Raw genomic sequence first — 56,878 nt, 5'->3', positions numbered from 1 at the left:
GGGTCGTTCGGTCATGGGAGAGATGTCGCCCGGCCAGGGCCCTCCGAAACGTTCCGGAGGCGGCCCTTCCCACCGGGGCCGGCGGTGCCTGTCCGACGGTCACCAGTCCACCGCGGCGCGCAACAGCCAGTCGTGCGCCCGGGCGATGTGCGGCAGTCCGAGGGTGCCGGTCCGCACGGCCAGGAAGTAGGTGCGCAGCGGTGGCACCGGCGGGTCGAGCAGCGCGACCACCTCCCCGGTGTCCAGCGCGTCCTCGCAGAGGTAGCGGGGGAGCACGGCCAGCCCGGCCCCGGCCGCCACACACGTCAGCACCGCGCGCAGATCGGGGGCGACGATCGCGCCCGGCGCGGCGGGCTTCGCGTCGAAGACGGCCGCCCAGTAGCGGGAGACCAGCGGCAGGCTCTCGTGCACCTCGACCACCGGAAGCTGTTCCAGCGCCGGTAACCCCCGCGCCTGGACACCCCCGTACGCGCCGATCCGGGCCGCCCAGCGGGGCGCGGCCACCAGGACGTGCTCCTCGTCGCAGAGCGGAGTCGCGGTCAGCAGACCGCCCCGGGGGCGGGCGGTGGTGATGGCCAGATCGTGATGTCCGGCGGCGAGTCCGCCGAGGGTCTCCTCCGCGCCGCCGAAGGTCGTCCGGAGCGCCGGTCCCCGGGCGAGCAGTGGCATCAGGGCGGGCAGCACCCGCAGCGCGGTGAACTCGGGCGGGCCCGCGAGGTGGAGGGTGCGCCCCGCCGGGCCGTCGGCCCCGGTGATCTCCACCAGGGCGTCGAGGTGCGGAGCCACCCGGTGGGCCAGCTCGTCGCCGATGCCGGTGGGGACGACGCCGCGGGCCCGGCGGAGGAAGAGGGGGCGGCCGAGCTGCCGCTCCAGGGCGCGTATCTGGCCGGTGACGGCGGGCTGGGAGAGACCGAGCAGGGCGGCGGCGCGGGTGAACGACCCCGCCCGGTGCACGGTCACGAAGGTACGGAGCAAGGCCAGGTCCATGCCGACCCTCCGTTCGCCGACGCGGACAGTGCGTCAACTATAAGAATGCCGATAGGCCTGTGTCGCTACGGTGATTGGACACTGACGCAGAGTCAACTAGCCTGGAATCCGCGGTTCGTTGTTCATTGAACCGGGACGGCTCGAGCCACGAGGGGGGAGGCTCGAGCCGTCCGTCGCCGTGCGTCGGCCGCGGTGTTGCGGTCCTTCACGCAGTCGCCGCCTCCGCGGACGCGTCCAGTGCTCGCACCACGTCCGCCACCAGGTCCTCGGGGTCCTCGGCGCCGACCGAGAAGCGGATGAAGCCCTCCGGCACCGCGTCGCCGCCCCACCGGCCGCGCCGCTCCGCGGTGGACCGCACGCCACCGAAGCTGGTCGCGTCGTCCACCAGCGACAGCGCGGCCAGGAACCGTTCGGCCCGGGCCCGGTCCGGCAGCACGAAGGACACCACACAGCCGAACCGGCCGCCGCGCATCTGCCGGACCGCGACCGCGTGGGACGGGTCGCCGGGCAGACCGGGGTGGCGCAGCCCGGTCACCTCGGGCCGGCCGCGCAGCGCCTCGGCGAGCGCCAGGGCGGTGGCGGCCTGCCGGTCCACGCGCAGCTGGAGGGTGGCCAGCGAACGGTGCGCCAGCCAGGCCTCCATCGGCCCGAGGATCGCCCCCGCGGTCTTGCGCCACCGCCGCACCTCCGCGGCCCGCTCCGGATCGCGGCAGGTGACGTAGCCGAGCAGCACATCGCCGTGCCCGGTCAGCGCCTTGGTGCCGCTGGCGACCGAGAAGTCCGCGCCGAGGTCCAGCGGCCGCTGGCCGAGCGGGGTGGCCAGGGTGTTGTCCACCGCGACCAGGGCCCCGGCGGCGTGCGCGGCGTCCGCCAGGCGGCGGATGTCGCACACCTCCAGCCCGGGGTTGGACGGTGTCTCCAGCCACAGCAGCTTCGCGCCGTCGAGCAGCGCGAGCTGGGCGTCCCCGGCGGTGGGCGCGGTGCGCACCTCGACGCCGTACGCCTCCAGCCGCTCCCGGACCAGCGGCAGCGCCTGGTAGCCGTCGTCCGGCAGCACCACGGCGTCCCCGGAGCGCAGCTGGGAGAGGAGGACCGCGGAGACGGCGCCCATCCCGGACGGGAAGGCGACCGTCGTGACCTCCTCTCCCGGGGCCTCCAGCTCGCCGATCGCCCGCTCCAGCCCGGTCCAGGTCGGGTTCTCGTCGCGGCCGTAGGTGTACGGGCCGACGGGGTCGCCCGGCAGGTGGTAGTGGGCGGCGAACACCGGTCCCGGCAGGCTCGGCTCGTACGGCACGGGCTCGGGCAGGCCGGCCCGCACCGCGCGGGTTCCGTCACCGGTCATGGGCAGTCTCCCTGCTGTTCCGGTCATGGGTGGTCAGTCGTCGTCGGGCAGGACCAGGTGCAGCGCCCAGGAGACGATCGAGACGATCAGGCCGCCGACGACCGCGGTCCAGAAGGTGTCCACATGGAAGGTGAGGCCGAGCTCGCCCGCAAGCCAGGAGGTGAGCAGCAGCATCAGGGCGTTGATCACCAGGATGATCAGCCCCAGCGTGAGGATGAACAGCGGGATCGACAGCAACTTGACGACCGGCTTGACGACGAAGTTCACCAGCCCGAAGAGCAGGGCGACGAGTATCAGGGTGAGTACCTGGCGGCCCGTGCCCGTGCCGGGCAGGGTGATGCCCTGGAGCAGCCAGATGGCCACAGCCAGGGCACCCGCGTTGGCGAGTGTCTTGACTACGAAGTTCTTCATGGTGGGATCGTCGCAGAGAGAACCTGAAGCGTGAGGGGTGGAGTGGTGAAGGCCTTCCGGCTGGACGAACTCGAGGCGGAGCGGGCCGCCAACGACGGTGCATACCTGCAGTTTCTTCGCGAAAGGAACATGTCGGTCGGGCTCTACGCGCTGGACGCCGGCACCACCGATCCCCAGAGCCCGCACCGGCAGGACGAGGTCTACTTCGTGGTCAGCGGCCGGGCCTCGATCACCGTGGGCACGGAGACCACCCAGGTGGCCCGGGGCAGCGTGGTGTACGTGCCCGCCGGAGTGCCCCACAAGTTCCATCACATCAGCGAGGATCTGCGGGTCATGGTCGTCTTCTCTCCGCCGGAGAGCTGACCGGAACCGCCCGGTCCCGTAGGGGAACGCTCAGGGGAGGACGGGGGGCGCGGGCCGCCCGCCGGGCGCCCCGCCCGCCTAGCATCGAGAGCAACCCGGACGGACCGGGACGGATGAGAGGAAGCGGGGACGGCCATGGGAGTCAAGGAGACCTTCAGCAGCCTGCCGTGGTGGGTGAAGTGGATCGCGGTGCCGGTACTGGCGCTCGTCGTCTTCGGCGGGCTGATCGGGACCGTGCTAGGCGTCGTCATCCATCTGCTCTTCAAGATCCTGGTGTTCGCCGCACTCTTCGCCGGGCTCGTGTACGTGGTGCGGAAGTTCACCTCCTCCTCGGCCTCCTCCCGCGGCGACTGGTGACGCGGGCGTCCCTCCGGGGGCAGCCCAGGCCTGCCCGAACGGCAGCCCCTAGCCCAGCCGGGCGACAGCCGGAAGGAATCCCTCCTGTCGCCGCTGCCCTCCGGTTACAGTGCCGACGGCCGACGCTGGGGGTGTCATTGGCTACGGTGCACACGGACGGGGCTTCCGCGGACGGGGCCTCCCCTCCGACGCTGATCGGGTCCGTGCAGCGCGCGCTGCGCCTCCTCGAGGCGGTCGGGAACCATCGCGACGGGGCCCCGGCGAAGCAGCTCGCGCGTGAGGTCGGGCTGCCGCTCCCCACCGCCTACCACCTGCTGCGCACCCTGACCCACGAGGGCTATCTCCGCCGTGAGCAGGGGGTGTTCGTCTACGGCGAGGCCGCCGCGAGCCTCGGCACGAGCGGTGAGCGGCAGCGCGGCCGGGCCGGCGTCACGGACTCGGTGCGGACCCTGAGCCGCCGGCTCGGGGTCCCGGTCTACTTCGCCGTCTACCGCGAGGGCGAGATCGACGTCGTGGCGGTGGCCGACAGTGCCCAGGCCCCGGCGGTCGAGGAGTGGGCGGACTTCCGGGAGACCGGGCACGCCCACGCCATCGGGCAGTGCCTGCTCTCCCAGCTCGATGAGGACGCCCGGCGCGACCACCTCTCCCGCCATCCGGTCCGGGCGATCACCCCGTACACCGTGCGTGACCAACGCGCCCTGGCGGAGCGGCTGGCCGCGGTCCGCCCGCGGCAACCGGTCGTCGAACGGCAGGAGTACGCCCTCGGCGCGGTCTGCGCCGCGCTGCCGATCACCGCCGGTTCGGCGGCGGCCACCATGGCCGTCTCGCTCCCGTCGGACCAGGCCGAACGGCTCCGGCCGGTCGTCGAGGAGCTCCGGTCCGGGATCGGGGAGCTCCTCACCGCGTGGGCGCTCACTATCAGTATCTGAAAACTCACTCCTTGTGATCTTTCGGGGCGGTGATGGACGATGTCCCGCATGCGCGACGCGATCCAGGCAGAGCTGATGATGAGCTTCCTCGTCTCCGACGAGTTGTCGTTCCGTATTCCGGTGGAGCTGCGGTACGAGGTGGCGGATCCGTATGCCGTCCGGCTCACCTTCCACCTCCCCGGGGACGCCCCGGTGACCTGGGCTTTCGCCAGGGAGCTGCTGCACGACGGCCTCGTCGCGCCGGTCGGTGACGGAGATGTGCACATCCGTCCACAACTGCCGGGTTTCAGCGCCGATGTACTGATCCGGCTTCAAGTCGGGGAGGACGGAGCGGCGTTCCGCGTCGGCGCCGCACCGCTGATCGCCTTCCTCGACCGCACCGAACGGCTGGTCCCGCTGGGCCGCGAGCCGTGGTGCGCCGACCTCGAAGGCGGCCTGGAGGCAGCCCTGGAGGACATCCTCGCCACCGAGCGGAACGCCGGCTGAGCCGCCCGCTCCCGGATCGTCAGCGCTTGCGGCGGCGGCCCCGCCCCGTCCGCTCCGGAACCGCCCCGTCCGCCTCCGCGGCCGCGGGGCGGTCGGCCGAGACGACCAGCGCGGCCAGGACCGTGGTCACCGGCACCGACGCCACCAGACCGATGCTGCCCACCAGCGTCCGCACGATCTCCTCCGCGACGATCTCGCTGTTCGCGACCGTCCCCACACTGCTCTGCGCGACCGAGAACAGCAGCAGCAGCGGCAGCGCCGCGCCCGCGTAGGCCAGCACCAGGGTGTTGACCACCGACGCGATGTGGTCCCGGCCGATGCGCAGGCCCGCCCGGTAGAGCCGGCGTACCGACATCGTCGGATCCGCCTGCTTCAGCTCCCACACCGCCGAGGTCTGCGTCACCGTCACGTCGTCGAGCACGCCCAGCGAACCGATGACCACCCCGGCCAGCAGCAGACCGCTCAGATCGATGCCCGGGAACAGACCGTGGATCAGTCCCGTCTCGTCCGAGGTGTTGCCGGTCAGCCGCGCCCAGCCGATGAACAGCGAGCCCAGCAGGCCGATCAGCAGCAGCGAGATCAGCGTGCCCAGCACGGCCACGGACGTCCGGGCGCTGACGCCGTGGCACATGTACAGCGCGATCAGCATGATGGCGCTGCTCCCCACCACCGCCACCACCAGCGGATTCGACCCCTGCAGGATCGCCGGCAGGATGAACAGGGACAGCACCGCGAAGCTCACCGCGAGCGCGATCAGAGCGAACAGACCCCGCAGCCGGCCGACGGCCACCACCGCGATCGCGAAGATGCCCGCGAGCAGGGCCATCGGGACCGTCCGGTCCGCGTCGGTGACCGAGTACTGCAACTCCCGCGGCGCGTCCGGGGCGTACGCCACGACGACCCCCTGCCCGGCTTCCAACTGCCGTGGCGCGTCGGGCTGGACGATCTCGTCGAACTTCCGGCCCTTGTCCTTGCCGGAGGTGATCTCCACGGTCGCCTTCTTGCACGTACCGCCGTCCCGGCCCGCACCGCCCTGCCCCTGCGGGGGCTGCTGCTCCGGCCCACCGGAGGCGGGCGGCTGCTGGGACCCGCCGCCCGCGCTGGCGCAGCTCACCGCCGTGACGGTGAGGACCCGGCCCGACTCGGTCTTCCGGTCGAAGCCGACCCCGGAGGGTTTGTGGTCCGGCACACCGCCCGGCCAGAGGACGACCAGCCCCGCCACGACGGCCGCGGCGAACGGGATCAGCACCGCCGCGATGACCTTGCGGAGGTGCCGGGAGACGGGCGCGGCGGGACCGTGGCTGTGGGTGTGCGCGTGGGCATCGGGCGATGGGGTCACCGACCGATCATCGCAAGAGCGGGAACGGGCGGAACCCGCGCCACCGGTACCCGCGAGTACGGCCCGCTGCCTTCCGGACGGGCCGCACGCCGCGCACACCGGCCCGTGCGCAGCGGAGTTCACCGAGCGGGAACCGGGGGAGCGCCCGGGCCGGGACCGCGCCCCCGCAGCCCCCCTTTTCACCTTCCGGAACGAACCGTTAACGTGAAGGCACTTTGCACACGCGGGAGCTCGGAGCACCGGGCTGAGAGGGCGCTGACGGACGGACCCGGGGAAGACCCCGGACCTCACAGCTGCGTCGACCGCCGAACCTGTTACCGGGTAATGCCGGCGTAGGGAGTAGGTCTCATGACCATCCAGGATGCACACACGCCTGCCTCGACTGCGGACGACTCGACTGCGGACGAGGCGAAGACGATCGGGTGGCACAAGGGCTACCTGACCGGATCGCGCCCCGACCTCAGGGTCCCGGTGCGGCAGGTGCACCTCACCAACGGCCGGGACGTCACGCTGTACGACACCTCCGGCCCGTACACCGACCCTGCCGTCGGCACGGACGTCCGCCGCGGACTCGCGCCGCTCCGGGAGAACTGGATCGTCGGCCGGGGCGACACCGAGGAGTACGCCGGGCGGCCGCTGCGCCCCGAGGACGACGGCATCAAGCACACCTCGCCGCGCGGCGGGCTGAAGAACCTCGACGCCGTCTTCCCGGGCCGTCCGCGGCAGCCCCGCCGGGGCCGGGACGGCGCCGCGGTGACCCAGCTCGCGTACGCCCGGCGCGGGGAGATCACCGCGGAGATGGAGTACGTCGCGCTCCGCGAGAACGTCTCCCCGGAGGTGGTGCGCGAGGAGATCGCCGCCGGACGCGCGGTGCTCCCGGCCAACGTCAACCACCCGGAGATCGAGCCGATGATCATCGGCAAGCGGTTCCTGGTGAAGGTGAACGCCAACATCGGCAACTCCGCGGTCACCTCCTCCATCGAGGAGGAGGTGGAGAAGATGACCTGGGCCACCCGCTGGGGCGCCGACACGGTCATGGACCTCTCCACCGGCCGCAACATCCACACCACCCGCGAGTGGGTGCTGCGCAACTCCCCCGTCCCGATCGGCACCGTCCCCCTCTACCAGGCACTGGAGAAGGTCGACGGCAAGGCCGAGGAACTGACCTGGGAGATCTACAAGGACACCGTCATCGAGCAGGCCGAACAGGGCGTGGACTACATGACGGTCCACGCCGGCGTGCTGCTGCGCTACGTCCCGCTCACCGCCCGCCGCAAGACCGGCATCGTCTCCCGCGGCGGCTCGATCATGGCCGCCTGGTGCCTGGCGCACCACAAGGAGAGCTTCCTCTACGAGAACTTCGAGGAGCTCTGCGACATTCTGGCGGCCTACGACGTCACCTTCTCACTGGGCGACGGGCTGCGCCCCGGCTCGATCGCGGACGCCAACGACGAGGCGCAGTTCGCGGAGCTGAGGACGCTCGGCGAGCTCAACTCCGTGGCCAAGTCCCGCGGCGTGCAGACGATGATCGAGGGCCCGGGCCACGTCCCGATGCACAAGATCAAGGAGAACATCGACCTCCAGCAGGAGATCTGCGAGGAGGCGCCGTTCTACACGCTCGGCCCGCTGACGACCGATGTGGCGCCCGCGTACGACCACATCACCTCGGGCATCGGCGCCGCGATGATCGCCTGGTGGGGCACGGCGATGCTCTGCTACGTCACGCCCAAGGAGCACCTGGGCCTGCCGGACCGGGACGACGTGAAGACCGGTGTCATCACGTACAAGATCGCGGCGCATGCGGCGGACCTCGCCAAGGGGCATCCGGACGCGCAGGCGTGGGACGACGCGCTCTCCGACGCCCGGTTCGAGTTCCGCTGGGAGGACCAGTTCAACCTGGCGCTCGACCCGGACACGGCACGGGCCTACCACGACGAGACGCTCCCCGCGGAGCCCGCAAAGACCGCGCACTTCTGCTCCATGTGCGGTCCGAAGTTCTGCTCGATGAAGATCAGCAGGAGCATCACCGAACAGTTCGGCGGTGACTCCGGCGCCGACCCGGCGGAGATCGAGGCGGGGATGCTGGAGAAGTCGAAGGAGTTCGCGGCGAGCGGGAACCGGGTCTATCTGCCGCTGGCGGACTGACCGCACGCCCCTGCCGGCGAACGCACCGCCCCCGGCCCGTCCACGGACGAGCCGGGGGCGCGGCGTAGGTCCGGTGCCCGGCCGGCGTCAGGAACCCACGCCCGCCAGCTCCGCGACGGCCTCCCGCGCTGCCGTGAGCGCCCCCTCGCGCATCGTTCCCGACGACGGTGCCGTGCTGTTCTCGAAGTTGCTGCCGTTGTACGTGACGGTGACCACCGCGTTCTTCGCACGGACGGCCACCACCGTCCGGCGGGTGGGCTGGCCGTCCTCCTCGGTGACCTTCGTGCCCACCGAGGCCTCTTCGCCCAGGTCCGGTACGGCCGTCGGCTGCCGGTGCCCGCCGTACACGGCGCCGGCCGTACGGGCCCGCTCGCCGGCCGGGGAGACCTCGTACGCCACGTCGAGCCACCGGTAGTCGTAGCCCTGCAGCGCATGCCACGAACAGCCGGAACGCCGCCGGGCATCGGTGCTCCGGATCTCGGAGCCGTTCGCTCCGGCGCCCGGCACCAGCTTCTCGACCGTCTTCGCGGAGAGGGCGCCGCACGGGGCGGGCGGCTTGTCGAAGCCGGGCGCGGCCGCCGACTTCAGCGACGGCGCGGTGTCGGAGGATGCCGTGGGACGGGTGGCCCCGGACGGATCACCGGTCAGGCCCCAGCCCGCGGCGGCGAGCACCGCGACGGGCAGCAGGCGGGCGGCCAGCGTGACAGGGAGAGACAGCACAGCGTGTTCTCTTCGGTCGTGACGGCGTGAGGTCGTGCGGTCGTGCGGTCGCATAAGTGGTGCAGTGGTGCGGTGGTGCATCGTGACGCGTACGGGGAACCGAGCCTGCCATACGAATCCGGCCACGAACAGACGTTCCGGTGACGAGGTCGTCTCCGCCCGGTGGCGACCGGGTCCGCGCCGGTGCCCGCAGGGAGCACCGGGCGGCCGCCGGGGTACAGGGCCGTGCCGCGCGGATCGCCGCCGCACCCCGTCACTCCGGCTGCCGTAACCGTCATTCCGTCCGCAGCACCGTCATTCCGGCCGGTGCTCCGGCCCGCCGTACTCCGGGCTCGTGTACCCGGGGCTGTTGAAGCGCGGGCGGCTGTCCTCCGGCCCGGCCTCGGTCGCCGGACTGCTGAACCCCGGCCGGGAGTAGCCCAGATGCGGCGTGCGCGATACCGGTTCCGTCCGCTCGCCGTACCCGTCGGACGACGCCGCCGGGCCGGCCTGGGCCTCCCGGAGGAACGGCAGCACCCCACGCTCCAGCAGCGCCCGCCGCCAGGCCTCCCGGGCCTCGCCGACCGCCGTGGCCCGGTCGTCCTCCGCGACGGCCCGCACCGAACTCGCCCCGTTCCGGTGCGCGGTGAGCAGCAGCCCGGCCATGGCGACCACGATCCCGGCCGCGGTCAGCGCCGCGAAGGCCCAGCCCGCGCCGATCAGCGGACCGGCGACGGACGAGTCCCCGCTCAGGGCGCGCAGCGAGAAGCCGAGCAGCAGGAAGATGACCGCCGCGATGCCCGACAGCACCGGGGCCAGCACCGAGACCACCGCCAGCAGCCCCGCGCCGGAGGCCTCGGCCGCCTCACCCATGGCCGCGGCCAGCCCCACCGCCCCGCGGTCCTCGCCGTGCCGCGGTTCCGGCACGGCGGCCGGAGCGCGCTGCTCGCCGCGCACCTTGACGTAGTGCCGGTACTCGGTGGCGGCGCAGGCGGAGATGGCGGTCGCGGCCGCGAGGGCCATCGTCCGGAGCTGTTCACTGCTGAGCCGTGGTCCGAGGGCGGCCGGATCCTGCCGCTCACTCGCGGTGCGCAGCGCCTCGCCGAGGACCCGCTCGAACTCCGGACGGTCCTCGGGAAGCAGATGCGGAGCGCTGTTCATGTGCGTCCCCCGATGCTCCGTAGGCCGGTGTGCCGGCTCTCACCGGGCAGTTGGGCGGAAACGGAGGAGAGCCTGCTACGGATAAACCGATGGTAGAGCGCTTCCGGCGGACGGTGACAGGGAGTTTCCGGAAAATGGCCGTTCTGTGCGCGCGCCGGATGCCCCCGCGCCGCATCCGATATGCGTCAATCGGCCAGCGGGAGCTGGACGACCAGAAGCTTTCCGGCCATGGTGACGCCGCCGTCCATGGCGATGGCCAGCCCGTCGGCGTAGATGTGCGGGCCCTCCACATCGGGGGCCCCGGGCTCCTCGCCCTCCTCCGAGCCCACCTCGCCCAGCAGATACGGGATCGGGCTGTGGCCGTGCACGATCCGCTGCCCGCCGTAGGCCGCGAGCAGTTCGTGCACCGCCTGCGGCCCGGCCTCGTCGCGGAAGGCGAAACGCTTGGTGAACTTGCGGAAGAGATCCCAGCATTCATCGGCGTCGCTGCGCTGGAGAATCTCGGTGACCCGGTCGTTGACGGCCTCGACGGAGTCGCCGTACTCGAGGTACGCGGTGGTGTCGGAGTGCACGAGCAGATGCCCGTCCTCCTCCACGACGGCGTCCAGCCGGGACATCCACTGCAGGTGGTGGTCCTCCAGCCGCTCCATGTCGGTGCGCTGGCCGCCGTTGAGCAGCCAGGCCGCCTGGAAGGAGGCGGTGCCGGCACCGGAGTTGACCGGGGTGTCGCCGAACCGCTTGGCGCCGATCAGCAGCAGTTCGTGATTGCCCATCAGGGCCTTGCAGTAGCCGCCCGCGGCGGCGGCCTCGGCGGAGAGCCGCATCACCAGGTCGATGACGCCGATGCCGTCGGGGCCGCGGTCGGTGAAGTCGCCCAGGAACCAGAGACGGGCGTTGCCGGCGGCCCAGCGGTCCTCGGAGTCGATCAGACCCTGGGCGGCCAGCGCCTCGCGCAGCTCGTCGAGGTAGCCGTGGACGTCGCCGACGACGAAGAGCGGGCCCGGTCCGTCCGCGGCCGTCGCGGCGCCCTGCGGCGCGAGCACCGTGTCGACGACCGTGTCGGTCCGGGTGACCGGGTGGAGGTCCATGGTCGCCGAGTCCTCCACCGTCCTGCGCCGGATCACCGGGAGGTCCCGCTCGGTCGGGGTGTACTCCGGCGGAAGGTCCACCGGAAGCGGGACGGGCACCGGCCCCGGGGCCGGCGGCGCCACGGGGGCATGCGCGGGTACCGACTGCATGCCGTGCGTGGGCGCGGGCGGCATGCCCACCACGGCCCGAACCGCGGGTCCCTGACCGGCCCCCTGAGTCATTGACCCCTCCACCATCGCGACGCCGTGCACCGGTCGGACCTGCCTGGTCGGCGGCGGTCCGCGGTGTCGTGCGCCCATCATAGGAATGCCGCTCGCAGGTTGTGACGCACCAGGGGGCTGTCAATCGCGGTGGCGGCCACGATCGTCGGTCATTTCTCCTGAAATGACCCGGTATTGCCCCGCGCGGGATGTCCCGGAGGTTCCTGCGCCGGGCAGGTCCGGCCGTCCCGTGTCACGCCTGCCCGCCCGGCCGCGTGATCAGCCTCCCGGCGCCGGCCGCGGGGCGCTCACCGTGGTGCGCGGCGGACGCCGCTGCGAGGACGCCCGCACGATCAGCTCCGTCGGTATCACCTGTTCCACCGGGCGATCGGTGTCCAGGCCCTCGATGGCGTCGATGAGCAGCTGGACGACGGCGGTGCCGATCCGCCGCGGTTTGAGGGAGAGCGTGGTCACCGGCGGGTCGGTGGCGGCGTAGACGGTCGACTCGCTGCAGCAGACGAGCAGCAGGTCCTCGGGGACCCGTAAGCCGTAGCGGTGGGCGGCGGCGAGCAGGTCGGTGCCGTTGGGGTCGAACAGCCCGTAGACGGCGTCCGGCCGGTCGGGCCGGGCGAGCAGCCGGTCGGCCGCGACGGCGCCGGCACACGGGTCGTGCGCCGGGTACTCCTCGTACACCGGCTCCTGGCCGACCCGTTCGCACCAGGAGAGGTACGCGGTGGTGGACAGCCGGGTGTAGGTGTCCGTGGTGGTGCCGGTGAGCAGGCCGATGCGGCGCGCCCCGGCGTCGGCGAGATGGTCGAGCAGGCCGAGGACGGCCGCCTCGTGGTCGTTGTCCACCCAGGCGGTGACCGGCAGCGAGCCCGCGGGCCGGCCGTCGGAGACGACGGGGAGGCCCTGCCGGACCAGTTCGCTGACCATCGGGTCGTGGTCCGAGGGGTCGATGACGACGGTGCCGTCGAGGGCGACGTTGGACCACACGTCGTGGCGGGAGGTGGCGGGGAGGATGACCAGCGCGTAGCCGCGGGCGAGCGCGGCGGAGGTGGCGGCGCGGGCCATCTCGGCGAAGTAGGCGAATTCGGTGAAGGTGAAAGGTTCATCCCCGTACGTGGTCACGGTCAGGCCGATCAGGCCGGACTTTCCGGTACGGAGGGTGCGGGCGGCGGCGGACGGGCGGTAGCCCAGCCGGTCGGCGACCTCGCGGACATGGCGGCGGGTGGCGTCGGGGAGCCGTCCCTTGCCGTTGAGTGCGTCGGAGACGGTCGTGATCGAGACGCCGGCTGCGGCGGCCACGTCCCGGATACCCGCCCGTCCCAGCCGGCGGCCGGTCGACCGGCTCACCTGGTGCTTCCCTGCTGCTGTCATGGCGAGCCGATAGTAGGGGCCGGGCGGGCGGTGATCGGCAGTCGGCCGACCGGGACGCGCAGGCACGTTTCTGCATGAGCGACTTCGGTAACTGGCTGGGATATGAAGGTAGTTGAGGTGTACGGGTGCGCTCCCGCCGGGAGCGGGGTCCTCTCGCCTGCCGATTGTCCGGTGTCCCGGAGCGGGGGCAACTCACCCCCACGGGGGACGCGCGCTACGGAGCGAGCCACCGGCGCGCGCCATCACTTCACGCGCCTGACGCGGGTGGCCCGTCCGCCCGGCCCGGCACCGCGCCCCCGGGCCGGAAGCCGGATCCTTCGGCAGGGGGCCGGGGTGGACGGGCCTCATAGGGTGGGGAGTACTGCTGCTGCACGGACGGTCGAGGAGGACCCGCGGTGACTGAGAAGACCCCGAAGCTGCGTGAGGTGCTGGACGGCATCCCGACCTACAAGCCGGGCCGGCCGGCCGCCGCGGACGGGCCGGTGGCGTACAAGCTGTCCTCCAACGAGAACCCCTACCCCCCGCTCCCGGGGGTGATGGAGAGCGCTCTGGCCGCTGCCGGATCGTTCAACCGCTACCCGGACATGGCGTGCACCGGGCTGCTGAACGAGCTGGCCGAGCGGTTCGGGATCCCCGTGGAGCACCTGGCGACCGGCACCGGCTCGGTGGGGGTCGCCCAGTCCCTCATCCAGTCCACCGCGGGCCCCGGCGACGAGGTGATCTACGCCTGGCGGTCCTTCGAGGCGTACCCGATCATCACCCGGATCAGCGGCGCGACCCCGGTGCAGGTGCCGCTGACCGACGGTGAGGTGCACGACCTGGACGCGATGGCGGAGGCGATCACCGACCGGACCCGGCTGATCTTCGTCTGCAACCCGAACAACCCGACCGGGACCGCCGTCCGCCGGGCCGAACTGGAGCGCTTCCTCGACCGGGTGCCCGGCGACGTCCTGGTGGTGCTGGACGAGGCGTACAAGGAGTTCATCCGCGACCCCGAGGTGCCGGACGGGCTGGAGATCTACCGGAACCGGCCCAATGTCTGCGTGCTGCGCACCTTCTCCAAGGCGTACGGCCTGGCGGGGCTCCGGGTCGGGTTCGCGGTGGCGCACGAGCCGGTGGCGGCGGCGCTCCGGAAGACGGCGGTGCCCTTCGGGGTGAGCCAGCTCGCGCAGGACGCGGCGGTCGCCTCGCTGCGCAGTGAGGACGAGCTCCTGGGGCGGGTGGGCTCGCTGGTCTGCGAGCGGAACCGGGTGTCGCAGGGGCTGGCCGAGCAGGGCTGGACCGTTCCCGACTCGCAGGCGAACTTCGTCTGGCTGCGGCTCGGGGCCCGGACGGCCGAGTTCGCGGAGATGTGCGAGCGGGCGGGCGTGGTCGTCCGGCCGTTCCCGGGGGAGGGCGTCCGGGTGACGATCGGCGAGACCGAGGCCAACGATCTGTTCCTGCGGGCGGCGGAGCTGTTCCGCAAGGAGCTCTAGGCCACTCCGGTCCCGTATGGGGCCCGGGGCTCCGCACGAGCTCCGGGGCACTGCGTCCAGGACTTGAGCAAGAGGGCCTTACTGGCCACATCCGGGCAACGGCGGCCCGGGACCGGTGCTGCGGTGCCGGTCCCGGGCCGCGTGCATGCGGCGGCAAGACCGCTCCGACCTGCGGTTTCGCTCTCCGGGCGGGGAGCGGCGGACCGGTCGGGCGGCCCGGGGGACCCCCCCGTGAATCCCGGACGAACGCGTAGGCGATAATTACTTGTGAATGTGAACGCGTTCACAAGCGTGTCCTGATCATCCCGGAATGGGCTGCTTCAGTGGGCAGACTGCCTGTGACCACGGCGAGTAAGGAGAGACGACGTGGACCTGGCTCTGGCGCCCGAGACTCTGGCGCGATGGCAATTCGGCATCACCACCGTCTACCACTTCCTCTTCGTCCCCCTCACGATCTCCCTCGCCGCCCTCACGGCGGGCCTGGAGACGGCCTGGGTGCGCACCGGCAAGGAGAAGTACCTCAGAGCCACGAAGTTCTGGGGCAAGCTCTTCCTGATCAACATCGCTCTCGGTGTGGTCACGGGCATCGTGCAGGAGTTCCAGTTCGGCATGAACTGGTCGGACTACTCGCGCTTCGTCGGTGACGTCTTCGGAGCCCCGCTCGCCTTCGAGTCGCTGATCGCGTTCTTCTTCGAGGCCACCTTCATCGGCCTGTGGATCTTCGGCTGGGACAAGCTGCCCAAGGGGATCCACTGCGCCTGCATGTGGACGGTGTCGTTCGGCACCCTGGCCTCCACCTACTTCATCCTGGCCGCCAACTCCTGGATGCAGCACCCGGTCGGCTACCGGATCAACCAGGCGAGCGGGCGCGCGGAACTCGTCGACTTCTGGCGGGTGATCAGCCAGAACACCACGCTGGTCGTCGTCTTCCACACCCTCACCGCCGCCTTCCTCACCGGCGGCGCCTTCCTGGTCGGCATCGCCGCGTACCACCTGGCCCGCAAGAAGCACGTGCCGGTGATGCGCACCTCGCTCCGCCTCGGACTGGTCACCCTGGTGGTCGCGGGCCTGCTCACCGCGATCAGCGGCGACCAGCTCGCCAAGGTGATGTTCAAGCAGCAGCCGATGAAGATGGCCGCGGCCGAGGCGCTGTGGGAGACGGAGGCGCCGGCCCCGTTCTCGGTCTTCGCCTACGGAGACGTCGACAAGGGCCACAACGACGTCGCCATCGAACTCCCCGCCCTGCTCTCCTTCCTCGCCGAGGGCGACTTCTCCTCCCCCGTGCCCGGGATCAACGATGTGAACAAGGCCGAGGAGGCCCGGTACGGGCCGGGCGACTACCGGCCCAACATCCCCGTCGCGTACTGGGGTTTCCGCTGGATGATCGGCTTCGGCATGACGTCCTTCGCGATCGGCGCCGCCGGACTCTGGCTCACCCGGAAGAAGCGCTGGCTCGCGCCGGAGCTGCGCACCACGGAGGACGAGGTGCCACGGCTCGCGGTGACCAAGAGGTGGGCGCTCGGCCCGAAGCTGAGCGGCTGGTACTGGCGGATCGCGCTGCTCACCACCGGCTTCCCGCTGATCGCGAACTCCTGGGGCTGGATCTTCACGGAGATGGGACGCCAGCCCTGGGCGGTCTACGGCGTGCTGCGCACCTCCAGCGCCGTCTCCCCCGGCACCTCGCAGACCGAAGTCCTCATCTCGATGACCGTCTTCACCCTGCTCTACGCGGCCCTCGCGGTGGTGGAGGTCGGGCTGCTGGTCAAGTACGTCAAGGCCGGGCCCCCCGAACTCACCGACAGCGACCTCGCTCCGCCCACCCGCATCGGCGGGGACGACCGCGACGCCGACCGGCCCATGGCCTTCTCGTACTAGGAAGGGAGAGGAACGAGCATGGAACTCCACGACGTCTGGTTCGTCATCATCGCCGTCCTCTGGGCCGGCTACTTCTTCCTCGAGGGCTTCGACTTCGGGGTGGGCGTGCTCACCGGGGTGCTCGCACGGGACCGCCAGGAGCGGCGGGTGCTCATCAACACCATCGGACCGGTCTGGGACGGCAACGAGGTCTGGCTGATCACCGCGGGCGCGTCGACGTTCGCGGCCTTCCCCGAGTGGTACGCCACCCTGTTCTCCGGCTTCTATCTGCCGCTGCTGCTCATCCTGGTCTGCCTGATCGTCCGCGGTGTGGGCTTCGAGTACCGGGCGAAGCGCAGCGGCGAGCGCTGGCAGACCAACTGGGAACACGCGATCTTCTGGACCTCGCTGCTGCCCGCGTTCCTCTGGGGAGTGGCGTTCGGCAACATCGCGCACGGCGTGAAGATCGACGCCGACAAGGAGTACGTGGGCACCCTGCTGGACCTGCTCAACCCGTACGCGCTGCTGGGCGGGGCGGTGACGCTGTTCCTCTTCACCTTCCACGGCGCGGTCTTCACGGCGCTGAAGACGGTGGGGGACATCCGGGTCCGGGCGCGGCGGCTGGCGACCCGGCTCGGTGCGGTCACGGTGCTGCTCGCGGCCGGCTTCCTGGCCTGGACGCAGGCGCACTCCGGGGACGGGGCGAGCCTGGTCGCCCTGGTCGTGGCGGCCCTGGCGCTGGTCGCGGCCGTGGTCCTGAACACCGCGGGCCGGGAGGGCTGGGCGTTCGCGCTCTCCGGCCTGGCGATCGTGGCGGCCGTGGCGATGCTCTTCCTCACGCTGTTCCCCGCCGTGATGCCGTCCTCGCTGAACCCCGCCTGGGACCTCACGGTCAGCAACGCCTCCTCCACCCCGTACACCCTGGGGATCATGACCTGGTGCGCCGCGATCGCGCTGCCGCTGGTCGCGGTGTACCAGGGGTGGACGTACTGGGTGTTCCGCAAGCGGATCGGCACCCAGCACATCGCCGGATCGCACTGACCCCGCACGGACCGCAGGGCCACGCCGTCGCACGGACCTGCGGTCGACTGGACCCGCGAGGACGTTTCACGTGAAACCTGTGGACCCGAGGCTGCTCCGGTACGCCCGCGCCACCCGCACCTTCCTGGTCGCGGCAGTGGCGCTGGGCCTGGCCGGAGCGGCCCTGGTCATCGGCCAGGCCATGCTCGTCGCCGAGGTGGTGGTCGGCGCCTTCCGCCGGGACCTCACGGTGCACGAGCTCAGCACCCCGCTGCTGCTGCTCGCCGCGGTCTCCGTGGGGCGCGGTCTGGTCGCCTGGCTGACCGAACTGGCGGCGCACCGGGCGAGCGCGGCGGCCCGGTCCGAACTCCGGATCCGGCTGCTGGAGCACACCGCACGGCTCGGGCCGGAGTGGATCAGCGGCCGGCGGACCGGTGAGCTCACCGCGCTCGCCACCCGGGGCATCGACACGCTGGACGACTACTTCGCCCGCTATCTGCCGCAGTTGGGGCTCGCGGTGGTGGTGCCGGTGGCGGTGCTGGCCAGGATCGTCACCGAGGACTGGGTCTCGGCGGCGGTCATCGTCGGCACGCTGCCGCTCATTCCGCTGTTCATGGTGCTGATCGGCTGGGCCACCCAGTCCCGGATGGACCGTCAGTGGCGGCTGCTGTCCCGGCTCTCCGGCCACTTCCTCGACGTCGTCGCCGGGCTGCCCACCCTGAAGGTGTTCGGCCGGGCCCGGGCCCAGGCCGCGTCGATCCGCGCGATCACCGACGACTACCGGCGGGCGACGCTGCGCACCCTGCGCATCGCCTTCCTCTCCTCCCTCGCCCTGGAACTGCTCTCGACCCTGTCGGTGGCACTGGTCGCCGTCGGCATCGGCATGCGGCTCGTCCACGGTGACCTGGACCTCTTCACCGGCCTGGTGGTGCTGATCCTGGCGCCGGAGGCCTATCTGCCGCTGCGCCAGGTGGGCACGCAGTACCACGCGGCCGTCGAGGGAATGACGGCCGCGGACGAGATCTTCACCGTGCTGGAGACCCGGCCGGCCGACGCCGGCACCCGGCCCGCGCCGGACGTACGGCGGGCGACGCTGCGGCTGGAAGGCGTGGCCGTACGGCACCCGGGGCGGACGGAGGCCTCGCTCCGCGCGACCTCCTGCACCGTGGCGCCCGGCGAGACCGTGGCCGTCGTCGGTCCCAGCGGGGCCGGCAAGACGACCCTGCTGAACACGCTGCTGGGGCTGACCGCGCCGACCGCCGGACGGATCCTCGTCGACGGCACGGACCTGGCGGAGACCGACCGGGCGAGCTGGTGGGCGCAGATCGCCTGGGTGCCGCAGCGGCCGCACCTCTTCGTGGGCACGGTCGCCGACAACGTCCGCACCGCCCGGCCGGACGCCGACGACGCGGCGGTGCGGGACGCCCTGGAGGCGGCGGGGGCCCTGGAGTTCGTCACCGCGCTGCCGGACGGCCCGGCGACGCTCCTCGGCGAGAACGGTGCCGGGCTCTCGGCCGGCCAGCGGCAGCGGATCGCGCTGGCCCGCGCGTTCCTCGCGGACCGCCCGCTGGTCCTGCTGGACGAACCGACGGCACATCTGGACGGGGCGACGGAGGAGGCCGTCGCCGCGGCGGTCGGCCGGCTGTCACGGGGACGCACGGTCCTCCTGGTGGCCCACCGGCCCGCGCTGCTGCCGCTGGCCGACCGGGTGCTGGAGCTGCCGGGGGCGGCGGACCCGGCGGGGGTGCCGGAGCCCGTGGGGGCGCCGGTCCGCGCGGGGACGCAGGACTCCTCGGGAGGTTCGGGAGAGGACGCGGCGCAGGTCCGGGAGGCTCTGGCGAGCCGGCCTGGCGTCGAGGAGGCGGAAGCGGGCCGTGCCGCCGTCCGGGAGGCGCAGGTGGACGGTGCGGCCGGGCCCCGGCCGGCCGGCGGCGACGCCCTCGCCTGGGTGCGCCGCACCGCACGGGCCCGGCGCGGACGCTTCCTGCTCGCGCTGCTGCTCGGCAGCCTGGCGCTGGGCAGTGCCGTCGGCCTGATGGCGGTCTCCGGCTGGCTGATCTCGCGCGCCTCCGAACAGCCGCCCGTGCTCTATCTGATGGTCGCGGTGACCGCCACCCGGGCCTTCGGGATCGGGCGCGCCGTCTTCCGCTACGCCGAACGGCTCGTCGCCCACGACGCCGTCTTCCGGATGCTCGCCGCGCTGCGGGTGGCCGTCCACACCCGGCTCGAACGGCTCGCCCCCGCCGGGCTCGGCGCGACCCGCCGGGGCGACCTGCTGTCCCGGCTGGTCGCGGACGTCGACTCGCTCCAGGACTACGTGCTGCGCTGGCTGCTGCCGGCCGCCACCGCCCTGCTCGTCGGCGCCGGCTCCGTCGGCTTCACCACCTGGCTGCTGCCCGAGGCCGGCGCCGCGCTGGCCGGCGGACTGCTGGCGGCCGGCGTCGGGGTGCCGCTGCTCTCCGCCGCCCTCTCCCGCCGTGCCGAGCGGCGGCTCGCCCCGGCCCGCGGAGCGCTCTCCGCCCGGATCGTCGATCTGTTCACCGGCGCCGCGGAGCTGACCGTCGCCGGTGCCCTGCCGGCCCGGACCGACGAGGTGCGCCGCACCGACCGGACCCTGACCGGGATCGCCGCCCGGTCGGCCGCCGCGGCGGGCGCCGGCGCCGGTCTGTCGGCGCTGATCTGCGGCCTCACCGTCGGCGCGGCCGCCTTGACCGGGGTGCGCGCGGTGCACGACGGCCGCCTCGACGGCGTCTGGCTGGCCGTGGTCGTGCTGACGCCGCTCGCCGCCTTCGAGGCGGTCACCGGGCTGCCGCTCGCCGTCCGCCACCGGCAGCGCACCCGCCGCGCGGCCGAACGGGTCCGCGAGGTCCTCGACGCCCCCGACCCCGTCCGGGAGCCCGAACACCCGCTGCCGGTGCCCGCCGGGCCCTTCCCGCTGACCGTACGGAACCTGACCGCCCGCCACCCGGGCCGGCCCGCCCCCGCCCTCGACGGTCTCGACCTGGACCTCGCGCCCGGCCGCCGGACCGCGGTCGTCGGGCCCTCCGGCGCGGGCAAGACCACCCTCGCCCAGGTGCTGCTCCGCTTCCTCGACCCGCACACCGGCACGTACACCCTCGGAGGCGTTCCGGCCACCGGACTCGACGGGGACGCCGTCCGCCGCATGGTCGGCCTCTGCGCCCAGGACGCCCATGTCTTCGACAGCTCGCTGCGCGAGAACCTGCGGCTGGCCCGGCCGGGCGCGAGCGAGGAGGACCTGCGCACGGCCCTCTCCCGGGCCCGCCTGCTCGACTGGACCGACGGCCTCCCCGACGGCCTGGACACCCCGGTCGGCGAGCACGGCGCCCGGATGTCGGGAGGACAGCGGCAGCGCCTCGCGCTCGCCCGGGCCCTGCTCGCGGACTTCCCCGTCCTGGTGCTCGACGAGCCCGCCGAACACCTCGACCTGCCGACCGCCGACGCGCTCACCGCGGACCTGCTCGCGGCGACCGAAGGCCGGACGACCCTGCTGATCACCCACCGCCTGGCCGGGCTGGCGGCCGTCGACGAAGTGATCGTCCTGGAGGCCGGCCGGGCCGTCGAACGCGGGCCGTACGAGCGGCTGGCCGCCGGGGACGGCCCGTTCCGGCGGATGCTCGACCGCGAGGAGGCCATCGCCGGCGACCATCATCGACTTTCCCCCGCAAAAGGGACTCACTAGGCTCGGCGTATGTCGGCCTCGGCAGGATCCGTCGATCCTCCGCCCTCCCGGTACGACCCGGGAGCCGGTGGTGCGGGGAGCGGACACCCGGGCGCCGGCCTGCGGACCGGGGACGCGCCGGGCACGGCGCCGGGGCAGGGGCCGCCACCGGGACGGGCGGCGACGGCGAAGAGCGGGGAGCAGGGCTCCACGGTCGCCGAGGAGACCGCCCGCAGCCTCCAGGAACTGCCCGAGGAACTGACCGTCCGTCTCCCCCGGCTGCTGGAGGCCATGGTCTCCGTCGGCACCGGACTGCACCTGCACAGCACCCTCGACAGCATCCTCGAGACCGCGGCCAGCCTCACCGACGTCCGCTACGCCGCGATCGGCGTCATCAACGACGAGCGCGACGGCCTCGCCGACCTGGTGAGTTACGGCATCTCCGAGGAGGAACGGGAACGCATCCGCCGCCTCCCGGACGGCGAGAAGGGGATCCTGGGCACCCTCGTCGACGACCCGGTGCCGATGATGCTGGCCGACCTGGGAGCGCCCGCGCGCACCACCGGCTATCCGCCGCACAACGCGCTGCTCGGCGACTTCCTCGGCATCCCCATCCGGGTGGGCGGCGAACTGTTCGGCAACATCTACCTCGCCGAGAAGCGGGACGGCGGCGAGTTCAGCGTCTACGACCTGCACATGATGAAGGTGCTGGCCACCGAGGCCGGCATCCAGATCGGCAACGTCCGGCTGCACGAGGCCACCAAGCAGCGGCAGCGCTGGATCGAGGGGGCCAACGTCCTCACCACCGCCCTGCTCTCCAGCACCGAATCCCGCACGGACGACGCGCTGGCCATCGTCGCCGAGCAGGGCCGCAAACTCGCCGACGCGGCGGCCGGGGTGGTGCTGCTGCCGTACGAGAACGGCGGTCTGGAGATCGTGCAGGTCTCCTCCGACCTCCCGGAGCCGTTCGATGAACTGGGCGTGGTGATCGACCCCAGCAGCCCGGTGTACGAGGAACTGGTCGCGGGGCTGCCGGTGTTCGTGGACGACTCCGCCACCGACACCCGGATGACCACCCCGGTCTCCGCCTTCTACGGGCCGGTGATGCTGCTGCCGCTGCGCAGCGACGACCGGGTGCTGGGCACCCTCGCACTGGGGCGGCTGCGCGGAGCCAGGAGCTTCACCGAGACCGAACGCACCCTCGCCACGCAGTTCGCGGCGCAGGCCGCGCTGGCCCTCGTCCTCGCCGAGGCGCAGCGCGACCGCGAACGGCTGGCCGTCTACGAGGACCGCGACCGGATCGCCCGGGATCTGCACGACCTCGTCATACAGCGGCTGTTCGCCACCGGGATGATGCTGGAGAGCGCCCAGCGCCGGGCCGACGACCCCGAGCTGCAGTCCGGGATCAGCACCGCCGTGGACGAGCTGGACGTCACCATCCAGGAGATCCGCACCGCGATCTTCGCCCTCCAGCAGGGTCCGGTCGAGGCACCTGCGGGCCTGCGGACCCGGATCGAGCGGGAGATCAACATGGCGGCGGTGCCGCTGGGCTTCCGGCCGTCGGTGCGCTTCGTCGGCGCGGTGGACGCGCGGGTGGGGGAGCTGACCGGACGGAACATGATCGCCGCGTTGCGGGAGGCCCTGTCGAACACCTTCCGGCACGCCGGCGCCACCCGTCTGGAGATCGTGGTCGACACGACGGAGAAGCTGCCGGACGGTCAGGAGGGCGTACGGCTCACGGTCGCCGACGACGGCGTCGGCATCCCCGAGGGCGGACGCCGCAGCGGACTGCGGAACCTCGCCAAGCGGGCGGAGTCACTGGGCGGTTCGAGCTGGTACGGGCCGGGGATCGGGGAGGGCGGCGGCGGCGCGAGCATGGTGTGGGAGGCGCCGCTCCGTTAGGCGCCGGTCGCGGGGGCGCTGCGTTGCCGGGTGCTGCTGCGGGGCGTGCTGCTGCGTCGGGCACTGGGCCGTCGGACGGCGGGCGTCGGGCAGTGGGCCGCTGGGCTGTCGGTCCCGGGCCGCGGTGGGGCCTCCCTCACCCGGGGAGCTGGGCCGCCAGGATCTCCTCGATGACGACGGCGACGCCGTCCTCGTTGTTCGCCACGGTGCGGGCCGAGGTGGCGGCCAGCACGTCCGGATGGGCGTTCGCCATCGCGTACGACGTCCCCGCCCAGGACAGCATCTCCACGTCGTTCGGCATGTCGCCGAAGGCCACGACCTCCTCCGGGGCGATGCCCCGCTCCGCGCAGCAGTGCGCCAGGGTCGCGGCCTTGCTCACGCCCCGGCCGCTGATCTCCAGCAGCGCGGTCGGGCTGGACCGGGTGAAGGACGCGTGCTCCCCGGCCGCTTCCCGGGCCAGGGTCAGGAACTCGTCCGGTGTCAGCCGGGGGTGGTGGGCCAGCAGCTTGAGCACCGGCTGGTCCGAGCCCTCCCAGCCGGGGGACAGCAGCTTCTCGGCGGGGCCGATGGTCGCGACCGGGTCGATGTAGAAGGGCGGGTACTCCGGTTCGTAGTGGATCCCGGTGGTGAGCTCCACGGCGAAGGACGTGCCGGGGGCGGCGGCGCGCAGGGTGCCGACGACGGCGAGCGCGTCCGACCGGTCCAGCGGCCGGACGTCCAGGAACAGCCCGTCGCGGTGCAGGTCGACGACGGCGGCGCCGTTCGCGCAGATCGCCATGCCGTGGCCGTGCACATGGTCGCTGACCACGTCCATCCAGCGGGCGGGCCGGCCGGTGACGAAGAAGACCTCGATCCCGGCCCGCTCGGCGGCGGCCAGCGCCGCGACAGTGCGCTCCGAGACCGACTTGTCGTCGCGCAGCAACGTTCCGTCGAGATCCGTGGCGATCAGCCGGACGCGCCCCCCGGGAAACTCGGACGGGCGGAGTTCCGGCAGCTGCGGCTCGGGCGGGCGCTCGGTGGCTGAGGTCACCGGTCCATCTTCCCGCATGCTCGTGCACAAGCGTGTGAGGGGGTGCACAGATGGGCACCCACCGTGCGCGGGTGATGACGGACCGCACGGAGGCCGGGAGGGCCCGCTTGCGGTGCGGCCCGGCCGGGTGCGGTCCGGACCCGCGATGCTGCACCCGCTGGAGCCGCACCCCGTGATGCGTGGTGTGCCGGACCCGCCGCTTAGGCTCGTGGCCATGGCGACCTCTCTGCGACTGAGCACGGTGATTCTTCCTGTCCGCCGCTGGCACGAGGGCGCCCGGGAGGTGTGGCAGCGGGCCGAGGAGCTGGGATTCCGTACCGCCTACACCTACGATCACCTCTCCTGGCGGGGCACCTTCCGCGACGGCCCCTGGTTCGGGGCCCTGCCGACCCTGACGGCCGCCGCGGCCGCCACGGACCGGCTGCGGCTGGGGACCCTCGTCACGTCCCCGAACTTCCGCCACCCCGTCACCCTCGCCAAGGAGCTCATCTCCCTCGACGACATCAGCGCCGGCCGGATCACGCTGGGCATCGGCGCCGGGGGCAACGGCTTCGACGCCACGGCCCTCGGCCAGAAGGCGTGGACGCCGCGCGAGCGCGCGGACCGCTTCGGGGAGTTCGTGCCGCTGCTCGACCGGCTGCTCAGCGAGGACGTCGTCAGCCACGACGGCGTCTTCTACTCCGCGAACGAGGTCCGGAACATACCGGGCTGCGTCCAGCGCCCGCGGCTGCCCATCGCCGTCGCCGCGACGGGCCCCCGCGGACTGCGGCTCGCCGCCCGCCACGGGCAGGCCTGGGTCACCACGGGGAACCCGAAGATCTCGGCGACCGGTACTCCCGCGGAGTCCCTCGCCGCCATCCGCAGCCAGGCGGAGCGGCTGTCCGACGCCTGCGCGGAGACCGGCCGCGATCCGTCGGAGCTGGAGAAGATCCTGCTCACCGGCTTCACGCCGGACCGCCCCCTGGACTCCCTGGACGCCTTCGTCGACTTCGCCGGGGCCCACGCCGAACTCGGCTTCACCGAGATCGTGCTGCACTGGCCGATCCCGGACTCGATGTTCGAGGCCGACCAGAAGGTCTTCGAGCGCATCGCGACGGAGGGGCCGGCGCAGTTGGGGCAGGGGTGATCGGCTCGGCCGGGACGGCCGGCTCGGTCGGGGCGGACTGGTGCCGATGAAGGGGGACGGGCGGGGGCCGGGCCGGGGACGGGTGCGGGTTCGGCGCTGCCTCCAGCAGCCTCGGTGCTCCTCCGGTGCTCCGTCCCTCCGCCTTCGGCCTCCCTCCGCCTTCGGCTGCCTCCCTTAGGCTTCCGTCTTTATGTCCGCTATAGCCCCAAAAGGGGCAGAATCGAGGGAGGAGCAGGACCACAGCCGCGCTCTGGAGGTGGGCTGATGCCGAGGACCCGGACCCGATCCCGATACGCCAAGGACCAGGGCCTCACCACCCGCATGGTGACGACGATGTTCCTGATCGGGCTGCTCTACGTCGTCTTCGTCGGCGTGCTGCTGACCCTGCTCCGGGGTGCCTGGCCGATCATCCTGATCGTGGCGGGCGGACTCTTCGTCGCGCAGTTCTGGTTCAGCGACCGGATCGCCGCGTACAGCATGGGCGCCCGCGAGGTCACCCCCGAGCAGGCCCCCGCCCTGCACGGCGCCGTCGACCGGATCTGCGCCCTCGCCGACATGCCGAAGCCGCGCGTGGCCATCGCCCGCAGCGACATCCCCAATGCCTTCGCCACCGGCCGCAACGAGCGCACCGCCCTCGTCTGTGCCACCACCGGCCTGCTGCGACGGCTGGAGCCGGAGGAACTGGAGGGCGTCCTCGCCCACGAGCTGTCCCATGTCGCCCACCGCGATGTCGCCGTGATGACCATCGCCTCGTTCCTGGGAGTCCTCGCCGGCATGATGACCCGCGTCGCGCTCTGGGGAGGCCTCGGCCGCGTCGGCGACAGCCGGGACCAGAACACCGCCATCGTGGCGCTGCTCATTCCGCTGGTCAGCGCGGTGGTCTACGTGATCAGCTTCCTGCTGACCCGGCTGCTCTCCCGCTACCGCGAGCTGTCCGCCGACCGCGCCGCCGCCCTGCTCACCGGTCGCCCCTCCGCCCTCGGCTCAGCCCTGACCAAGGTGAGCGGCGACATGGCCCGGATCCCGACACGGGACCTGCGCCAGGCCGAGCCCTTCAACGCCTTCTACTTCGCCCCCGCCTTCTCCTCGCGGGCGAGCCTGGGGCGGCTCTTCTCCTCGCACCCCACCCTGGAGCAGCGCCTGGACCAGCTGGGCCGGATCTCGGCGCAGCTCAGCCACTCGTGAGGACATCGGCCCGTGCGGATGCCGGCTCGTGAGGCTTCCCATGACAACGACGTGAGGGACTGAGACCGTGGGCCTTCTGGACACCATCCTCGGCCGCAGCAAGCCGGTCCGCCCGGACCTCGACCGGCTCTTCGGCCTCCCCTCCGCGGCGATCACCCTGGAGGCGGGTGCCGGGTTCGCGCCCACCGGTCTCGGCTCGGTGTGCTTCGCCAGTGTGGAGGGCGGTGCCTTCACCCAACTCCAGCGGGACGTACGGGACCTGCTCGACGCCGACACCCGGGACGGCGGTGTCCCGGTGGAGTTCAGCCGGGACACCTACGGCTACACCTGGCTCCTCGCCCGGCATCCCGCGGACGACATCGCGTCACTCGTCAACGACGTGCACGCCGTCAACACCCTGCTCCAGGACGCGGGCTTCGGACCACAACTCCTCTGCTCCCTGATCGCCTTCCGCGACGCCGGGCAGCGTCCCCTCGGGCTCGTCTACCTGTACAAGCGCGGCACCTTCTACCCGTTCGCTCCGCTGCCCGGACGGCAGGAGAAGCGTGACAACGCCCTCGAACTCCAGGTCAGGGGAGTGCTCGGCGACGATCTGCGGATCGAGGAGGACCTGGCGCGGTGGTTCCCGGTGTGGGGCGCGCCGGGACTCTGACCTCCCGACCGGGGGCCCCTCCCCCTCCCCCCTCCCGACCCTTGGCCCCGTTGTCGCCAGAGTCACGCGACGCCGGGAACTCGCATAACCCCATGGAGCGTTCACCGGTGAGTGCTGAGGTCATGCGACAACCGTCCAGCCGCCCCGTCCGGCCCGCCCCGGCTGCTCCGCCCCGGCCGGCCGAACCGAGGCAGCCGGCCGAACCGAGGCAACTGACAGTGACGAGAGTGGCAACCCGCCCCCAACAGCGTCAAGGCTGGTGCGCCGCCTGTGGATACCGCTGGTAACGGCCTGGGGAGGAGACCCCCTACGGGACATCAGCCTCGAGTCGTACCCCGAACCAGCCGCCAGGTCTGACGTGAACTGTGGCGGCCGCCACTACCGTCGACGACGTGACTGTCATCGCGACCGAAAGCCTCAGCAAGCGGTTCCCCCGGGTGACCGCGCTCGACCGGCTCTCCGTGAACATCACGCCGGGCGTGACCGGCCTGGTGGGCGCCAACGGAGCCGGCAAGTCCACTCTGATCAAGATCCTGCTCGGACTCTCCCCCGCCTCCGAGGGGCGCGCCTCCGTCCTCGGCCTGGACGTCGCCACCCAGGGCGGCGCCATCCGCGAGCGCGTCGGCTACATGCCGGAGCACGACTGCCTCCCGCCCGATGTCTCGGCCACCGAGCTCGTCGTGCACATGGCGCGGATGTCCGGGCTGCCGCCCGCCGCCGCCCGGGAGCGCACCGCCGACACGCTGCGCCACGTCGGCCTCTACGAGGAGCGGTACCGCCCCATCGGCGGCTATTCGACCGGTATGAAGCAGCGGGTGAAACTCGCCCAGGCGCTGGTCCACGACCCGCAGCTGGTCCTGCTCGACGAGCCGACCAACGGACTCGACCCCGTCGGCCGCGACGAGATGCTGGGCCTGATCCGCCGGGTGCACACCGACTTCGGCATCTCGGTCCTGGTCACCTCCCACCTGCTCGGCGAGCTGGAGCGCACCTGCGACCACGTCGTCGTCATCGACGGCGGCGCCCTGCTCCGCTCCAGCTCCACCAGCGACTTCACCCAGGCCACCGCGACCCTCGCCGTGGAGGTCACCGACAGCGAGCGCCACCCGGACGGCACCGGTGCCCTGCGCACCGCCCTGGCCGCGGTCGGCATCGAGGTGCACGCGGGCGGCCGCGCCCCCGGTGCGGGGCACGTCCTGCTGCTCGACGTCGCCGATGACAGCACCTACGACACGGTCCGCGACACCGTCGCCGAACTCGGCCTCGGCCTGGTGCGCATGGAACAGCGCCGTCACCACATCGCCGAGGTCTTCCGTTCGGAAGAGCAGAACGGAGGAGGCCGCGATGCAGCCTGAGACCACCGCCCCCGCCGTACCCGCCCAGGGCGGCGATCCCACCCGGATCCACAACATCGGCTACCGCTCGTACGACGGCCAGCGGCTCGGCCGGGCCTACGTCCGGCGCTCGCTCTTCGTGCAGAGCCTGCGCGGTGCCTACGGCCTCGGCCGCTCGGCGAAGTCCAAGGTCCTGCCGATGCTGCTGTTCGCCGTGATGTGCGCGACCGCCACGATCATCGTCGCGGTCACCATCTTCGCCAAGTTCAAGAAGCCGCTGGTCGACTACACCGAATACGCGATGACCATGCAGGCGGTGATCGGCCTCTATCTGGCGTCCCAGGCCCCGCAGGCCGTCTCCCGGGATCTGCGCTTCCGGACCATGACGCTCTACTTCTCCCGCCCGATGGAGCGCGTCGACTACGTGCTCGCCAAGTTCGCGGCGATGGCCTCGGCCCTGTTCATCCTCACCGGCGCCCCGGTCGTCATCCTCTACATCGGAGCGCTGCTCGCCGAACTCGACTTCGCCGAGCAGACGAAGGGATTCGGGCAAGGCATGGTGTCCGTGGCGCTCCTCTCGGTGCTCTTCGCCGGAATCGGGCTGGTGGTCGCCGCGCTCACCCCGCGCCGCGGATTCGGTGTGGCCTCCGTCATCGCGGTGTTCACGATCCCCTACGGCGCGGTGAGCACCATCCAGGCCATCGCCCACTCCCAGGACAACGACACCGCGGCCGGCTGGCTCGGACTCTTCTCCCCGGTCTCGCTCATCGACGGTGTGCAGAGCACGTTCCTGGGCGCCGCTTCGCGCTTCCCCGGCGGTGCCACCCCGCCCGGAACCTTCGCCGGAGTGGTCTACCTCGCCGCTGTCCTCGGACTGATCGTGGCCTCGTACGGCCTGCTGATGCGCCGCTACCGAAAGGTCGGGCTGTGACCTCCCTGAATATCGACCACGTGTCCCGGTGGTTCGGCAACGTCGTCGCCGTCAACGACATCACGATGACGATCGGCCCCGGTGTGACCGGACTGCTCGGCCCCAACGGGGCGGGCAAGTCCACGCTGATCAACATGATGGGCGGCTTCCTGCCCCCGTCGACCGGCTCCGTCACCCTCGACGGCGCCCCGGTCTGGCGCAACGAGCAGACCTACCGGCAGCTGGGGATGGTCCCCGAGCGCGAGGCGATGTACGACTCCCTCACCGGGCAGGAGTTCGTCCAGGCCAACGCCGAGCTGCACGGGCTGCCCAAGCCGGCCGCCGCGGCCCGCGAGGCACTCGCCACGGTCGAGATGGAGTACGCGCAGAAGCGGAAGATCTCGACGTACAGCAAGGGCATGCGGCAGCGCGTGAAAATGGCGTCCGCCCTGGTCCACCAGCCCTCCGTGCTGCTGCTCGACGAGCCGTTCAACGGCATGGACCCGCGGCAGCGGATGCAGCTCATGGAGCTGCTCCGGCGGATGGGCGACGAGGGCCGCACGGTCCTGTTCTCCTCGCACATCCTGGAGGAGGTCGAGCAGCTCGCCAGCCACATCGAGGTGATCGTGGCGGGGCGGCACGCGGCGTCCGGTGACTTCCGCCGGATCCGCCGGCTCATGACGGACCGGCCGCACCGCTACCTCGTACGGTCCAGCGACGACCGGGCCCTGGCCGCGGCGCTGATCGCCGACCCGTCCACGGCCGGCATCGAGTTCGACGTCACGGACCCCGCCGGGCCCGGCGGGGGCGGACTGCGGATCCAGGCCGTCGACTTCGCGCGCTTCACCGAACTGCTCCCGCGGGTCGCCCGCGAGCACGGCATCCGGCTCCTCACGGTCTCGCCCTCCGACGAGTCCCTGGAGAGCGTGTTCTCCTACCTGGTCGCGGCCTGAAGGAGCCTGAACCGATGTACAACTCCACGGTCGCCCGGCTCACCTACCGGGCCCTGCTCGGCCGCCGCCGGGCACTGATGATGTTCGCCCTGCCGGCCCTGCTGCTGATCCTCGCGGTGATGGTCCGGGTGCTGACGGGCGCCGACGACCAGACCGCGGCCCGTGTGCTGGGCGGCTTCGCGCTGGCCACCATGGTGCCGCTGATCGGTGTGATCGCCGGTACGGGCGCGATCGGCCCCGAGATCGACGATGGTTCGATCGTCTATCTGCTCGCCAAGCCGGTGAAGCGGCACACGATCATCCTCACCAAGCTGATCGTGGCCATCGGCGTCACTGTCGTCTTCTCGGCGGTGCCCACCCTGCTGGCCGGCTACATCCTCAACGGCAACAGCCAGCAGGTCGCGTCCGCCTACGCGGCCGCGGCGGTGGTGGCCTCAGTGGCGTACGCCGCGCTGTTCCTGCTGTTCGGCACCCTCAGCCGGCACGCGGTGGTCTTCGGCCTGGTCTACGCCCTGGTGTGGGAGACGCTGTTCGGCAGCCTCGTCCCGGGCGCCCGGACGCTGAGCATCCAGCAGTGGGCGCTCGCCCTGGGGCACAAGCTCGACCCGGGGAACCTGATGTCCTCGGACGTCGGGGCGACCTCCGGCGCGGTGCTGCTCGTCGTCGTCACCCTGGGCGCCACCTTCTACGCAAGCCAGAAGCTCCGCGGGCTCACCCTGGCCGGTGAGGAGTGACGGCACGTCCGCGGTGACGCGGGCGTAGCTGTGCGGCAGGGGGTGTGCGCGGTTCGGCGCACACCCCCTTCCTGCTGCAATCCGCCCGGTTCCCGCGTGCGGGGCGCCGGACGGGTACTTCCGTACGCGCAGAGGGCCTCCGTACGGACCGGTGCACCGCTGCTCCCCGGCAGCGCCCGCTGATCCCGCTCAGTGCGGAACGGAACCGGGGGGCGGAACGGAACCGGGGGAGGCCGCTCCGGAAGCCGCCGCCTCCGCCGCACGCCCGGTGCCGGCCTCGGGGCGGGGCGTCCCGGACCGGTCCACCGGGCCGGACGGGCGGGGTGCGCCGGACTCGGCGCCGAACGGTGCCCGCAGCATCCGCAGACCGTTGAGGGCGACGAGGACCGTGCTGCCCTCGTGCCCCACGACTCCCAGGGGGAGCGGGAGTTCACCCAGCGTGTCCCAGGCGACGAGCCCCACGATGCAGCACCCGGCGATGACGAGGTTCTGTACGACGAGCCGGCGCGCACGGCGCGACAGGGCGATCACCGCGGGCACCGCGGTCAGTTCGTCCCGGACGACGATCGCGTCCGCCGCCTGGAGCGACAGATCGGCACCCGTGCCGCCCATGGCGACGCCGACCTGGGCCGTGGCCAGGGCCGGGGCGTCGTTCACCCCGTCGCCGACGAGCAGCACCCGGCCCCCGCCCGCGCCCAGTTCGGACACCGCCGCCACCTTCTCCTCGGGCAGCAGCCCGGCCCGTACCTCCTCGATGCCGCACGCGGCGGCCGTGTGCTCGGCGGGGCCCCGGGCGTCGCCGGTGAGGAGCACCGGCGTAACGCCGGTCAGCGCGGTCAGCCGGGCGACCGCCGCGGGGGCGTCCGGGCGCGGCCGGTCCGCCACCACCAGCGTGGCCACGGCCACTCCATCCACGCCGACCTGCACCGTTGTCATGCCGGACGGCTCCTTCCCGGGCGCCGCGGCGGAGTTTTCCACAGGGCTTTCGGTGATGGTGGGGCCGGCCGCATCCTGATCGGGGCGGCCGACGGTCACCCGCCGATCCTTGACGACTGCCTCGACTCCGAAGCCCGTCCGGGACACGAAATCCCGGACGGGGTACGGGATCAGCCCGCGCTCGCGTGCCGCCGCGACGACGGCGCGGGCGACCGGGTGCTCGCTCTCCGCCTCCACCGAAGCCGCGAGCCGCAGGGCCTCCGCCGGGCCCCGCACCTCCACCACCCGGGGTGCGCCCTGGGTGACCGTCCCCGTCTTGTCCAGCGCCACGACCGTGGTCCGCCCCAACTCCTCCATGACCACGGCGGACTTGACGAGGACGCCGTTCCGTCCTGCGTTGGCGATCGCCGCCAGCAGCGGCGGCATCGTCGACAGCACCACCGCGCACGGCGAGGCCACGATCATGAAGGTCATGGCGCGCAGCAGGGTGGGCTCCAGGGCGGCCCCGAACGCCAGGGGCAGCGCGAAGAGCGCCAGCGCGCCCACGACCACGGCCAGCGAGTAGCGCTGCTCGATCCGTTCGATCCACAGCTGGGTGGGCGCCTTGGTCCGGGACGCCTCCTCCACCATCGCCACGATCCGGGCGATCACCGAGTCGGACGGGTCGCGCTCCACCCGCACCCGCAGGGACCCGCGGCCGTTCAAGGTGCCCGCGAAGACCTCGTCCCCCGCCTCCTTGTCGGCGGGCAGCGGCTCCCCGGTGATGGTCGACTGGTCGACGTCCGACCTGCCGCCGAGGACGCGGCCGTCCGCCGCCACCCGCTCCCCGGGCCGGACGAGGACGACGTCACCGACCGCCAGCTCCGCCGCCGCCACCCGCTCCTCGCCGCCGGCGGAGACACGTGTCGCGGTCTGCGGCGCCAGGCTCAGCAGGCTGCGCACGGAGGCCTCGGTCCGGGCGGTGGCGACCGCTTCCAGGGCCCCGGAGGCGGCGAAGATGACGATCAGCAGCCCACCGTCGAGGACCTGGCCGATCGCCGCCGCCCCCAGCGCCGCGACCACCATCAGCAGGTCGACGTCCAGGGTCCGTTCGCGCAGGGCCCGCACACCGGCGAGCGCCGGTTCCCAGCCGCCCGCGGCGTAGCAGACCGCGTACAGGGCTCCCCGGAGCAGGCCGGGCGCTCCGGCTGCCTGGGCGCCCGCGGCGGCGGCGAAGGCGGCGAGGGCGAGCGCCGCCCACCGCGCCTCGGGCGGAAGGCGACGCGGTTCGGTGGCGACGGAGGCATCGCGCGCTGCGGTGATCGGCATGACGGCAGCATAACTGCTCACATGAAGAGGTCTTCATGCTTGGGTGGCGAACTACGATGCCCGCATGGGACATGGGGTGGACGACCGGCGGGAACCGGCACGGCTCGACGAGCGGAGCGCGGCCACCGTCGCCGAGACCCTCCAGGCCCTGGCCACACCCAGCCGCCTGCTGATCCTCTCCCGCCTCCGCCAGGGGCCGTGCGCGGTGACGGAGCTGGCGGACGCGGTGGGCATGGAGCAGTCCGCCGTCTCCCACCAGCTGCGGCTGCTGCGCAACCTCGGGCTGGTGAGCGGCGCCCGCCAGGGCCGGTCGATCGTGTACAGCCTCTACGACAGCCATGTGGCCCAGCTGCTCGACGAGGCGGTCTACCACATCGAGCACCTGCGGCTGGGTACGAAGGACGCGCCTGCCTGACGGGGGACGGGCAGCCGACGGGGTACGGACGCCTGACGCCCGACGGACGCCTGACGCCCGACGGAGGCCTGACGCCCGACGGGCGCACCCGGACCGGGACCCCGACCCCCGGACAGGGGCCCGGCCCCGGACGGACACCGGGTGTCACCAGGAGCGGAACCGAGAACCCCGGGCCGAGAACCCCGGGCCGAGAACCCCGGGGCCGGGATCCCCGCACCGGGCCAGGATCCCCGCACCGGGCCGGTGCCCGCCGGCCGCCCGGCAGGCAACCGATGACCCTCCCGGCCCGCTCCCCGGGCTCAGCCGAGCGGGAAGAGGCGCTCCAGGACGACGGCGATGCCGTCCTCGTCGTTCGAGGCGGTGATCTCGTCGGCGATGGCCTTGAGCTCCGGATGGGCCTGGGCCATGGCGACGCCGTGGGCCGCCCAGCCGAACATCGGGATGTCGTTCGGCATGTCGCCGAAGGCGATGGTGTCCGCGGCCTTGAGCCCGAGCCGCCGGGCGGCGAGCGAGAGGCCGGTGGCCTTCGTCAGGCCGAGCGGCAGCAGTTCGACGATGCCCGCTCCGGCCATCGTCACGCCCACCAGGTGCCCGGCCACGCCGAGGGCCACCCGGGCGAGTTCGTCGTCGTCGAGGTACGGGGACTGGAGGTAGAGCTTGTTCAGCGGGGCGGACCAGAGCTCCGCCGGGTCCTCGTAGGCCACCACCGGAAGGGGGCCCTCCTGCACCCGGTAGCCGGGGCCGACGAGCACCTCGCCCTCCAGGCCGTCCCGGCTCGCGGCCAGGGCCAGCGGGCCGGTCTCCGCCTCGATCTTCGCCAGGGCCAGCCCCGCGAGCTGCCGGTCGAGGGTCACCGAGGTGAGCAGCCGGTGCTCACCCGCGTGGTAGACCTGACCGCCCTGCCCGCAGACCGCGAGACCCCGGTAGCCGAGGTCGTCCAGGATGTGCCGCACCCAGGGCACCGCCCGTCCGGTGACGACGATATGGGCGGCGCCCGCCGCGGTGGCCGCGGCGAGCGCGTCCCGGGAACGCTGCGAGACCGTGTCGTCGGCGCGTAGCAGCGTGCCGTCGAGGTCGGTCGCGATCAGCCGGTAGGGCAGCCCGGCGGAGCCGTCCGGCGACGCCCCGCGGGCCGCCGCACCCGGTGACGGGTGGACGGCCCCGGGCCGCGCGCCGGAGCGGGCCGGGCCGGACGGACGGGCCGAGCCATGGGTGGAGGTCACGCGGCGACCGGCTCCAGCACCTCGCGGCCGCCCAGGTACGGACGCAGCATCTCCGGGACCCGCACCGAGCCGTCGGCCCGCTGGTGGTTCTCCAGCAGCGCCACGATGGTGCGCGGCACCGCGCAGAGCGTGCCGTTGAGCGTGGCCAGCGGGCGCACGTGCTTGCCGTCCCGCATCCGGACCGACAGCCGGCGCGCCTGGAACTCGTTGCAGTTCGAGGCGGAGGTCAGCTCGCGGTACTTGCCCTGGGTGGGGATCCAGGCCTCGATGTCGAACTTGCGGGAGGCCGAGGACCCCAGGTCACCGGTGGCCACATCGATCACCTGGAACGGCAGCTCCAGGCCGGTCAGCCACTGCTTCTCCCAGTCCAGCAGGCGCTGGTGCTCGGCCTCGGAGTCCTCCGGGGTGACGTAGGAGAACATCTCCACCTTGTCGAACTGGTGGACCCGGAAGATGCCCCGGGTGTCCTTGCCGTACGTACCGGCCTCGCGGCGGAAGCAGGGGGAGAACCCGGCGTAGCGCAGCGGCAGCTTGTCCGCGTCGACGATCTCGTCCATGTGGTAGGCGGCGAGCGGGACCTCGGAGGTGCCGACCAGGTAGTAGTCGTCCTTCTCCAGGTGGTACACGTTCTCGGCGGCCTGGCCGAGGAAGCCGGTGCCCTCCATGGCGCGCGGCTTGACCAGCGCCGGAGTGAGCATCGGGGTGAACCCGGCGGCAGTCGCCTGGGCGATGGCGGCGTTGACCAGGGCGAGCTCCAGCAGGGCGCCCACACCGGTCAGGTAGTAGAAGCGCGAGCCGGAGACCTTGGCGCCCCGCTCGACGTCGATGGCACCGAGCAGCTGGCCGAGTTCGAGGTGGTCCTTGGGCTCGAAGCCCTCGGCGGAGAAGTCGCGCGGCGCGCCGACGGTCTCGAGGACGGTGAAGTCCTCCTCCCCGCCGACCGGGACCTCCGGGTGGACGAGGTTCCCCAGCTGGAGGACGAGGCGCTGGGTCTCCTCGGCGGCCTCGTCCTGCTCGGCGTCGGCGGCCTTGACCGCGGCGGACAGTTCGCCGGCCTTCTTCAGGAGCTCGGCCTTCTCGTCGCCGGAGGCCTTGGGGATGAGCTTGCCGAGCGACTTCTGCTCGGCTCGCAGCTGGTCGAAGCGGACGCTGGACGACCTGCGCCGCTCGTCGGCGGAGAGCAGTGCGTCGACGAGGCCGACGTCCTCTCCACGGGCGCGCTGGGACGCGCGGACACGGTCGGGGTCCTCACGGAGCAGACGAAGGTCAATCACCCCCCCAGGCTACCGGTGCGCGCTGTGGGCGCTCGACTCGATATTCCCTTGCGCACCATTTCTACCGCTATGCCGGAAAAGGTGGAATCGCGAAGAAGGCTGTGGAGACGTTCCGGCGCATTCACCTGGCGGGCATATGAGCGTCGGCCCGACGTCCGGTTTTCCCTCGCTGGAGGGGCAGTTGGGAGGTGGGTTGTCCACAGGTCGGCGGTCCGGTCAGGGCTTTATCCACAGGCTGTGAGAAAGGGCTGTGGAAGTTGGAATTGATCATTCCGCCCGCTGAATGCTGGGCAATGGATTCCCTTCTCAAACCCCCCTCACACACTCATTCGGGTGGGAATGACTCCCTCCAAAGAGTTGATCAGGGGAATTGGGCTGACGAAAGACGACCTGGAGTGCTGTGGGGTGAGGTGGGCGCTGTAGGGCTATTTGTCGACCTTGTCGGGTTCGCGTGTCGACTTGTCCCCAGGTCGAGAACCGGGCCTGTGGATAACTCGGTGGATAACTCGGTGAACACCGCTGGGGCACCGCCGGGCACCCGCCACGGAGCGCCGGGAGGCACCGGGACCGGCCGTCCGCGGTGAGCACGGAGACCTCGGGGCCGGCCCGTCCGCGGGAGCGACGAGACGTCAGGAGCAGCCGCCTTCGGAGATCCGAAAGCGGTCGGCGACGGCGGCGGTCGGCAGGGGCGGCGGCCGGGGCGCCTGCGTCAGGCCGGCGGTGTTCAGGAATGGCAGTGTTCAGGACCGGCGGCGTCAGACCGGCGGCGTCAGGAGCGGCCGTCGAGGCAGCGGGTCAGCCAGTCCGACGCCGCGGAGAACTCACGGTCGGAGGTGCCGTGCCGCAGCGCCGCCACATCCGTCGGGTCCACCCCGGCCCGCGGATACGACCCCAGGAAGCGGACGTTCGGGCAGATCCGCTTCAGGCCCATCAGGGCCTCGCCCACCCGCCGGTCCGTGATGTGCCCCTCGCAGTCCACCGAGAAGCAGTACCGGCCGATGCCCTCGCCCGTGGGCCGCGACTCGATCCGCATCAGGTTCACCCCGCGCGCCGAGTACTCCTGGAGCAGTTCGAGCAGCGCGCCCGGGTGGTCGTCGCCCAGCCAGATCACCACGGACGTCTTGTCCGCACCGGTCCGCGCCGCCGGCCGGGCCGGGCGTCCGACCAGGACGAAGCGCGTCGCCGCGTTCTCGGCGTCGTGGATCTCGGTGACCAGGGGCTCCAGCCCGTACCTCGGTGCCGCGAACTCGCCCGCGAACGCCGCGTCGTACCGGCCCTCCTGCACCAGCCGTGCCCCGTCGGCGTTCGAGGCGGCCGACTCCCACAGGGCGTCCGGCAGATGCCTGCCCAGCCAGTTGCGCACCTGCGGCTGGGCCACCGGGTGACCGGTCACCGTCTTCACGTCCGACAGCGCGGTTCCCGGCCGTACCAGCAGGGCGAACGCGATCGGCAGCAGCACCTCGCGATAGATCATCAGCGGCGCGCCGGTGGCCAGCTCGTCGAGGGTCGCGGTGACGCCGCCCTCCACCGAGTTCTCGATCGGCACCAGTGCGCCGCCCGCCTCCCCGGACCGCACGGCGTCCAGCGCCGCGGGCACCGACACCATCGGGACCAGCTCGCGGGTCGCGGCCTCCGGCAGAGTCCGCAGGGCGGCCTCCGTGAAGGTGCCTTCGGGCCCGAGGTAGGTGTAGCGGCTGGCCGACATCGTGCGTGGCTCCCTTGGATCGGGGGACGCCCATCCCCTGTGTGCGGCGGGGGGTCTTCCGAGGCGAGGCCCCGGAACGGGACCCCGGTCCGGTGCTTGCCACGATACCCAGCCCCCGTACCGGCCGGTGCCGCGTCCGGCAGCCGGGACCCGCACGGGGGACGGCCCCACGGCCCGACGGCCGCCCCGGTCCGTCACCCCTCCAGCAGCCGCTGCCCCACGTACTCGCCCGGGGCGCAGCCGCCCGGTACGGCGAACAGACCGCTCGCCTCGTGCCGGATGAACCGCGACAGGGCGTCGCCCCGGTCCAGCTTGCGCTGCACCGGCACGAAGCCCCGGTACGGATCGGCCTGCCAGGCGATGAAGAGCAGCCCGGCGTCCGGGGTCCCGTCGCCGTCGAAGCCGTCGTGGAAGGAGAACGGGCGCCGCAGCATGGCCGCCCCGCCGTTCGCCTCCGGCGCGGAGATCCGGGCGTGCGCGTCGGCCGGGATCACGATCCCGCCCGAGGCGTCCCGCTTCTCCAGGTCCATCGGCGTCGTCTCGGTGCCGCCCGTGAGCGGGGCGCCGTCGGACTTCCGCCGCCCGATGACCTGCTCCTGCTTGCCGACGGGCAGCTTCTCCCAGTCGTCGAGCAGCATCCGGATGCGCCGGACCACCGCGTACGAGCCGTGCGCCATCCAGGACGGTTCGCCGCCCGACGGCACGAAGATCCGCTGCGCGAAGTTCTTGTCCGTGGGCTTCGGGTTCTTGGTGCCGTCGACCTGCCCCATGAGATTGCGGGCCGTCATCGGATGGGAGGTGGCACCGGGCGCCCGGTTGAAGCCGTTCATCTGCCAGCGCAGCCGGGCGGTGTCCCCGGTGTCCTTCTGCAGCGCCCGCAGGGCGTGGAAGGCGACCAGCGCGTCGTTCGAGCCGATCTGCACCCACAGGTCCCCGTTGCTGCGCTCGGGGTCCAGCGCGTCCGAGCTGAAGTCCGGCAGCGGATCCAGGGCCAGTGGGCGCTGCTTCTCCAGTCCGGTGCGGCCGAAGAAGGTCCGGCCGAAGCCGAAGGTCACCGTCAGGGAGGACGGCCCGGCGTCGAGGGCGACGCCGGTGTCGTCCGCCGTCGGGCGGCCCGCCATCAGCGTCTCGGCCGTCCGCGACCAGCGCCGCAGCAGCGCGGCCGCCGCCTTCCGGTCCGCTCCGGGGGCCAGGTCGAACGCCGCGAGGTGGCCGGCGGCCTGCAGCGGCGTGGTGATGCCCGGCTGGTGCCGGCCGTGGAAGGAGACCGCGCTGGAACCCACCGTCGCCAGCGCCGGGGCCTCCTCCCGGGCCGCGCTCCCGCCGAGCACACCGCCCGCGGCGCCCGCGGCCAGTCCGGCGGCGCCCGCCGCGCCCGCGGTGCCGAGCAGTCGCCGCCGGGAGAAGCCCCCGGCGTCCGGCCGGGACAGGTCCGGGGAGTCCTCCGGGCGGGAGGTGTCCTGGGAGTCGTTCGCGCCCGTCATCAGCCGATCTTCATCTTCTTGGTCTCGGTCACCTGGTCGATCTCCGAGGTGCGCACGGTCAGGGACACCTCCCACTCGCCCGCCATCGGGAGCTGGAGGCGGTTGGACACCCAGTGTCCGGTCTCCAGATGGAACGGCTGGATGGGCAGCGGCCCGAGGTCACGGGAGTCCAGCCGGAAGGCGAGCTTCACCTCCGGGACGTCCAGCGCCTTGCCGTTCGGCCGGCGGAGCTTGAGGTCCAGGGTGTTGGAACCGGTGAGTCCGGGCTCCAGGGAGAGCCGGGCGGTGCCCTTGCCGTCCGCGCCCCCGGTGTCGAAGGGAATGGTCGCCGTGGCGCGGCGCACCGCCGGCACCACGGGCGCACCGTTCCCGGACCGGGCCGCTTCCTCCGTGCGGCCCGGTTCGGTGCTGGTCAGCGCGGTGGTCACGGCCAGCAGCACTACCGCGACGGCGGCCTCGGCGAGCACCGTGCGACGCAGCCCGGAGCGCTCCGGGTCGGCGTCGCGGATGCGCTTGCTGCGGGCCGTCTCCCGGGCGGACCGCTGCCGGGCGAGCTGCGCGGCGCGCTTCGGGTCGGCGGGCGCGGGGTCCGGGTCCCCGGCCGCCGGCTGCTCGGTCCCCTCGGTCGGCTCCGTCCCGTCCGCCGGCTCCGTCCCGTCGGCCGGTGCCTGCGCCGCGCCGGCCGGGGCGGCTGCCGGAGCCGGCACCGCGGCCTTGCCGTCCGATGCCTCTCCGGCCGGTGCGTTCCCGGCCGGTGTCTCTCCAGCCCGTGCTTCTCCGGCCGGTGCCTCTCCGGCCCGTGCCTCACCCGCCCGGGCGGGTACGGTCGCCATCTCGTCGGCGGGCTCCGCCTCGGCGTCCGAGACCTCCGCCGCCGCGTCCGGAACACGCTCCGCTCCGGCGTCCGAAGCCTCCTCCGCTTCACCGCCCGAGGCCCGCTCCGCCGCGGTGTCCGCCGCCTCCTCGGCCACTCGCGCGTCCTCCTCGGCCGCCCGCGCGCCCTCCTCGAGCACCCGCGCGGCCTCCGCCTCGGGCGCCACGGACGCCGAGAGCCGCGCCGTCCAGCGCCGCGACAGCCAGCCGACCGCGAGCAGCACCGCCACCAGCGCGACCTTGACGAGCAGCAGTTGCCCGTACGACGTCGAGGTCAGGGCACTGACCGAGCCCACCTGGCGCCAGGACTGGTACACCCCGGTCGCGGCGAGGACGACGACGCTGCCGAAGGCCACCCGGGAGAAGCGGTGGACCGCGGCCCGTTCGACGGCCGGGCCGCGGTACAGCGCGACCAGCAGCGTGGCCAGCCCGCCCAGCCAGGCGGCCACCGCGAGCAGATGGAGGACGTCCACCGGCATCGCCACACCGGGCTGGAGCCCGGTCGACGCGTGCTCGGCGAGCGCCCAGGTCGCGGCGAGCCCGGCCGCGACGACGGTGCCGCCCATGCCCAGCCCGACGGCGAGGTCCCGGCGTTCCCGGGGATCCTCGCGCCGGGTGAACGCCCCGAACAGCACCGCGACGAACAGCGCGGCCGCCGCGAGCAGCAGCAGCCGGGAGACCAGCGCCGCCCCCGTCTTGGTCTCCAGGACCGACTGCAGTCCGCCCAGGTCGAAGGCGTCGGCGAGCTTCCCCGAGCCGGTGTACGGGGTGCGGAGCAGCAGCAGCGCCAGGGTGGAGGCGGTCAGGGCGACCCAGCCCTGGACGACCAGCCGCTGCACCGCCCGGACGCGGGCCCCGCCCGGCCAGCAGGCCAGCAGGAAGGCGGCGCCGCCGACCAGCACCACGAAGCCCGCGTAGGCGAGATACCGGGCGATGGCGTAGAGGGCACCGACCGGGCCGCCGCCCGGCTTCTGGTCGGGCACCCCCGCCGAGGTCTTCGACGGGGCCCCGATGGAGAAGGTGAACGCCCCGGCCACCGGGTGGCTGTCGGCCGAGACGGCCTGCCACGCCACGGTGTAGGTGCCGTCGGGCAGCCCGGAGCGCAGTCCGACCCCGTACCGGACGGCGTTCCCGCTGCCGAGATCGCGCACCTTGGCGGTGTCCACGCGCTTGCCCTTCGGGTCCAGCACGCGGATCGAGTCGTCCGACAGGGCGACGCCCTCGGAGAAGGTGAGGCTCACCTCCTTCGGCGCGCTGCCGACCACCGCCCCCTGCTTGGGATCGCTGCCGGTCAGCGCGGCGTGCGCCGAGGCCGGGGAGGCGCCGGCGAGCAACGAGCCGAGCAGCGCCGCCGCGAGCAGCAGCAGCGTCACGGCCGCGGAGCGCGCGGAGCGGCGGTCCAGGGAGGGGGCGGCGGCTGGCATGGCGTCAGTCCCTCACTTGTCCGGGGTGTAGTTGGTCGCCACGACGGGGACCTCCAGCGTGATCGGGTCCGAGGCGGCGAAGTGGAGCACCACGGACACCTTCTCCCCCTTGGCCGGCTTGTGTTCGAGTTTCATGAACATCAGATGGGTGCCGCCGCGGGCGAGCCGGAGCTCACCGCCCGCGGGGACCTTCAGCGACGACACCTGGCGCATCGTGTTGCCGACGGTCCGGTGCATCGTCACGTCACCGGCGAAGTCGCTGGTGACCGAGGTCAGCTTGTCGGCGGTGTCACCGGTGTTCCGGACGACGACATAGCCGCTCGCCATGTCGGCCATCACCGGCTGGGGCACGTACGCGCCCTCCGCCTTCAGTTCGGCACCCGAACCGGAACAGCCCCCCAGCGCCAGTCCGGTGGTGAGCGTCACGGCCGCGGCGAGGGCGCTGCGCCGCCGGGTCACGGTGTCCCGCCCTTGATGATCTTCGGAAGGTCCTTGGCGTACTCGTCCGCCGTGGTGTCCTTGTCGTAGATCGCGTGGCCCTTGTCGTCCTTCGGGGAGAAGGCGACGACCCGGGGGCTGTGCGAGGAGACCCAGGTCCCCTTCACCTTCTTGGGCTGGTCCAGGTAGATGTTGACGGCGCGGGCGCCCGCCTGGATGGTGTCGAAGTCGCCGGTGAGCCCGATGAACGACTTGTCGTTCTGGGCCAGCCACTTGCCGAGCTCCTTCGGGGTGTCCCGCTTCGGGTCGGAGCTGACGAAGACGACGCGCAGCTCCTTCCGTTCCGCCGGCGACAGCTTCCGCAGGGCGAGGGAGATGTTGCTCATGGTGAAGGGGCAGGCGTCCGGGCAGTGCCGGTAGCCGAAGTAGAGCAGGACCGGGTGGCCCTTGGTCTCCTTGATGAAGTCGTACTTCTTGCCGTCGGTGTCCGTCAGGACGAGATCCGGCTTGTCGAGCGGGTTGTCGAGGACGGTCGCGGCCTTGGTCGGTCCCGCGGAGACCTCGGCGACCGACGAGGACTCGTCGTCGCCGCCTCCGCAGGCGGACAGGGTGAGGGCCGCCGCCGCGGCGAGCGCGGCGGCGGTCAGGCTGGTCTTGCGCATGGAGAGATACCCCGGTTGGTGGTGTGCGGGCCCGGTGCGGCGGGTCAGGAGGAGCGGCGGCGGCCGGCGAGGAAGCCGAAGGCCAGCCCGGCGGCGCCGATGACGATGCCCACCACGCCGAGCACCCGCGCGGTGGAGTCGCTGCCGGCGGCGGCCTTCTCGCTGTGGCCGGACTCCTCGGACCCGGAGCCGTGGTCGTGGCCGCCCTTGGCGTCCGCCGGGGAGCCGTGGGAGTGGCCCTCGCCGGTGGGCTCGGTGAGCGCCAGCACCGGTGCCGGGCTCTCCGGCTCCTCGCCGTTCTCCTTGGGCGCCTCGATCCAGCGCACGGTCTCGTCGTTGTCGTAGGTCTGGATGGCCTTGAACACCAGCTGGTCGGTGTTCTCCGGCAGCTGGCCGACGGCGAGCGGGAACCGCTGGAACTGGCCCGGCCCGATCTTCCCGCCGGTCCAGGTCACCTTGGTGACGGCCTCGGTGATCTTCTCGCCGTGCATCTCGATGGGCTTGTCGAGCTTCTCCTTGGTGACCTTGACGTCCCAGCCCGGCACCGGCTCCGGCATCACCGAGGCGAGCGGGTGGTCGGCCGGGAGGTTGAGCTCGAGCTTGTCGGTCGAGGCGTTGTCCCGCTCGTTGGGCACCTTGACGGCGATGGTGGCGAAGCCGCCCTTCTCGGCCTCGCCGGGCTCCACGGTGACGTGGGCGAAGGCCGGGCCGGCGAGGAGCAGGACGGAACCGGCGGTGACGCCGCCGACGAGGGAAAGACGAGAGAGGTTCATGGTTTGCGGACACTCCACAGGAAGGATCGGTCGGTGATCTGCGCGCGTACGGCTGCGGCGCGACAAACCTCCCGACGGATGAGCCGGAGGTACCGGTTCCCGGGGGGTGCCGCGTCAGGCCGCGAGGACGGCGTCCGGCGGACCCCGGCGGCTGACGGAGTGCTCCAGGACGAGTGACCGCGGCCCGGCCTTTCCGGTCCCGTGGGCCGGAGGAACGGGCGGCAGGGCGGCGGGCGATCCGGGAAGCCCGGCATGGAGGGCGCGTACAAGCACAAGGGCGGCGCGCAGCGAACGAACGAGCGCCCCCTCCGCGAGGCCTTCCGAGACGCCCCGCGCGGACAGCCGGACCAGCCGGAAGAGCGCGGCCTCACCGCGCCTGAGCAGCAGCCCCAGCGCGACCGCCGCGAGCAGATGGCCCAGCAGCATCGGCAGCGACGGGACCAGGTCCCCGACACCGGGCGGCGGGGCCGGCACGGCGGCGTGCGCCGCCCCTGCGGCCGCCCCGTGGGCCCCGGCGGCGTGGGCTCCGGCGGTGTGGGCCAGGTGGTCCGGGCCGGAGGTGCTGATGATCCGCCGGGCCTCGGCGGCGGTGAGCCGCACCGGACCGGCGTCCCCGCCGCACACCAGCCGGGCGGCGAACGAGATCAGCGCGCTGTTCGAGGGCCGCCCGGCGGGCGGCGCGGGGGCCGACGCGGCCTGCTGGCCCAGCCAGAACAGCCCGTGCAGGGCCGACTGGCCGACCGCCAGACCGGCGGAGATCCCCGGCAGCGTGCGCTCCCGCCCGGCGAGCGGCGCGGCCGCCACGAGGACCAGGAGGAAGCCGGTGATCAGGGTCCAGGCGGGAACGCCCGAACAGGACGCCAGCGCGTGCCCCGCCATGGACAGCGCGACGCAGACCGCGGCGAACACCGCGGCCCTGAGCAGTCGCAGATCGGCGCCGACGCGCGCGACGGGGGCAGACATGGCCGCGCCATCATCCCACCGCACCCGCCCGCTCCGGACGGCAGGGGTGGGGGGCGTGGGGGAGCGCACGGCCCGTCGCCATACACCGATGTCATGACCCCGCGCATCCGCTGAATGAGCGTAGTCACGCCCATTGCACGCTTACGGGCCGATCGGTGGGGCAATACGTATCGGTATGTCGAGCCGCAGCCAGGAGGCTGGAGCATGAGCATCTGGTGGTCCCTCCACTTGCGGCGCGAGGCTGCGAGCGTTCCGCTCGCCCGGCGGCTCCTCTTGGGAACCATGGAGACCGCGGGGGTCGATCCGGACATCTCCTTCGACCTGTCGATCGCGCTCACGGAGGCGTGTGCGAACGCAGTCGAGCACGGCGGGGGAACGTCACCCGACGGCTCACCCGGGGTGTACCGCGTCACCGCCTATCTGGACGGCGAGAAGTGCCGGATCGAGGTCACCGACTCGGGGCCGGGCTTTCCCGCGGCGCGGACGGTGCGCCCCCGAGCCCTCCGCGCGCCGCTGATGGCGCCCGCCCAGCCGGACACCCAGGCGGAGAACGGCCGGGGCCTGTGCCTCATCGAGGCGCTCGCCGACCACGTCCACGTCCGGAACAGACCGGGCCGCGGCGCGGTGGTGAGCTTCGACAAGATCCTCAAGTGGCGTGAGGACGCGCTGCTGAAGGCGTCCTGACCGCCTTCAGCGGCAGGGCGGCGCAGGGCCGGGGCGACACCGGAGCCCGGCACCCCGGAACCCCTGGAGCCCGCGGGCCGGGGACGCACCGCCCCCGGCCCCCACGTCACCGCTTCGCCGACGGCCCCGGCATGACTGAGATGCGTGGTGCGTCCCGTCCTGGTGTCCCACCCGACGGAAACGGCCGGGCCCCCGTCCGGGGACCCGGCCGTCGTCCGGCATCGGGGCGGGCTCAGCCCTTGAGGCGGGCCATCCAGGACTCGACGTCGTCGGCGGTGCGCGGCAGGGCGGCCGACAGATTGCGGCTGCCGCTCTCGGTCACCAGGATGTCGTCCTCGATCCGGACGCCGATGCCCCGGTACTCCGCCGGGACGGTCAGGTCGTCGGTCTGGAAGTACAGCCCGGGTTCGACCGTGAGGCACATGCCCGGCTCCAGGGTGCCCTCCACGTAGCTCTCCCGGCGGGCCACCGCGCAGTCGTGCACGTCCAGCCCGAGCATGTGGCCGGTGCCGTGCAGCGTCCAGCGGCGCTGCAGCCCCAGCTCCAGCACGCGCTCCACCGGGCCCTCGACCAGACCCCACTCCACCAGCCGGGTCGCGAGCACCCGCTGCGCGGCGTCGTGGAAGTCGCGGTACTTCGCGCCCGGCCGGACGGCCGCGATGCCGGCCTCCTGCGCTTCGTACACCGCGTCGTAGATCCGGCGCTGGAGCTCGGTGAAGCGGCCGTTGACCGGCAGGGTGCGGGTGACGTCGGCGGTGTAGAGGGTGTGGGTCTCCACGCCGGCGTCCAGCAGCAGCAGCTCGCCCGCGCGGACCGGGCCGTCGTTGCGCACCCAGTGCAGGGTGGTGGCGTGCGGTCCGGCGGCGCAGATGGAGCCGTAGCCGATGTCGTTGCCCTCGACCCGGGCGCGCAGGAAGAACGTTCCTTCGATGTACCGCTCGGAGGTCGCCTCCGCCTTGTCGAGGACCTTCACCACGTCCTCGAAGCCGCGCACCGTGGAGTCGACCGCCGCCTGCAGCTGCCCGATCTCGAACTCGTCCTTGACCAGGCGCAGCTCGCTGAGGAAGATCCGCAGCTCCTCGTCGCGGTCGGCGTCGAGCCGGTCGGCCAGCGCCTCCTCCAGCCCGGCGTCGTGGCCCCGGACGATGCGGACCGGACCGGCCGCGGCGGCGAGCTCGTCGGCGGCCCTGCGCACGTCCCGGCACTCCGCCCCGAGCAGCTGCGCGCTCTCGGCGAGGCTGTACCGGCGGCCCACCCACAGTTCGCCCTGGCCGTCGAGCCAGAACTCGCCGTTCTCCCGGTCGGAGCGCGGCAGCAGGTAGAGCGTCGTGGTGTGCCCGCCGTCCACCGGGTCCAGGACGAGTACGCCGTCGTGGGTCTGGTCACCGGTCAGATGCACGTACTCGGTGGACGCGCGGAAGGCGTACTCGGTGTCGTTCGACCGCGTCTTGAGGTTGCCCGCGGGAACGACCAGGCGCTCGCCGGGGAAGCGGGCGGAGAGCGCGGCGCGGCGGCGCGCCGCGTGCGGCGCCTGCTCGACGGGCTGCAGGTTCCGCAGCTCGGTGTCGGCCCAGCCGCTCTTCATGTTCTCGGCAAGCTCGTCGGAGACGCCTGGGTACAGGCCGTTCTTCCGCTGCTTGATGGGCTCGTCGCCCTCCGGGTTCGCGGGCGCGGGCTGCTCGGTCACGGATTCCTCCTCGACTCGGACCGTCCCCTGGCCTGCGGCTGGGGGACCCCGACCATCGTATGGGCGGGGGCACCTGCTCCGGCAGGACGACCGGAGCAGGGCGCGGGCAGTGGCCGGCCCGGTAGTGCGCCCCTCTGCGCCCCCGGAGGGCGGGGCGTCCGGGGCGGCCCGGGCGGTCACCGGGCGGCGGCTCCCGCGTCCTCGAAGTGAACGGCGAGGAGGACGACGTCCTCCGGGCTGTCCGCCGCGTCCCGGCCGTCCGGCAGGACGGTGCGCAGCACGTGGTCGGCGACGGCGTCGGGATCGTCCCGGACGGACCGGGGCACGCTCGCCGCGGCGGCGTGCAGCCGTGCGAACGCCCGGTCCATCGGCTCGCCGGTGCGGTGCAGCAGCCCGTCGCTGTACAGCAGCAGCGTTTCTCCCGGCGCGGCCTCGAACTCGACGCTGGGCGCCTCCCAGCAGGAGAGCATGCCCAGCGGCGCGGACAGGGAGGTCTCCACGAACTCGGTGCGCCGGTCGCCGACGATCAGCGGCGGGCAGTGCCCGGCCCCGGCCATCAGCAGGGTGCGCTGCTCGCAGTGGATGAACAGGGCGGTCGCCGAGCGGGCGGGCTCGGTCAGCCGCAGCAGCAGTTCGAGATCGGAGAGGACGGCGACCGGATCCTCCCCTTCCATCACCGCGTACGCCCGCAGCGAGGCGCGCAGCCGTCCCATCGCGGCGACGGCGCTGGGTCCGGAGCCGCTGACGCCGCCGACGGCGAGACCGAGGGCGCCCTCCGGCAGGGGCAGGGCGTCGTACCAGTCGCCGCCGCCCTGCGGACCGGTGCGGTGCCGGACGGCCAGCCGCACCCCGCCGACCCGGGGCAGCCGGCTGGGCAGCAGTTCGTCGCGGAGGGTGTCGGCGGTCGCCCGGGCGCGGGTCAGCTCCAGGTGGCGGGCGAGCTGCTCGGTCGCGTAGCGGGTGTACAGGCCGATGAGGTGGCGCTGCCGCTCCACCGGCTCGGTCGGCTCGTCGTAGAGCCAGACCGCGGCGCCGAGCCGGCCGGCGGCCTCGGTGGCGAGGGGGACGGCGTAGCTGGCGGCGTAGCCGAGACGGGCGGCGACCTCGCGGTGCCGCGGGTCCAGGTCCGGCTCGTTCCGCAGGTCGGGGTGGGCGACCTCGTCGAGCTGCCCGGGGCGGGCGCCGCCCTCGGGGGGCAGGCCGTCGAGGATCCGCCCGTAGGAGGCGGAGCTGCGGGGGATGGTTTCGATGGTGCCGAGGTCCGCGGGGCCGAGGCCGAGCCCGACGGTGGTGTCCGGCCCCTGGCCGTCGGCGGGCTCCAGGACGATCATGCCGCGGCGGGCGCCGACGAGGGCGGCGCCGGCGCGCAGCAGCTCGTGCAGCGCGCTGTCGAGGGTCCCGGTACGGGCCAGCCGCTCGGTGAGTTCGTGCAGCGTGGTGAGATCGGAGATCCAGCCGGCGAGGCGGTCCTGGACGGCGGCGAGGTGCTCGACCGGGCGGACGTCCTGGGCGCCGGCCACCGGGGAGCCACTCTCCGCCGGGGGCTGGGGGGGAGAGGCGTCGGGATTATGCGCCGGGGCGGGAAGTGCTGGCTTGATTCCGGCCACTTTCGGCACGTGCGGGGCGTTCATGGCTGGCGACTTTCGCCCCTGGACTGCGGCATATCCGGCCACTGGGCCGAATCGGCCGAGAGGGGTGTCCTATTTGTGCGGAAGCGCAGGCTTTTGCCGAGTGGTGTTGTGTGGCCGGTCCGGCGGTGCATTTTTCGCAATAGCATCGCAAACCCCCATGTCATGCTGCGCCGCTATCAATGCCTCCACATCTACACGCAGCCGTGGGGCGTGTCCAGCATGGTGCGGGCAGGCTTGTTGGTGTCTATGGTGGACCCAAGTTGGCTGAAAAAATGCCCGTCGGTCGGCAATTTGCGGTCGACTGAGGGCACTCGACAACGCGTCATATCCACCGAGGTGGGTACGTACTCGGGAAGGGCAGGGGCAGTTGGGGGCGCCCCGGAACCCCGCGGCGGCCTTGAGCGTCCTATCCGGCGATGGCCTCCCGTCCCCGAGGGACGAGGACCGCAGAGGGGCGGCAAACGCCAGGCGATCGCCACCCTTCGCCATGTTCCACGCTCGGCCCGCGACATGATGCGCTGCCTTGAACGAGCAGTGACGCACGATCCACGTGGTGTGAACGGACTGAACGTACTCCCGGAGCCCCACGTACTGCCCAGCAGCATCGCAAGCAGCATCGATCGGTAGACCAGGTTCATCCGGTGAATCCGGTAGCGGTACGCACACCCGGCACAGCGTGCGACGAACGCGATTGGATACAGCCCTCGGCGTCAGGGGTCCTTGCACGATGAGCGCCCGATGAGGTCGCGTGGTCCGGTGCCGTGCATCGCAAGGCGCCGGAGAGTCCCGGTGGCTCCGCTGCCAGGACTGTTCGGCAACGCGGCGAGGTGCGGTGCCGGGCCGCGCGACCCGGGCGGGCATCGTGCAAGGACCCCTCAACGGAAAGGAACGAGCGCTCATGCGCGAGATCCTCGGCAGGCGACGCAGGCTCCTGCTCGGGCGGAGGCGCAGCGGGAAGCGGGCGATGCTCGGCGCGGCGCTGCTGTGCGCCACCGAGTGGCAGTGGCCCGTACTCCCCGGCGTGGGGATCCGGTCCGGCGGCAGCCGCGTGCGCGGCTGCAACTGCCCGCACCCCGACTGCGTGGTGCCCGGTGCGCACCCCTTCGACCCCGGCCTGTTCGCGGCCACGACCGACGCCCGCATGGTCCGCTGGTGGTGGGAGAACCGCCCCGACGCCCCGATCGTGCTGGCCACCGGCGGCAAGGCGCCCTGCGCGGTGAGCCTCCCCGCGACCGCGGCCGCACAGGCCCTGACCGAGCTCGACCGCCGGGGCATCCGGCTCGGCCCGGTGGTCGCGTCGCCCACCCGCTGGTCGATCCTGGTGGCGCCGTACTCGCTCGAGGTGCTGGGCGAGCTGCTGCACAGCCAGGAGTGGGTGCCCAGCTCGCTTCGGTTCCACGGCGAGGGCGGCTATCTGGTGCTGCCGCCGTCCCAGACCGGCGCCGGCCGGGTGGGCTGGGAGCGTGCGCCGCTGCCCGGGTCGGCCGCGCCGTGGCTGCCCGATGTCGAGGCGGTCGTGCACGCACTCGTGGAGGCGAGCACCGGGACCCCGGACGAGAGCAGTCGGCTCGCCTACTGAGACTTGACCGAATTCGTACCCTCACGGCCCGTCTTCACTCCTCCGAGTGCGAGGCGGGCCGCGTTGTCCCCGGTTCGGCCCAGCGCGGTCCGATGAGACCGTCCCCGGCCGGTACGTTCTGCCGATCGGCAGGCGTCATCGGCGAGTTGGAGGGGGATTCCATGGAGCGTGCGGCGGATCCGGGCGGGGCGCACCGTCGCATGACCGCCCTGGTGGGCGCGGTGCTGGTGGCCGCCGTCCTGCCCCAGGCCGCCGCGTCGGCGGGGCCCGCGCCGGCCGCCGGGGCCGGCCGCCCGCCGGCCCGGACCGCCGCGCCGGCCGTACCGGAACCCGAGGTGCCGGGCGTACCGGAATCCGAGGTGCCGGGCGTACCGGAATCCGAGTCGCCGGGCGGGGGCGGGGCCCGCGGCCGGGACCCGGGATCCGCTGTCGCGGGCGCCCTGCCGCTGCCTCCGGCCGATCCGCGGAAGCGCGCCCTCCACGCCGCTGACCAGGGGCGTGTCATCTCCGTGTGCGGACCCGAACTCACCGGCCGCGAGGGCGTCGAGGCGCAGACCTGCGTCCTGCGGGAGGGCCGGGAGCTGTGGGGCCGCACCTACTACCGGAGCGCCGCCGGCCGCGCGCCGAGCGTCGTCCTGACCCTGATGCGGCCGGACGGCCGGACCGTTCGGGTGCATTGCTCCGGGGAAGCCGGGAACGCCGGCGGGGTGTGCCAGACCGGGCGTGCGCCGGTGCGAGGGCCCGTGGACCAGGGCCTGCCGTACGGGGCGGTCGCCGAGCTCGTGTCCGCGGACGGGGAGCGGCTGCTGCTGCGTTCGGGAAGCAATTCCCCGGTGGGAGCGGCCCGTTGGGGGTCCCGCGCGGCGAGCTCCGGGGAGCCGGCCGGCGCCGGGCATGGAAACGCCCGGTCGCTGGCGACGGGGGATGCACCAGCGACCGGGCTTCAAGAACCGTAACAAGAGATCTGCTGTTCGCAAATTCGATCGCGGAAATTCGGACGACGATTTACTGTTCAGTAGGTGGAGTTGTGACCTGAGTCACTCCACGGGTCGTCCGGTGGTTCTCAGCTGAGGGTCACCTGCCGGTTGGTGAGTCCGCCACGGGCCCGGCGCTCCTCGGCGGTCAGGGGCGCCTGCGAGCCGAGCGCCTCGGTGAGCCGCTCCCCGAAGGCCTCGGCGGGCTTCTCGACGTCGTCCGCGCGGACCGAGCCCGGCAGGTCCCACACCGGCACGATGAGGCCGTGCGCCCGGAACGAGCCCACCAGCCGGGTGCCTTCGCCCAGCGAGGAGGCACCGGAGGCGTGCAGCCGCGCCAGGGCGTCGAGCAGCTTCTCCTCGGGGTGGTCCATCACCCAGCGCAGGTGGTTCTTCTCCGGGGTCTCGCACCAGTACGCGGCCTCGACACCGGAGAGCCGGACGGTCGGGATCGCGGCCTCGTTCGCCCGCTCCAGGGAGGCGGCCACCTCAGGGGTGGACTGCTCGGCGCTCTCCAGCCAGAACTCGAAGCCGGTGTGCACGACCGGCTCGAATGCACCGGCCGGGTCGAGCAGGTCCTGCAGCCGCGGGCCGTCGGCGGGGACGCGCTGCGCGGCCACCGGAGTGCCCGGCGCGGCCTCCAGCGCACGCTTCAGCACATCGGCGAGGTCACGGCTGATGTCGCCGGACGCCGTGTCGTTCTGCAGGCCCAGCAGGACGGCGCCGCTGTCCCGGCGCAGCGCGGGCCACGCCATCGGCAGCACGGTCGCCAGGGTGACGGACGGGACGCCCTCCGGCAGGCCGCCCCTGAGGGGCAGTTCCACGGTCGCGGCGGGCACCAGCTCGCGCAGCGCGACCCAGTCGCACTCGGCGGGCAGTCCCTCGAAGGGGCGCTGGACGAGCTCGGTCACGGCCTGTGCGGCGGCTCGTCCGTGACACGCCTTGTAGCGGCGGCCCGAACCGCAGGGGCACGGCTCGCGGGCGCCGACGACCGGAATCTCTCCGGTGGAGACCTGGGCGCCGGACGTCCTGCCGGCCTTTGTCTGAGGGCGCTTCTTGGCCATGGTGGGGGTGTCTCCCGGGTGCGGCGGTGGTCGTGGCCGCGGTCGCGGCCGTGGTTCTCGGCCGCCGAGCCTAGTCCTTCGGGAGCCGGGGGAGTTGCCGCTCGCCGCCGCGCGGCGCTCCGGGCCGGAGCACGGGCCGCCGGGGAGCGCCCCCGCGGGGCGGGGCTCCGGTTCCGTTTCCGGTGGCGGCTCCGCTTCCGGTTCCGTTTCCGCTTCCGGTCGGGGCCGGGCCGGGCCGGGGGACGGCGCCCCGGGGGACGGCGCCCCGGGGGACGGCGCCCCGGGGGACGGTGTGCGGGGCGGATGCGGTCGGCCCCTGTCCGGCGAGCCCCGCTTGTCCGACGCGCCCTGTCCTGCGAGCCGGCCCTGCTTGTCCGGCGAGCCTTGCCCGGGTGCGAGGGGCCGGTCGAGGGCCTAGGCGAGATCCTCCAGCAGCCCGGCGATGTCCAGCGCCGGCACAACCACGCGCGTAGACATGACGTCGGACGGGGCCGCCGGCGGCAACGTGGCCCACACCGTGACCTCCCCGGGCATCTCGTCCCGGACGCCCCAGTCCTGAGCGACGGCCCTGATGATGTTGAGCCCCCGGCCGCCGCGGGCCGTCACCGAGGGAGTGGCCGGAAGTGGCCGGGTGGGCCCCCCGCCATCGGTCACCTCGACGGTCACCCGGCCGAATTCGTCCAACCGCCAGGCCATGCGCACCTCGTCGGACCCGGTCCCGGTGCCGTCGCCGCACAGCGGCCGGCCGTGCCGGCAGGCGTTGCTGAGGAGTTCGGAGAGAACCAGCACCGCATCGTCGACGACCCCATCGGGCACTCCGCTCATCAGGAGTCCCTCACGCATCGCACGTCGCGCCGCACCCACGCCCGCTGGGCCATGAGGTACGGCCATGATCGACGACGTCGGCACCTCGTGTGCCACCAACAACGCCACCCCCGAGACCTCCTTTGCCCCATGCCACGGGATGGATGCCCTCCTACGGGGCGCCGGAAACCGGCCAACTGCGATCCCCTGGGGCACCGGTCGCCGTCGTGGCCGAGGGCGAACGCGCCGGTGCACTCCCCGGCCGGACGAACCGGGCGTCACCGGCGGCCGAGCTGGGACAGCACCTGCCGCGGGCGGTTGGTGATGACGGCGTCCACCCCGAGCCGGGCGCAGAGCTCCACGTCGGCGGGGGAATCGACGGTCCAGACGTGGACGCGGTTGCCCGCCCGGTGCGCCCGGGCCACGTAGTCCGGGTGGTTCCGCAGGATGCGGATGCTGGGCCCGGCGATGAGGGTCCCGGAGGGCAGCCGTCCGTCGCGGTACCGGGGCGCGAGGAACTGCAGGAGGTAGACGGTCGGGATCTCCGGTGCCCAGAAGTGCACGCGCTGCAGGGAGCGCGCCGAGAAGCTCATGACCCGGACGGCCGAGGGCTCGTCCGGGGGCGGTGTGTCGAGGCCGAACCGGCGCAGCAGCTCCAGAAGCCGCTCCTCGACCTGGCCCGCCCAGCGGGTGGGGTGCTTGGTCTCGATGGCCAGTTCCACCCGGCGCCCGGCGTCCGCGACGAGCTCCAGGAGGCGTTCGAGGGTGAGGACGGAGGTGCGCTCCCAGTCGTGGGACTCGTCCCACTCCGGGGACTCGTCCCGGTCCTTCCAGGAGCCGAAGTCCAGCGCGGCGAGGTCCGAGAGCTCCAGGGCGGACACCGCGCCCCGGCCGTTCGAGGTCCGGTTGACCCGCCGGTCGTGCACGCAGACGAGATGGCCGTCCGCGGTGAGCCGTACGTCGCACTCCAGGGCGTCGGCCCCGTCCTCGATGGCCTTGCGGTAGGCGGCCAGGGTGTGCTCCGGGGCATCCTGGGACGCCCCCCGGTGAGCCACCACGGAGATCGTGTGCGGCCCCGGACGGAGGTCGTGGGCCGGGTGCGCATAGGTCACCGCGTTATGGTGCCACCGCCCGGCGGGGTACCGCTCCTACGGTCCCCGGTCCCGCGTTCGGTCCCACGACTGCGGATGCGTCCGTTTCGTCCGGGATAAAGGATGGCGGTCCGTGCCGCTGTCACTGCTTACGGTGGTCTGACGCAAGGTGGGAAATGCTGTTTCCCGAGACTGGCATCCGTGGGCCGTGACCCAAGACTGTCGTGACTGTCGTGCATCTGAGGAGAAAGCTGTGAGCACCGAGAACGAGGGCGCCGCCGTTCCGCCTGTGGCGGGGCCGCCGTCGGCGCCCGAGACGCCGGGCGCGACGCCCGCGTCCGCGACCGGCGCACCGAGCACAGACTCCGTGCCGCCCGCGGAGCCGGCGCAGCCCACGCCGCCCGTTCCGGCGGCGCCGCCGGCCCCTCCCGGCGCCGCGGGCGGCACGGAGCGGACGGCGCAGCTTCCGGTGACGGGCGGCCCGGCCGCGGACCCGGCGTACGGCGACTCCGTCCCCCGGACGGCCGAACACCCCGTGATGTCCTCGGCCGGCGGTCCGCAGGGCCCGCAGCCGCCCGGTGCGATGCCCCCTCCGGGCACGCCGTACGGGCACGGGGCGCCGGGGGCGCCCGGCGGCTCCGGCGGTGAGGCCTGGCCGCCGCCGCCCGGTGGCGGCTGGGGCGGCGGTCCCGTGCCGCCCCCGCCCGGCGGGCCGCGCCGGCGGACCGGCGGGATCGTCGCCGCGGTCCTGGCCGCGGCGCTGGTCGCGGGCGGTGTCGGTGGCGGCATCGGCTACTTCGCGGCGAACCAGGAGGACAGCACGGGGTCGACCACGGTCTCCACCTCCGGGGACCCGCAGGCGCTCAACCGCTCGCCCAAGTCCGTCTCGGGCATAGCGCAACGCGCCCTGCCGAGCGTCGTCACCATCGAGGCCCAGGGCAGCCAGGGCGAGGCCGGCACCGGCACCGGCTTCGTCTACGACAAGCAGGGCCACATCCTCACCAACAACCACGTGGTGGCCTCCGCCGCCGACGGGGGCAAGCTGACCGCGACCTTCTCGGACGGCAAGAAGTACGCCGCCGAGGTGATCGGCCGCGCCAAGGGCTACGACGTCGCGGTGATCAAGCTCAAGAACGCCTCGGACGCGAAGCTCAACCCGCTGCCGCTCGGCGACTCCGACAAGCGGGTCGCGGTGGGCGACGCCACGATCGCCATCGGCGCCCCGTTCGGCCTGGCCGGCACGGTCACCACCGGCATCATCAGCGCCAAGAACCGCCCCGTCGCCTCCAGCGACGGCGGCAGCAACAACGCCTCGTACATGAGCGCGCTGCAGACGGACGCGTCCATCAACCCGGGCAACTCCGGCGGCCCGCTGCTGAACGCCGAGGGCGCCGTGATCGGCATCAACTCGGCGATCCAGTCGGCCGGCAGCGGCGGCGGCTTCGGCGGCGAGACGCAGCAGTCCGGCAGCATCGGCCTCGGCTTCGCGATCCCGATCAACCAGGCCAAGCGCGTCGCCGAGAACCTGATCCGGACCGGCCAGCCGGTCTACCCGGTGATCGGTGTCCAGGTGGACATGCGCGAGCAGAGCGACGACGGCGCCCGGATCTCGCAGAACGGCAACGGCGGCACCGACCCGGTCACCCCGGGCGGCCCGGCCGCCAAGGCGGGACTGAAGCCGGGCGACGTGATCACCAAGCTCGACCAGACGGTGATCGACAGCGGCCCGACGCTGATCAGCACCATCTGGACGCACAAGCCGGGCGACCGGGTCGACCTGACCTACAAGCGCGACGGCAAGGAGCACACGGTGCCGGTCACGCTGGGAGCCCGCAAGGGCGACAGCTGACGGCACGGGACACGGCCGGCCGACGTCACGGGACACGAGCGGCGGTAACACGGGGGGCAGCACACCTCACGGAGGTCGGCTGCCCCCTTCCGCCACCCGAACCGCCCCGGACCGGCTAGGCTGACCTGCGCGTCACCGCTGGTCGGCGACGCGGGGAGGGTTGCCCGAGCGGCCTAAGGGAACGGTCTTGAAAACCGTCGTGGCAGCGATGTCACCGTGGGTTCAAATCCCACACCCTCCGCAGTAGGTCATGAACCTTGCAGGTCAGAAGGGGTGCCTCTCGTCAGAGGTACCCCTTCTGCATGGGTCCTGTCTCACCCTGATCCGGCTCTATCGCGTTGTAGATCACCGCGTGTGGACCAGTAGTGGACCAGGATCTCTCCCTGGCCTCTTACTGTTGACCAGGTGCTCCCGGAGGGGAGGAGTCAGGACGATGGTGCCTTTCCCGCCTGCTGGCGCGCCCAGTGTGGGTGCGTCTCGGTGACCCGGTCGATTGCCCTCCCCAGCCGTTCGGCGTTGGAAGGGTCGAACACCGAGGCCATTAGTTCCTCGCGCGCGTCTGCGGCAGCGCGGACCTTCCGCGCGTTCAGGGCAGCAAACTCAGGGATGCTCATGCGTGCCTCGTAGGCGCCCTTGATGGCAACCTTTACGCACTCGAACAGGTAGTCTTCGCCGCCGCAGAATTCGAGCTGCCCGCGCCGTTCCAGCTCTGCGGCAACTTGTGGTACTCCCACGGGCTTCCCCGCCTCGTGGAGATCCATGATCGCCTGGTGAATCAGTCCGTTACGGCTTGTGAAGGCACTGGGGACAAAGGTCGGGCGAACAGTTTCGGATGGCAACTCATCTTCACTCGCTGACTGCGGCGTGGGACTGTCGGCTGGCTGTGAGCCGCCAGAAAGTGAGGCATGCGCCTCGTCCCACAGAGTCTTGAAGCGGTTGACCTCAGATTCGGCCGCAAGGCGTGGTCTAGCTTGGTGAGCTAACTGCTCCACAACCACTTCGACCACGCCCCACGACGGCAGAGTGGACTTCACGAAGGCATGGTGGATGTTTGTGTGGCTGACGACCTTCCCCACGGCTAGGTAGAGCTTTCGGGCTGATGGGTATCCCGCTTTGCCGTGCAGAGCGTGCAACTCGCGGTTGAAGACCCGGAGCGGTCCCTCAGGAAGCTTTGGCCTAAACCACTGTGGCATGTGTTACCCCCGTTATGTTCTTCGTGGTCCTGCAAGAGGGCCGCTGGCCTCCGGGCCCGGTATGACTGTTGCCCCCTGTCGAAGGGATGACCTGGGGGGTGG

At 72.7% G+C, this 56,878-nt stretch carries 48 protein-coding genes, 1 tRNA gene and 1 riboswitch (1 of these 50 cut by a window edge); of the genes, 23 read left to right on the top strand and 26 right to left on the bottom strand.

The window, feature by feature from the left end; genetic code table 11:
• From ACFYYR_RS17900 to ACFYYR_RS17885, 4 genes are all read right to left on the bottom strand, one after another.
• Positions 1–15, bottom strand: partial view of an NUDIX hydrolase gene (locus ACFYYR_RS17900; RefSeq protein WP_351509026.1) — the beginning only. It extends 465 nt beyond the left edge of the window; the window shows 15 of its 480 coding nt (coding positions 1–15); it begins with the start codon at positions 13–15; its stop codon lies off the left edge, out of view.
• Positions 16–99: 84 nt separating this feature from the next.
• A complete protein-coding gene (locus tag ACFYYR_RS17895; protein ID WP_388853712.1) occupies positions 100–987 on the bottom strand; it encodes a LysR family transcriptional regulator in 888 nt (295 codons plus the stop codon).
• Positions 988–1,192: 205 nt separating this feature from the next.
• Positions 1,193–2,329: a cystathionine gamma-lyase gene (locus tag ACFYYR_RS17890; RefSeq protein ID WP_388853709.1), complete on the bottom strand. Its 1,137-nt coding sequence runs from the start codon at positions 2,327–2,329 to the stop codon at positions 1,193–1,195.
• Between the two features lie 33 nt (positions 2,330–2,362).
• Positions 2,363–2,740 carry a phage holin family protein gene (locus ACFYYR_RS17885; protein ID WP_388853706.1) on the bottom strand — a complete coding sequence of 126 codons (378 nt, stop codon included), beginning with the start codon at positions 2,738–2,740 and terminating at the stop codon, positions 2,363–2,365.
• A 45-nt stretch (positions 2,741–2,785) separates the two neighbouring features.
• On the opposite strand from ACFYYR_RS17885, the gene ACFYYR_RS17880 reads away from it, so the two are divergent.
• The 4 genes from ACFYYR_RS17880 (at position 2,786) to ACFYYR_RS17865 (ending at position 4,875) form a co-directional block, all read left to right on the top strand.
• Positions 2,786–3,103 (top strand): cupin domain-containing protein, encoded by a 318-nt coding sequence (locus ACFYYR_RS17880; protein ID WP_388854456.1) that lies wholly within the window; start codon positions 2,786–2,788, stop codon positions 3,101–3,103.
• A gap of 135 nt (positions 3,104–3,238) precedes the next feature.
• Positions 3,239–3,460 (top strand): DUF5326 family protein, encoded by a 222-nt coding sequence (locus ACFYYR_RS17875; protein WP_388853703.1) that lies wholly within the window; start codon positions 3,239–3,241, stop codon positions 3,458–3,460.
• 203 nt (positions 3,461–3,663) lie between these two features.
• Positions 3,664–4,389 carry an IclR family transcriptional regulator gene (locus ACFYYR_RS17870; RefSeq protein WP_388853699.1) on the top strand — a complete coding sequence of 242 codons (726 nt, stop codon included), beginning with the start codon at positions 3,664–3,666 and terminating at the stop codon, positions 4,387–4,389.
• Between the two features lie 48 nt (positions 4,390–4,437).
• The gene (locus ACFYYR_RS17865) at positions 4,438–4,875 is read left to right on the top strand and encodes an SsgA family sporulation/cell division regulator (RefSeq protein ID WP_388853695.1); all 438 of its coding nucleotides are present in this window, start codon (positions 4,438–4,440) and stop codon (positions 4,873–4,875) included.
• A 19-nt stretch (positions 4,876–4,894) separates the two neighbouring features.
• On the opposite strand, the gene ACFYYR_RS17860 is transcribed toward ACFYYR_RS17865, so the two are convergent.
• Complete coding sequence (locus tag ACFYYR_RS17860; protein ID WP_388853693.1) at positions 4,895–6,214, bottom strand: YibE/F family protein; 1,320 nt, start codon at positions 6,212–6,214, stop codon at positions 4,895–4,897.
• 213 nt (positions 6,215–6,427) lie between these two features.
• A riboswitch (TPP riboswitch) is annotated at positions 6,428–6,570 on the top strand.
• Here ACFYYR_RS17860 and thiC point away from each other — a divergent pair.
• Positions 6,563–8,359, top strand: coding sequence for a phosphomethylpyrimidine synthase ThiC (gene thiC / locus ACFYYR_RS17855; protein ID WP_388853690.1), 1,797 nt, complete (start codon positions 6,563–6,565; stop codon positions 8,357–8,359). (Overlaps the previous riboswitch by 8 nt.)
• An 87-nt stretch (positions 8,360–8,446) precedes the next feature.
• Here the strand turns inward: thiC and ACFYYR_RS17850 are convergent, their stop codons facing one another.
• The 4 genes from ACFYYR_RS17850 to ACFYYR_RS17835 form a co-directional block, all read right to left on the bottom strand.
• A complete protein-coding gene (locus tag ACFYYR_RS17850; RefSeq protein ID WP_388853687.1) occupies positions 8,447–9,079 on the bottom strand; it encodes a hypothetical protein in 633 nt (210 codons plus the stop codon).
• Positions 9,080–9,373: 294 nt separating this feature from the next.
• Positions 9,374–10,219: a hypothetical protein gene (locus ACFYYR_RS17845; protein WP_388853684.1), complete on the bottom strand. Its 846-nt coding sequence runs from the start codon at positions 10,217–10,219 to the stop codon at positions 9,374–9,376.
• A 185-nt stretch (positions 10,220–10,404) separates the two neighbouring features.
• Positions 10,405–11,544 (bottom strand): metallophosphoesterase, encoded by a 1,140-nt coding sequence (locus tag ACFYYR_RS17840; RefSeq protein ID WP_388853681.1) that lies wholly within the window; start codon positions 11,542–11,544, stop codon positions 10,405–10,407.
• Positions 11,545–11,787: 243 nt separating this feature from the next.
• A complete protein-coding gene (locus ACFYYR_RS17835) occupies positions 11,788–12,888 on the bottom strand; it encodes a LacI family DNA-binding transcriptional regulator (protein ID WP_388853678.1) in 1,101 nt (366 codons plus the stop codon).
• 395 nt (positions 12,889–13,283) lie between these two features.
• On the opposite strand from ACFYYR_RS17835, the gene hisC reads away from it, so the two are divergent.
• The 5 genes from hisC (at position 13,284) to ACFYYR_RS17810 (ending at position 22,818) form a co-directional block, all read left to right on the top strand.
• On the top strand, positions 13,284–14,363 hold the full coding sequence (hisC, locus tag ACFYYR_RS17830; RefSeq protein WP_388853675.1) for a histidinol-phosphate transaminase: 1,080 nt from the start codon (positions 13,284–13,286) through the stop codon (positions 14,361–14,363).
• Between the two features lie 366 nt (positions 14,364–14,729).
• Positions 14,730–16,238, top strand: a complete 1,509-nt coding sequence (locus tag ACFYYR_RS17825) for a cytochrome ubiquinol oxidase subunit I (RefSeq protein WP_388853672.1) — start codon at positions 14,730–14,732, stop codon at positions 16,236–16,238.
• 18 nt (positions 16,239–16,256) lie between these two features.
• Positions 16,257–17,258 (top strand): cytochrome d ubiquinol oxidase subunit II, encoded by a 1,002-nt coding sequence (cydB, locus tag ACFYYR_RS17820; protein ID WP_388853669.1) that lies wholly within the window; start codon positions 16,257–16,259, stop codon positions 17,256–17,258.
• Positions 17,259–17,328: 70 nt separating this feature from the next.
• Positions 17,329–20,937, top strand: a complete 3,609-nt coding sequence (gene cydD, locus ACFYYR_RS17815; RefSeq protein WP_388853666.1) for a thiol reductant ABC exporter subunit CydD — start codon at positions 17,329–17,331, stop codon at positions 20,935–20,937.
• Between the two features lie 9 nt (positions 20,938–20,946).
• A complete protein-coding gene (locus tag ACFYYR_RS17810) occupies positions 20,947–22,818 on the top strand; it encodes a GAF domain-containing sensor histidine kinase (protein WP_388853663.1) in 1,872 nt (623 codons plus the stop codon).
• A gap of 136 nt (positions 22,819–22,954) precedes the next feature.
• Here ACFYYR_RS17810 and ACFYYR_RS17805 read toward each other — a convergent pair whose 3' ends face one another.
• Positions 22,955–23,866 (bottom strand): Cof-type HAD-IIB family hydrolase, encoded by a 912-nt coding sequence (locus ACFYYR_RS17805; RefSeq protein WP_388853660.1) that lies wholly within the window; start codon positions 23,864–23,866, stop codon positions 22,955–22,957.
• Positions 23,867–24,062: 196 nt separating this feature from the next.
• Here ACFYYR_RS17805 and ACFYYR_RS17800 point away from each other — a divergent pair, with 196 nt between their 5' ends.
• The 7 genes from ACFYYR_RS17800 (at position 24,063) to ACFYYR_RS17770 (ending at position 30,742) form a co-directional block, all read left to right on the top strand.
• Positions 24,063–24,974, top strand: a complete 912-nt coding sequence (locus ACFYYR_RS17800) for an LLM class flavin-dependent oxidoreductase (protein WP_388853657.1) — start codon at positions 24,063–24,065, stop codon at positions 24,972–24,974.
• Positions 24,975–25,238: 264 nt separating this feature from the next.
• Complete coding sequence (gene htpX / locus ACFYYR_RS17795) at positions 25,239–26,159, top strand: zinc metalloprotease HtpX (protein WP_388853654.1); 921 nt, start codon at positions 25,239–25,241, stop codon at positions 26,157–26,159.
• A 67-nt stretch (positions 26,160–26,226) separates the two neighbouring features.
• A complete protein-coding gene (locus tag ACFYYR_RS17790) occupies positions 26,227–26,811 on the top strand; it encodes a hypothetical protein (RefSeq protein ID WP_388853651.1) in 585 nt (194 codons plus the stop codon).
• A 392-nt stretch (positions 26,812–27,203) separates the two neighbouring features.
• Positions 27,204–28,166 (top strand): ABC transporter ATP-binding protein, encoded by a 963-nt coding sequence (locus tag ACFYYR_RS17785; protein ID WP_388853648.1) that lies wholly within the window; start codon positions 27,204–27,206, stop codon positions 28,164–28,166.
• Positions 28,156–29,076 carry an ABC transporter permease gene (locus tag ACFYYR_RS17780; RefSeq protein WP_388853645.1) on the top strand — a complete coding sequence of 307 codons (921 nt, stop codon included), beginning with the start codon at positions 28,156–28,158 and terminating at the stop codon, positions 29,074–29,076. Before ACFYYR_RS17785 ends, ACFYYR_RS17780 begins: the two co-directional genes overlap by 11 nt.
• Complete coding sequence (locus tag ACFYYR_RS17775) at positions 29,073–30,008, top strand: ABC transporter ATP-binding protein (RefSeq protein WP_388853642.1); 936 nt, start codon at positions 29,073–29,075, stop codon at positions 30,006–30,008. The genes ACFYYR_RS17780 and ACFYYR_RS17775 overlap by 4 nt, the downstream gene beginning before the upstream one ends.
• 14 nt (positions 30,009–30,022) lie before the next feature.
• Complete coding sequence (locus ACFYYR_RS17770; protein ID WP_388853639.1) at positions 30,023–30,742, top strand: ABC transporter permease subunit; 720 nt, start codon at positions 30,023–30,025, stop codon at positions 30,740–30,742.
• A 189-nt stretch (positions 30,743–30,931) separates the two neighbouring features.
• Here the strand turns inward: ACFYYR_RS17770 and ACFYYR_RS17765 are convergent, their stop codons facing one another.
• A complete protein-coding gene (locus ACFYYR_RS17765; RefSeq protein WP_388853636.1) occupies positions 30,932–32,986 on the bottom strand; it encodes a heavy metal translocating P-type ATPase in 2,055 nt (684 codons plus the stop codon).
• Positions 32,987–33,050: 64 nt separating this feature from the next.
• Between ACFYYR_RS17765 and ACFYYR_RS17760 the strand changes: the two genes are divergently transcribed.
• Positions 33,051–33,401, top strand: a complete 351-nt coding sequence (locus tag ACFYYR_RS17760) for an ArsR/SmtB family transcription factor (RefSeq protein WP_388853634.1) — start codon at positions 33,051–33,053, stop codon at positions 33,399–33,401.
• 299 nt (positions 33,402–33,700) lie between these two features.
• Here ACFYYR_RS17760 and ACFYYR_RS17755 read toward each other — a convergent pair whose 3' ends face one another.
• The 9 genes from ACFYYR_RS17755 to ACFYYR_RS17715 all read right to left on the bottom strand — a co-directional run bounded on the left by ACFYYR_RS17755 (position 33,701) and on the right by ACFYYR_RS17715 (position 44,220).
• A complete protein-coding gene (locus tag ACFYYR_RS17755) occupies positions 33,701–34,501 on the bottom strand; it encodes an HAD family hydrolase (RefSeq protein ID WP_388854453.1) in 801 nt (266 codons plus the stop codon).
• 119 nt (positions 34,502–34,620) lie between these two features.
• A complete protein-coding gene (gene serS / locus ACFYYR_RS17750) occupies positions 34,621–35,898 on the bottom strand; it encodes a serine--tRNA ligase (RefSeq protein ID WP_388853631.1) in 1,278 nt (425 codons plus the stop codon).
• A gap of 769 nt (positions 35,899–36,667) precedes the next feature.
• Positions 36,668–37,603 (bottom strand): prephenate dehydratase, encoded by a 936-nt coding sequence (gene pheA / locus ACFYYR_RS17745; RefSeq protein WP_388853628.1) that lies wholly within the window; start codon positions 37,601–37,603, stop codon positions 36,668–36,670.
• Positions 37,604–37,797: 194 nt separating this feature from the next.
• A complete protein-coding gene (gene efeB, locus ACFYYR_RS17740) occupies positions 37,798–39,087 on the bottom strand; it encodes an iron uptake transporter deferrochelatase/peroxidase subunit (RefSeq protein ID WP_388853625.1) in 1,290 nt (429 codons plus the stop codon).
• Positions 39,087–41,384: a copper resistance protein CopC gene (locus ACFYYR_RS17735; RefSeq protein WP_388853622.1), complete on the bottom strand. Its 2,298-nt coding sequence runs from the start codon at positions 41,382–41,384 to the stop codon at positions 39,087–39,089. Before ACFYYR_RS17735 ends, efeB begins: the two co-directional genes overlap by 1 nt.
• Before the next feature lie 12 nt (positions 41,385–41,396).
• On the bottom strand, positions 41,397–41,843 hold the full coding sequence (locus ACFYYR_RS17730; protein WP_388853619.1) for a copper chaperone PCu(A)C: 447 nt from the start codon (positions 41,841–41,843) through the stop codon (positions 41,397–41,399).
• The gene (locus ACFYYR_RS17725) at positions 41,840–42,484 is read right to left on the bottom strand and encodes an SCO family protein (RefSeq protein WP_388853616.1); all 645 of its coding nucleotides are present in this window, start codon (positions 42,482–42,484) and stop codon (positions 41,840–41,842) included. The genes ACFYYR_RS17730 and ACFYYR_RS17725 overlap by 4 nt, the downstream gene beginning before the upstream one ends.
• Before the next feature lie 44 nt (positions 42,485–42,528).
• Positions 42,529–43,257, bottom strand: a complete 729-nt coding sequence (locus tag ACFYYR_RS17720) for a YcnI family protein (protein ID WP_388853613.1) — start codon at positions 43,255–43,257, stop codon at positions 42,529–42,531.
• Positions 43,258–43,371: 114 nt separating this feature from the next.
• A complete protein-coding gene (locus tag ACFYYR_RS17715; RefSeq protein ID WP_388853610.1) occupies positions 43,372–44,220 on the bottom strand; it encodes a hypothetical protein in 849 nt (282 codons plus the stop codon).
• A gap of 204 nt (positions 44,221–44,424) precedes the next feature.
• On the opposite strand from ACFYYR_RS17715, the gene ACFYYR_RS17710 reads away from it, so the two are divergent.
• Positions 44,425–44,904 (top strand): ATP-binding protein, encoded by a 480-nt coding sequence (locus tag ACFYYR_RS17710; protein ID WP_388853607.1) that lies wholly within the window; start codon positions 44,425–44,427, stop codon positions 44,902–44,904.
• Positions 44,905–45,136: 232 nt separating this feature from the next.
• On the opposite strand, the gene ACFYYR_RS17705 is transcribed toward ACFYYR_RS17710, so the two are convergent.
• Positions 45,137–46,591, bottom strand: coding sequence for an aminopeptidase P family protein (locus ACFYYR_RS17705; protein WP_388853604.1), 1,455 nt, complete (start codon positions 46,589–46,591; stop codon positions 45,137–45,139).
• A gap of 176 nt (positions 46,592–46,767) precedes the next feature.
• Positions 46,768–48,222 (bottom strand): PP2C family protein-serine/threonine phosphatase, encoded by a 1,455-nt coding sequence (locus tag ACFYYR_RS17700; protein ID WP_388853601.1) that lies wholly within the window; start codon positions 48,220–48,222, stop codon positions 46,768–46,770.
• Between the two features lie 898 nt (positions 48,223–49,120).
• Between ACFYYR_RS17700 and ACFYYR_RS17695 the strand changes: the two genes are divergently transcribed.
• Positions 49,121–49,801, top strand: coding sequence for a bifunctional DNA primase/polymerase (locus ACFYYR_RS17695; protein ID WP_388853598.1), 681 nt, complete (start codon positions 49,121–49,123; stop codon positions 49,799–49,801).
• Positions 49,802–49,962: 161 nt separating this feature from the next.
• On the top strand, positions 49,963–50,757 hold the full coding sequence (locus tag ACFYYR_RS17690; RefSeq protein ID WP_388853595.1) for a hypothetical protein: 795 nt from the start codon (positions 49,963–49,965) through the stop codon (positions 50,755–50,757).
• A gap of 107 nt (positions 50,758–50,864) precedes the next feature.
• Here the strand turns inward: ACFYYR_RS17690 and ACFYYR_RS17685 are convergent, their stop codons facing one another.
• The 3 genes from ACFYYR_RS17685 to ACFYYR_RS17675 all read right to left on the bottom strand — a co-directional run bounded on the left by ACFYYR_RS17685 (position 50,865) and on the right by ACFYYR_RS17675 (position 53,755).
• A complete protein-coding gene (locus ACFYYR_RS17685; protein WP_388853592.1) occupies positions 50,865–51,839 on the bottom strand; it encodes a DUF5926 family protein in 975 nt (324 codons plus the stop codon).
• A 414-nt stretch (positions 51,840–52,253) separates the two neighbouring features.
• On the bottom strand, positions 52,254–52,664 hold the full coding sequence (locus ACFYYR_RS17680; RefSeq protein ID WP_388853589.1) for an ATP-binding protein: 411 nt from the start codon (positions 52,662–52,664) through the stop codon (positions 52,254–52,256).
• Positions 52,665–52,921: 257 nt separating this feature from the next.
• On the bottom strand, positions 52,922–53,755 hold the full coding sequence (locus ACFYYR_RS17675) for a glycerophosphodiester phosphodiesterase family protein (protein ID WP_388853586.1): 834 nt from the start codon (positions 53,753–53,755) through the stop codon (positions 52,922–52,924).
• Positions 53,756–53,987: 232 nt separating this feature from the next.
• Between ACFYYR_RS17675 and ACFYYR_RS17670 the strand changes: the two genes are divergently transcribed.
• Complete coding sequence (locus ACFYYR_RS17670; RefSeq protein ID WP_388853583.1) at positions 53,988–55,583, top strand: S1C family serine protease; 1,596 nt, start codon at positions 53,988–53,990, stop codon at positions 55,581–55,583.
• Between the two features lie 154 nt (positions 55,584–55,737).
• Positions 55,738–55,824 (top strand) — tRNA-Ser (locus ACFYYR_RS17665).
• A 184-nt stretch (positions 55,825–56,008) separates the two neighbouring features.
• Here ACFYYR_RS17665 and ACFYYR_RS17660 read toward each other — a convergent pair.
• Complete coding sequence (locus tag ACFYYR_RS17660) at positions 56,009–56,617, bottom strand: DnaB-like helicase N-terminal domain-containing protein (RefSeq protein ID WP_388853580.1); 609 nt, start codon at positions 56,615–56,617, stop codon at positions 56,009–56,011.
• Positions 56,618–56,878: the final 261 nt, after the last annotated feature.

It is taken from the genome of Streptomyces sp. NPDC001922 (assembly GCF_042891165.1).
Classification (GTDB): Bacteria; Actinomycetota; Actinomycetes; order Streptomycetales; family Streptomycetaceae; genus Streptomyces.
Note: the sequence above shows the minus strand (reverse complement) of the source record. Positions and strands in the feature narration are given on the sequence as shown.

What these genes read in the sequence shown, in the direction of transcription:
- ACFYYR_RS17895 (WP_388853712.1), bottom strand. Translation starts at nt 987, where the DNA reads ATGGACCTGGCCTTGCTCCGTACCTTCGTGACCGTGCACCGGGCGGGG.
- ACFYYR_RS17890 (WP_388853709.1), bottom strand. Translation starts at nt 2,329, where the DNA reads ATGACCGGTGACGGAACCCGCGCGGTGCGGGCCGGCCTGCCCGAGCCC.
- ACFYYR_RS17885 (WP_388853706.1), bottom strand. Translation starts at nt 2,740, where the DNA reads ATGAAGAACTTCGTAGTCAAGACACTCGCCAACGCGGGTGCCCTGGCT.
- ACFYYR_RS17875 (WP_388853703.1), top strand. Translation starts at nt 3,239, where the DNA reads ATGGGAGTCAAGGAGACCTTCAGCAGCCTGCCGTGGTGGGTGAAGTGG.
- ACFYYR_RS17865 (WP_388853695.1), top strand. Translation starts at nt 4,438, where the DNA reads ATGCGCGACGCGATCCAGGCAGAGCTGATGATGAGCTTCCTCGTCTCC.
- thiC (WP_388853690.1), top strand. Translation starts at nt 6,563, where the DNA reads ATGACCATCCAGGATGCACACACGCCTGCCTCGACTGCGGACGACTCG.
- ACFYYR_RS17845 (WP_388853684.1), bottom strand. Translation starts at nt 10,219, where the DNA reads ATGAACAGCGCTCCGCATCTGCTTCCCGAGGACCGTCCGGAGTTCGAG.
- ACFYYR_RS17840 (WP_388853681.1), bottom strand. Translation starts at nt 11,544, where the DNA reads ATGGTGGAGGGGTCAATGACTCAGGGGGCCGGTCAGGGACCCGCGGTT.
- ACFYYR_RS17835 (WP_388853678.1), bottom strand. Translation starts at nt 12,888, where the DNA reads ATGACAGCAGCAGGGAAGCACCAGGTGAGCCGGTCGACCGGCCGCCGG.
- cydB (WP_388853669.1), top strand. Translation starts at nt 16,257, where the DNA reads ATGGAACTCCACGACGTCTGGTTCGTCATCATCGCCGTCCTCTGGGCC.
- ACFYYR_RS17810 (WP_388853663.1), top strand. Translation starts at nt 20,947, where the DNA reads ATGTCGGCCTCGGCAGGATCCGTCGATCCTCCGCCCTCCCGGTACGAC.
- ACFYYR_RS17805 (WP_388853660.1), bottom strand. Translation starts at nt 23,866, where the DNA reads ATGCGGGAAGATGGACCGGTGACCTCAGCCACCGAGCGCCCGCCCGAG.
- ACFYYR_RS17800 (WP_388853657.1), top strand. Translation starts at nt 24,063, where the DNA reads ATGGCGACCTCTCTGCGACTGAGCACGGTGATTCTTCCTGTCCGCCGC.
- htpX (WP_388853654.1), top strand. Translation starts at nt 25,239, where the DNA reads ATGCCGAGGACCCGGACCCGATCCCGATACGCCAAGGACCAGGGCCTC.
- ACFYYR_RS17780 (WP_388853645.1), top strand. Translation starts at nt 28,156, where the DNA reads ATGCAGCCTGAGACCACCGCCCCCGCCGTACCCGCCCAGGGCGGCGAT.
- ACFYYR_RS17770 (WP_388853639.1), top strand. Translation starts at nt 30,023, where the DNA reads ATGTACAACTCCACGGTCGCCCGGCTCACCTACCGGGCCCTGCTCGGC.
- ACFYYR_RS17765 (WP_388853636.1), bottom strand. Translation starts at nt 32,986, where the DNA reads ATGCCGATCACCGCAGCGCGCGATGCCTCCGTCGCCACCGAACCGCGT.
- ACFYYR_RS17760 (WP_388853634.1), top strand. Translation starts at nt 33,051, where the DNA reads ATGGGACATGGGGTGGACGACCGGCGGGAACCGGCACGGCTCGACGAG.
- pheA (WP_388853628.1), bottom strand. Translation starts at nt 37,603, where the DNA reads ATGTCGGCCAGCCGCTACACCTACCTCGGGCCCGAAGGCACCTTCACG.
- efeB (WP_388853625.1), bottom strand. Translation starts at nt 39,087, where the DNA reads ATGACGGGCGCGAACGACTCCCAGGACACCTCCCGCCCGGAGGACTCC.
- ACFYYR_RS17735 (WP_388853622.1), bottom strand. Translation starts at nt 41,384, where the DNA reads ATGCCAGCCGCCGCCCCCTCCCTGGACCGCCGCTCCGCGCGCTCCGCG.
- ACFYYR_RS17725 (WP_388853616.1), bottom strand. Translation starts at nt 42,484, where the DNA reads ATGCGCAAGACCAGCCTGACCGCCGCCGCGCTCGCCGCGGCGGCGGCC.
- ACFYYR_RS17720 (WP_388853613.1), bottom strand. Translation starts at nt 43,257, where the DNA reads ATGAACCTCTCTCGTCTTTCCCTCGTCGGCGGCGTCACCGCCGGTTCC.
- ACFYYR_RS17715 (WP_388853610.1), bottom strand. Translation starts at nt 44,220, where the DNA reads ATGTCTGCCCCCGTCGCGCGCGTCGGCGCCGATCTGCGACTGCTCAGG.
- ACFYYR_RS17710 (WP_388853607.1), top strand. Translation starts at nt 44,425, where the DNA reads ATGAGCATCTGGTGGTCCCTCCACTTGCGGCGCGAGGCTGCGAGCGTT.
- ACFYYR_RS17700 (WP_388853601.1), bottom strand. Translation starts at nt 48,222, where the DNA reads ATGAACGCCCCGCACGTGCCGAAAGTGGCCGGAATCAAGCCAGCACTT.
- ACFYYR_RS17695 (WP_388853598.1), top strand. Translation starts at nt 49,121, where the DNA reads ATGCGCGAGATCCTCGGCAGGCGACGCAGGCTCCTGCTCGGGCGGAGG.
- ACFYYR_RS17690 (WP_388853595.1), top strand. Translation starts at nt 49,963, where the DNA reads ATGGAGCGTGCGGCGGATCCGGGCGGGGCGCACCGTCGCATGACCGCC.
- ACFYYR_RS17685 (WP_388853592.1), bottom strand. Translation starts at nt 51,839, where the DNA reads ATGGCCAAGAAGCGCCCTCAGACAAAGGCCGGCAGGACGTCCGGCGCC.
- ACFYYR_RS17680 (WP_388853589.1), bottom strand. Translation starts at nt 52,664, where the DNA reads ATGAGCGGAGTGCCCGATGGGGTCGTCGACGATGCGGTGCTGGTTCTC.